The 41007-nt window shown below is 40.1% G+C and carries 47 protein-coding genes and 1 pseudogene (1 of these 48 cut by a window edge); 12 read left to right on the forward strand and 36 right to left on the reverse strand.

The genetic code is table 11. The features are described 5' to 3' along the window. Positions 1-432, forward strand: the 3' end of a protein-coding gene (locus tag ABEV15_RS10920; RefSeq protein ID WP_498853218.1) for an acyltransferase. Its footprint begins 675 nt before the window's first position; the window shows 432 of its 1107 coding nt (coding positions 676-1107); its start codon lies beyond the left edge, outside the window; its stop codon occupies positions 430-432. A 600-nt stretch (positions 433-1032) separates the two neighbouring features. Continuing rightward, on the forward strand, positions 1033-1221 hold the full coding sequence (locus ABEV15_RS10925; RefSeq protein ID WP_429635664.1) for a hypothetical protein: 189 nt from the start codon (positions 1033-1035) through the stop codon (positions 1219-1221). An 85-nt stretch (positions 1222-1306) separates the two neighbouring features. Here ABEV15_RS10925 and ABEV15_RS10930 read toward each other — a convergent pair whose 3' ends face one another. Beyond that, the gene (locus tag ABEV15_RS10930; RefSeq protein WP_429632436.1) at positions 1307-2116 is read right to left on the reverse strand and encodes a uroporphyrinogen-III synthase; all 810 of its coding nucleotides are present in this window, start codon (positions 2114-2116) and stop codon (positions 1307-1309) included. A 191-nt stretch (positions 2117-2307) separates the two neighbouring features. Here ABEV15_RS10930 and ABEV15_RS10935 point away from each other — a divergent pair, with 191 nt between their 5' ends. Next, entirely contained in the window at positions 2308-3618 is a 1311-nt protein-coding gene (locus ABEV15_RS10935) for a sensor histidine kinase (protein ID WP_498853219.1), read from the forward strand. A 90-nt stretch (positions 3619-3708) separates the two neighbouring features. Here the strand turns inward: ABEV15_RS10935 and ABEV15_RS10940 are convergent, their stop codons facing one another. The 9 genes from ABEV15_RS10940 to ABEV15_RS10980 form a co-directional block, all read right to left on the reverse strand. Next, positions 3709-4149 (reverse strand): flavodoxin, encoded by a 441-nt coding sequence (locus ABEV15_RS10940; RefSeq protein WP_429632429.1) that lies wholly within the window; start codon positions 4147-4149, stop codon positions 3709-3711. A 125-nt stretch (positions 4150-4274) separates the two neighbouring features. Then, complete coding sequence (locus tag ABEV15_RS10945; protein ID WP_498853220.1) at positions 4275-6128, reverse strand: PTS fructose transporter subunit IIABC; 1854 nt, start codon at positions 6126-6128, stop codon at positions 4275-4277. Further along, a complete protein-coding gene (pfkB, locus tag ABEV15_RS10950; protein WP_429632423.1) occupies positions 6125-7048 on the reverse strand; it encodes a 1-phosphofructokinase in 924 nt (307 codons plus the stop codon). The genes ABEV15_RS10945 and pfkB overlap by 4 nt, the downstream gene beginning before the upstream one ends. After that, on the reverse strand, positions 7045-7797 hold the full coding sequence (locus tag ABEV15_RS10955) for a DeoR/GlpR family DNA-binding transcription regulator (protein ID WP_498853221.1): 753 nt from the start codon (positions 7795-7797) through the stop codon (positions 7045-7047). The genes pfkB and ABEV15_RS10955 overlap by 4 nt, the downstream gene beginning before the upstream one ends. Positions 7798-8185: 388 nt before the next feature. After that, on the reverse strand, positions 8186-9676 hold the full coding sequence (gene glpK, locus ABEV15_RS10960) for a glycerol kinase GlpK (RefSeq protein ID WP_498853222.1): 1491 nt from the start codon (positions 9674-9676) through the stop codon (positions 8186-8188). 38 nt (positions 9677-9714) lie between these two features. After that, on the reverse strand, positions 9715-10542 hold the full coding sequence (locus ABEV15_RS10965) for an MIP/aquaporin family protein (protein ID WP_498853223.1): 828 nt from the start codon (positions 10540-10542) through the stop codon (positions 9715-9717). A gap of 161 nt (positions 10543-10703) precedes the next feature. After that, positions 10704-11258, reverse strand: a complete 555-nt coding sequence (locus tag ABEV15_RS10970) for a glycerol-3-phosphate responsive antiterminator (protein WP_429632412.1) — start codon at positions 11256-11258, stop codon at positions 10704-10706. Beyond that, on the reverse strand, positions 11255-11656 hold the full coding sequence (locus ABEV15_RS10975; protein WP_498853224.1) for a secondary thiamine-phosphate synthase enzyme YjbQ: 402 nt from the start codon (positions 11654-11656) through the stop codon (positions 11255-11257). Before ABEV15_RS10975 ends, ABEV15_RS10970 begins: the two co-directional genes overlap by 4 nt. Before the next feature lie 125 nt (positions 11657-11781). Further along, a complete protein-coding gene (locus ABEV15_RS10980) occupies positions 11782-12030 on the reverse strand; it encodes a hypothetical protein (protein WP_429632407.1) in 249 nt (82 codons plus the stop codon). Positions 12031-12279: 249 nt separating this feature from the next. On the opposite strand from ABEV15_RS10980, the gene cspD reads away from it, so the two are divergent. Together cspD and ABEV15_RS10990 are read left to right on the forward strand one after the other, a co-directional pair. Next, positions 12280-12480: a cold-shock protein CspD gene (gene cspD / locus ABEV15_RS10985; RefSeq protein ID WP_429632405.1), complete on the forward strand. Its 201-nt coding sequence runs from the start codon at positions 12280-12282 to the stop codon at positions 12478-12480. Positions 12481-12594: 114 nt separating this feature from the next. Then, a complete protein-coding gene (locus ABEV15_RS10990; protein WP_498853225.1) occupies positions 12595-12873 on the forward strand; it encodes a DUF2564 family protein in 279 nt (92 codons plus the stop codon). Positions 12874-12906: 33 nt separating this feature from the next. On the opposite strand, the gene ABEV15_RS10995 is transcribed toward ABEV15_RS10990, so the two are convergent. Continuing rightward, the gene (locus ABEV15_RS10995; protein WP_498853226.1) at positions 12907-13095 is read right to left on the reverse strand and encodes a zinc-finger domain-containing protein; all 189 of its coding nucleotides are present in this window, start codon (positions 13093-13095) and stop codon (positions 12907-12909) included. Then, a complete protein-coding gene (locus ABEV15_RS11000; RefSeq protein WP_498853227.1) occupies positions 13092-13754 on the reverse strand; it encodes a ribonuclease H family protein in 663 nt (220 codons plus the stop codon). Before ABEV15_RS11000 ends, ABEV15_RS10995 begins: the two co-directional genes overlap by 4 nt. A gap of 199 nt (positions 13755-13953) precedes the next feature. Between ABEV15_RS11000 and ABEV15_RS11005 the strand changes: the two genes are divergently transcribed. Further along, entirely contained in the window at positions 13954-14850 is an 897-nt protein-coding gene (locus tag ABEV15_RS11005) for a DMT family transporter (protein WP_498853228.1), read from the forward strand. On the opposite strand, the gene ABEV15_RS11010 is transcribed toward ABEV15_RS11005, so the two are convergent. After that, entirely contained in the window at positions 14845-15315 is a 471-nt protein-coding gene (locus tag ABEV15_RS11010; protein WP_429632391.1) for a divergent PAP2 family protein, read from the reverse strand. The two genes, ABEV15_RS11005 and ABEV15_RS11010, sit on opposite strands and share 6 nt — an antisense overlap. A gap of 67 nt (positions 15316-15382) precedes the next feature. Here ABEV15_RS11010 and sspL point away from each other — a divergent pair, with 67 nt between their 5' ends. Further along, on the forward strand, positions 15383-15514 hold the full coding sequence (gene sspL, locus ABEV15_RS11015; protein ID WP_429632389.1) for a small, acid-soluble spore protein L: 132 nt from the start codon (positions 15383-15385) through the stop codon (positions 15512-15514). A gap of 24 nt (positions 15515-15538) precedes the next feature. Here sspL and acnA read toward each other — a convergent pair whose 3' ends face one another. Further along, positions 15539-18247: an aconitate hydratase AcnA gene (gene acnA, locus ABEV15_RS11020; RefSeq protein ID WP_498853229.1), complete on the reverse strand. Its 2709-nt coding sequence runs from the start codon at positions 18245-18247 to the stop codon at positions 15539-15541. Between the two features lie 168 nt (positions 18248-18415). Here acnA and sspO point away from each other — a divergent pair, with 168 nt between their 5' ends. Continuing rightward, positions 18416-18565 (forward strand): small acid-soluble spore protein SspO, encoded by a 150-nt coding sequence (gene sspO, locus ABEV15_RS11025; protein ID WP_032099534.1) that lies wholly within the window; start codon positions 18416-18418, stop codon positions 18563-18565. Positions 18566-18582: 17 nt separating this feature from the next. On the opposite strand, the gene ABEV15_RS11030 is transcribed toward sspO, so the two are convergent. Then, positions 18583-18843 carry a hypothetical protein gene (locus tag ABEV15_RS11030; RefSeq protein ID WP_498853230.1) on the reverse strand — a complete coding sequence of 87 codons (261 nt, stop codon included), beginning with the start codon at positions 18841-18843 and terminating at the stop codon, positions 18583-18585. Between the two features lie 102 nt (positions 18844-18945). On the opposite strand from ABEV15_RS11030, the gene ABEV15_RS11035 reads away from it, so the two are divergent. Beyond that, a complete protein-coding gene (locus tag ABEV15_RS11035; RefSeq protein ID WP_498853231.1) occupies positions 18946-19089 on the forward strand; it encodes a small acid-soluble spore protein P in 144 nt (47 codons plus the stop codon). A 78-nt stretch (positions 19090-19167) separates the two neighbouring features. Next, positions 19168-19605 (forward strand): DUF2621 domain-containing protein, encoded by a 438-nt coding sequence (locus ABEV15_RS11040; RefSeq protein WP_498853232.1) that lies wholly within the window; start codon positions 19168-19170, stop codon positions 19603-19605. A 16-nt stretch (positions 19606-19621) separates the two neighbouring features. Here ABEV15_RS11040 and ABEV15_RS11045 read toward each other — a convergent pair whose 3' ends face one another. The 8 genes from ABEV15_RS11045 to yneA form a co-directional block, all read right to left on the reverse strand. After that, positions 19622-20089, reverse strand: coding sequence for a CcdC family protein (locus ABEV15_RS11045; protein ID WP_498853233.1), 468 nt, complete (start codon positions 20087-20089; stop codon positions 19622-19624). A gap of 21 nt (positions 20090-20110) precedes the next feature. Then, entirely contained in the window at positions 20111-20470 is a 360-nt protein-coding gene (locus tag ABEV15_RS11050) for a response regulator (RefSeq protein ID WP_498853234.1), read from the reverse strand. A gap of 26 nt (positions 20471-20496) precedes the next feature. Then, positions 20497-21201, reverse strand: coding sequence for a cytochrome c biogenesis CcdA family protein (locus ABEV15_RS11055; protein WP_498853235.1), 705 nt, complete (start codon positions 21199-21201; stop codon positions 20497-20499). 114 nt (positions 21202-21315) lie between these two features. Then, complete coding sequence (locus tag ABEV15_RS11060; RefSeq protein ID WP_003398951.1) at positions 21316-21528, reverse strand: YneF family protein; 213 nt, start codon at positions 21526-21528, stop codon at positions 21316-21318. A gap of 119 nt (positions 21529-21647) precedes the next feature. After that, entirely contained in the window at positions 21648-23651 is a 2004-nt protein-coding gene (gene tkt / locus ABEV15_RS11065) for a transketolase (RefSeq protein ID WP_429632366.1), read from the reverse strand. Between the two features lie 149 nt (positions 23652-23800). Continuing rightward, positions 23801-24031 carry a DUF896 domain-containing protein gene (locus ABEV15_RS11070; RefSeq protein ID WP_429632363.1) on the reverse strand — a complete coding sequence of 77 codons (231 nt, stop codon included), beginning with the start codon at positions 24029-24031 and terminating at the stop codon, positions 23801-23803. A 24-nt stretch (positions 24032-24055) separates the two neighbouring features. Continuing rightward, on the reverse strand, positions 24056-24736 hold the full coding sequence (locus ABEV15_RS11075; protein ID WP_429632360.1) for a YneB family resolvase-like protein: 681 nt from the start codon (positions 24734-24736) through the stop codon (positions 24056-24058). 20 nt (positions 24737-24756) lie between these two features. Continuing rightward, positions 24757-25059, reverse strand: coding sequence for a cell division suppressor protein YneA (yneA, locus tag ABEV15_RS11080; protein WP_498853236.1), 303 nt, complete (start codon positions 25057-25059; stop codon positions 24757-24759). A gap of 149 nt (positions 25060-25208) precedes the next feature. Here yneA and lexA point away from each other — a divergent pair, with 149 nt between their 5' ends. Next, positions 25209-25826 carry a transcriptional repressor LexA gene (gene lexA / locus ABEV15_RS11085; RefSeq protein ID WP_498853237.1) on the forward strand — a complete coding sequence of 206 codons (618 nt, stop codon included), beginning with the start codon at positions 25209-25211 and terminating at the stop codon, positions 25824-25826. 46 nt (positions 25827-25872) lie between these two features. On the opposite strand, the gene glnA is transcribed toward lexA, so the two are convergent. The 4 genes from glnA to hflX all read right to left on the reverse strand — a co-directional run bounded on the left by glnA (position 25873) and on the right by hflX (position 30303). Then, complete coding sequence (gene glnA, locus ABEV15_RS11090) at positions 25873-27207, reverse strand: type I glutamate--ammonia ligase (RefSeq protein ID WP_429632353.1); 1335 nt, start codon at positions 27205-27207, stop codon at positions 25873-25875. Between the two features lie 54 nt (positions 27208-27261). Beyond that, positions 27262-27666 (reverse strand): MerR family transcriptional regulator, encoded by a 405-nt coding sequence (locus tag ABEV15_RS11095; RefSeq protein ID WP_429632350.1) that lies wholly within the window; start codon positions 27664-27666, stop codon positions 27262-27264. A gap of 101 nt (positions 27667-27767) precedes the next feature. Next, positions 27768-29036, reverse strand: a complete 1269-nt coding sequence (locus ABEV15_RS11100) for a methionine gamma-lyase family protein (RefSeq protein ID WP_429632347.1) — start codon at positions 29034-29036, stop codon at positions 27768-27770. Between the two features lie 13 nt (positions 29037-29049). Further along, entirely contained in the window at positions 29050-30303 is a 1254-nt protein-coding gene (gene hflX, locus ABEV15_RS11105; RefSeq protein ID WP_498853238.1) for a GTPase HflX, read from the reverse strand. A gap of 146 nt (positions 30304-30449) precedes the next feature. Between hflX and ABEV15_RS11110 the strand changes: the two genes are divergently transcribed. After that, positions 30450-31058 carry a trimeric intracellular cation channel family protein gene (locus ABEV15_RS11110; protein ID WP_429632341.1) on the forward strand — a complete coding sequence of 203 codons (609 nt, stop codon included), beginning with the start codon at positions 30450-30452 and terminating at the stop codon, positions 31056-31058. Between the two features lie 32 nt (positions 31059-31090). Here ABEV15_RS11110 and ABEV15_RS11115 read toward each other — a convergent pair. From ABEV15_RS11115 to miaB, 9 genes and pseudogenes are all read right to left on the reverse strand, one after another. Continuing rightward, a pseudogene (locus tag ABEV15_RS11115) lies at positions 31091-31342 on the reverse strand (steroid 3-ketoacyl-CoA thiolase); the annotation flags it as partial. Between the two features lie 19 nt (positions 31343-31361). Next, positions 31362-32291, reverse strand: coding sequence for a stage V sporulation protein K (gene spoVK / locus ABEV15_RS11120; RefSeq protein ID WP_429632339.1), 930 nt, complete (start codon positions 32289-32291; stop codon positions 31362-31364). A 117-nt stretch (positions 32292-32408) separates the two neighbouring features. Beyond that, entirely contained in the window at positions 32409-32627 is a 219-nt protein-coding gene (hfq, locus tag ABEV15_RS11125; protein WP_429632336.1) for an RNA chaperone Hfq, read from the reverse strand. 33 nt (positions 32628-32660) lie between these two features. After that, positions 32661-33596 (reverse strand): tRNA (adenosine(37)-N6)-dimethylallyltransferase MiaA, encoded by a 936-nt coding sequence (gene miaA / locus ABEV15_RS11130; RefSeq protein WP_429635150.1) that lies wholly within the window; start codon positions 33594-33596, stop codon positions 32661-32663. A gap of 119 nt (positions 33597-33715) precedes the next feature. Next, positions 33716-35542 (reverse strand): DNA mismatch repair endonuclease MutL, encoded by a 1827-nt coding sequence (gene mutL, locus ABEV15_RS11135; protein WP_429632330.1) that lies wholly within the window; start codon positions 35540-35542, stop codon positions 33716-33718. 13 nt (positions 35543-35555) lie between these two features. Then, on the reverse strand, positions 35556-38123 hold the full coding sequence (gene mutS, locus ABEV15_RS11140; protein ID WP_498853239.1) for a DNA mismatch repair protein MutS: 2568 nt from the start codon (positions 38121-38123) through the stop codon (positions 35556-35558). Positions 38124-38195: 72 nt separating this feature from the next. Further along, positions 38196-38732: an outer spore coat protein CotE gene (locus tag ABEV15_RS11145; protein ID WP_498853240.1), complete on the reverse strand. Its 537-nt coding sequence runs from the start codon at positions 38730-38732 to the stop codon at positions 38196-38198. Between the two features lie 162 nt (positions 38733-38894). Then, positions 38895-39326, reverse strand: a complete 432-nt coding sequence (locus ABEV15_RS11150) for a YlbF/YmcA family competence regulator (protein WP_429632321.1) — start codon at positions 39324-39326, stop codon at positions 38895-38897. A gap of 1 nt (position 39327) precedes the next feature. Next, positions 39328-40908 carry a tRNA (N6-isopentenyl adenosine(37)-C2)-methylthiotransferase MiaB gene (gene miaB, locus ABEV15_RS11155; protein ID WP_498853241.1) on the reverse strand — a complete coding sequence of 527 codons (1581 nt, stop codon included), beginning with the start codon at positions 40906-40908 and terminating at the stop codon, positions 39328-39330. Positions 40909-41007: the final 99 nt, after the last annotated feature.

Genomic DNA, 41007 nt, shown 5'->3' on the forward strand with positions numbered 1-41007 from the left:
ATCGTTGTTGGTTATGAACTGTTTACGTCACAAAGCATCTTTTCGATTGATTTAACGGCGATTACGTATTTAAAACCTTCGATGGTGTTATACGTTACATCAGAAATTTTCTTGCTATACGCTTTATCGATTACCATTGTGCAAACAAAATCTCGATTGTATACGTTGTTACGTTTCATTAGTCGATATACTTATGGGGCATATATTGCACATATGTTTTTCTTATACGTGTTTGCACCGATCATTCCGACAACGATGTATTCGATGTTGCAAGCTGTTATATTATTTACAATTACAACAATCGTTTCCATTGGTGTTTGCTATATTATACATGCTACACCACTTAGCTTGCTGTTTATCGGTCAAGCGCGCGAACATCGGACTATTTCTATCCTATCGCTATCGAAATCTAAAAAGAGTGTCCCAAGTTAACATTTGGGATGCTTTTTTATTTTGTTCACACAAACCACTTCTTATTTCAAACATATATAATGATTGAACAAATAGGGCTAAAGAAACTGGAATATCAATATTTTCTACTCGTGCAACAATTTTTACGCACAGCTCATGAACAAGAACGCGCACATGTTGTCACTGAACTACAAAAAACTGGAGAACTCTTTTTACAAACAGCAAAAAAATGTTGCAACGACAAAAAGCACTACTGAAAGATGATCAGCAACGTATTAAAAGAAACGATTCAAATGATGAAAGACGTATCCTTCCAAATCGCATCTCAAGCAGAGCAATTTGCAGCAAGCGCAGAATAAAGTACAAAATCAGCAGAAAAAGCGGCAGAAATGGCGGAACTCTCATTTACAGAAGCACAGAAACAACTTCACATGTTGCAACAATGCGATTTGTCATTATGCGAACTAGCAATAGGAATGAATCAAATCGCATAAAGTAGCGAGGACTTACTGACTTCAGCTGAGCGAGCACATGACTCAGTCAATAAAGGAAAACAGGCCATTCAAACAGTTACAGCACAAGCATATGACATGCGTGATGCTTTGCGCAATTGACGAGTCTGTGGAACAAGTGTTTTCTAAAGTACAAACCACATCGGCAGCTATCGAGCAAATAACCGCCATTTCCAACGAGCTAACTCAAACAATGAGTCAACTGAAGCAACTTTCTGAGCAAGTGATGCAAAGAAGTAATGAAAGCATAGTAACAGTTGAAGAACAATTAGCTATGAAACGAACAAATCACTTCTAGTGCCCAAACGCTTGCCAAACTCGACGAGCAACTCCGCACAACAGTTGAGTCATTTCGTATGTAGACGTGCCATATTTGTGCACGTCTACATCATGCTATAGTACTTTGCTAACTCGATGACCATCGCTCCCATTCTTTCATGAGCCGGTGCGATCACACGATTAATTCCTTCCTCTTGTAACGCTTCTTTCGTTACTTTTCCAACAGCAACAGCTACGATATCTTCAGCAAAAGCCTGCTTGATCTGTTCGACATATCCGTGCTCACGAACAAACGAAAAGAAAAAACGCACTTGAATTGCTGATGTAAAACAAACCGCTTGCACAGAACGAGAAACAATTTCGTCAATAAGCTGTTTTATCACATCTGGTGCAGGTCGTGTATGAAGATATGGCCACACTTCTTTATACAAAGCCCCGCGTTTAACTAAAAATTGCTTTAACGATGGCGCTGAATCGCCATAAAGCTGAACAACAACATGTTTACCTGTCCAATCCACCTCCTCTAACGCGCGTACTAGACCTTGTGTCGTTCCATCGTCTGCACATATATGTGGGTTTATGCCATATGCACGTAATGCGTTCATCGTTTTATAGCCGCGCACTGCCACATACGCTTGGCGAATCGCCTGAAGTAACGTTTCTCCTATTGCCCATTCATTCGCTTTTTTTATTAACGCTTCTACGCCAATTCCCGTCGTAAAAATAAACCAATCGTTTTGTTCATGAACAATTTGATGAAGTTGTTGTTTTAACTCTTCATTGAAAAACGTCGTGCCTTGAGTCGGTCGCGAAATCGGAATGCCTCCTTGTTTGACAATGAGCGCACTCATCTCTTCAATTTTCCGCGAAGCGCATAACACAATTTTTTTATTCGCTAATGCTTTCTCGATCATTTTTCTCATCTCCTTTTCTTTACATCATATCATATAAAAAACGCAAAATAACGCAAATTTTGTTGAAACATGACATAAAACATCGAACTGTTATACATTCACATCATTACTAACTTAGCTTACAATGAAGGAGATGATTCGACGAAAATATTCAAATTATTCAAAACATGTGTCGAAAGGAGCGGCTTTATATGCCTTGGCCTATTAAAGAGATTTTGTTGAACTTATTTTTTATTATATTAGCACTATTGATCGTTCCGATTTGGCCTAAAGAACGTCGTATATCCGAGCATATGAAAACAATTTTAAAAACGATGGCGATCGGAATATGCATCATATTTTGTATGACATTTCCCATCAAAGAAACAAATGAATTTATTTTTGATTTGCGTCAAGTCGCTATTTGGATCGGCTGCCTATATGGTGGGGTATTTTCGATCCTTTTTCTCCCGGTACTCACTATTATTTATCATATCATTATCGGTGGGACAGAAGGTATGATTGTAACGATGATTGTTACGATCATACAAGTCTTGATTTGTTTCTTGTTTTATCAAAAATTCCAAACTTCCTTATCTTCAAAACAACGAATAACCGTTATTATTATTTTATCCGTTGGAACAGCTCTTTTAACGATTATACTTTCTAGCATATGGATGAATGACGAATATGAGCTCATACATATGATTTCAGCATATTTCCCAACGCAACCACTCGCAGCATTTTTAGGTGCTTATATTACCGAAACGATTCGAAAACATAGCGATCTTCGTCGTCGTATTATTCGTGCTGAAAAAATGGAAGTCGTTGGACATTTAGCTGCCTCGATTTCACATGAGGTGCGTAATCCATTAACCGTATCTAGGGGATTTATGCAATTGCTACTACAAAGCGAACGAATGAATTATAAAGATAAACAATATATTCAAATTGCGATCGAAGAGATTGATCGCGCCGGAGCGATTATTACAGACTATTTAACATTCGCCAAACCAGCGCCAGAACATATCGAAAAATTAAATGTAAAAACGGAAATTGAACGGGTAATCGATATTTTACGGCCTCTTGCCAACATGAGCAGCATTGAAATTCAAACATCTCTCTTACCATTTGCAGTGAAAGGAGAGCGACAAAAGTTTCAACAATGTTTACTCAATGTAATGAAAAATGCGATTGAAGCGATGCCAAACGGAGGTACGTTATATGTTAACGTATCCATTGATAAAGATTATGTGCTGATTCATATCGGCGATACAGGAGTAGGAATGACAAAAGAACAAATTGAACGCCTTGGAGAACCTTATTTCACAACAAAAGGAACGAAAGGGACAGGCCTTGGAATGATGGTCGTTTATCGCATTGTTGAAACAATGGAAGGCGATCTATTTATTCATAGCGAAGTTGGTGAAGGAACAGATGTATATATGTATTTTCCGTCCTATTATAAATCAGATGTCGAAAAAACGTTAAAACGATCCCAATTTGAACGAGTTGGTTGTTGATGAACGAGTTGGTTGTTGATTTGTTCTTTTTTTACTTTGATTATTTAGAACATAGTTCAATTAATAAAAGGTCGTGTGGAAAACGACCTTTTATAACTGTTTTGCAAAGTCACGACCAAATGCGATACATAACTGCTTCTCTTCATTTGTCGGCGTCAATTCTATCTTCAGTCCCGCGAGGACGACTTCGGCTCCACGTTCTTGTAGTTTTTCGATTAAAATGTCGACAGCTGCACCGTACTTTTCATAACTTGAATCGCACGAACCGAAAACTGCCGCTTTTTTTCCTGTTAAATCAACATCATCTAATTCATCATAAAAGTCTAAAAAGTCGTCTGGTAATTCACCATCTCCCCACGTATACGCTCCAAGTAAAATGCCATCGTATTGTTCAAGCTCTGTTGCTGTGGCATCTAATACTTCTTTTACTTCTAACTCAATTCCTTGTTCACGAACACCTTCAGCAATCGCCTCTGCTATCTCTTCTGTATTTCCTGTCATGCTTGTAAATATCATTATTGCCTTTGGCACGCATAGTCCCCCCTATGTATATAAGTGATAATCACTTTCAATAATTATATTAAATGATAATGATTATCTTTGTCAATTTTCAAGAAGAAAAAACGCGCGATGTTGTCATCGCACGCTTACTTTTATCATTCTTTTACTTCTTTTTTCCATAATCCAACCATAAACGCTGTCACAAGTGAACCAACTAAAATCGCAAGTACATATAACAATGGATTTCCTTTTACGATTGGGATAACGAAAATGCCACCATGTGGTGCAGGAAGACCGATGCCAAACATCATTGTTAACGCCCCTGCAATCGCTGAACCGACAATAATTGATGGGATGACACGTCCTGGATCGGCTGCCGCAAACGGAATGGCTCCTTCTGTAATAAACGAAGCCCCCATAATATAGCACGTTTTTCCAGCTTCTCGCTCTGCTTTTGTAAATTTCTTTTTAAATAACGTCGTCGCAATCGCTAATCCTAAAGGCGGAACCATTCCACCCGCCATAATGGCTGCGTGTGGTGCATAATTTCCCGCATCAATCATTGCAATACCAAACGTGAAGGCAGCTTTATTAATCGGTCCACCCATATCAACCGCCATCATTCCTCCAAGGACAAGACCGAGTAAAACAAGGTTGCCTGTTCCCATATTTTCAAGCCATGTTTTCATTCCTTCATTTAACGCTTTTACCGGATCAATAACGACATACATCATAATAAGCCCCGTGAGCAATATACCGAATAACGGATAAAGGAGAACAGGTTTAATTCCTTCAAGTGATTGCGGTAGGCGACTAAACCATTTTTTCAACCCTACAACGAGATAACCTGCTAAAAAGCCAGCGATAAGACCACCTAAAAAACCAGCACCACCATTTGCTGCCATAAATCCTCCGACCATCCCTGGCGCAAATCCTGGGCGATCTGCGATGCTCATTGCGATAAAACCAGCTAACACAGGGATCATAAGCGCAAAAGCATTGCCCCCACCAATGTCCATCAGCGCCTTTGCAATCGGATGGAACGACGGATCATTTGGATCGAACGCTTTAATGCCGAAAATAAACGAGATCGCAATTAAAATACCGCCACCAACGACAAATGGAAGCATATTCGATACGCCATTCATTAAGTGTTTATAAAAACCTGTTCGTTCTTTTGACGCATACGAATGGTTTCCACCACTTGCACGATAAATCGGGGCATCTTGTTTTAATGCTCGTTCAATGAGTTGCTCTGGTTTACGAATCGCATCGGCAACAGGTACTTGGATCACATATTTGCCATCAAATCGATCCATTTCTACTTGTTTATCCGCCGCAACGATAATAGCGACCGCTTCTTCAATTTCTTGTTGTGTTAACTCATTTTTCACCCCGCTAGAGCCGTTCGTTTCTACTTTCATGTCGACTCCCATTTCTTTTGCTTTCGCCTTTAAGGCGTCAGCTGCCATATACGTATGCGCAATGCCTGTCGGGCAAGCGGTAACTGCCAATATTTTCTTTCCAAACTGTTGCTTCTCTTCTTCCACCATTTCCCCCTCCTTCTCTTGAATTGCTTGAATGATCTGTCGCTTTGTTGAAGCGTTTTCAATTTTTGATCGAAATGATGAATCCATTAATAATGTTGATAATCGGGATAAAGCTTCTAAATGTGTGTTATCGGCTCCTTCTGGCGCTGCAATCATAAAAAACAAGTGGCTGCGTTTTCCGTCTAACGCATCGTAATCAATTCCTTCTTTCGAGCGTCCAAAAACAACAGCTGGCATACGAACCGCTTTTGTTTTTGCGTGAGGGATGGCAATTCCTTCACCGATCCCTGTTGTGCTTTGCGCTTCACGAGCAAAAATCGCTTCGATAAACGTCTGACGATCGTGCAATTTCCCCGTTTTCTCAAGAACATTTGCTAATTCTTCGATCACTTCTTTTTTTGTTCGTGCTTTCAAATCAAGAACAATCGTATCTTCTGTCAACAAATCAGTTATTCTCATACAACATCCTCCATTCGTGTGATGTTTACTTCACCGAGCAAGCGATGAACTTCTTCTTCTGTACACAAATCTTCAGAAAATGCCGTCGCACTCCCTGCCGCAACGCTATATCGAAACGCTTCTTCAAGCGATGCTTCATTCACATATGCACCTAAAAATCCAGCTACCATCGAATCACCAGCACCAACTGAATTTTTCACTATTCCCTTTGGTGCTTGAGCAACTAATATGACATCTTTATGGAATAAAATCGCCCCATCTCCTGCAAGGGAAACGATGACATGTTGCACGCCATTGTCAATTAGTTTTTTTCCATATTCGATGATTTGATGGTGACTATGAATATGTGCTCCGAACAATTCTCCAAGCTCGATTTGGTTCGGCTTAAGTAAAAACGGCTCGTATGCCACTGCTTTTTTTAGTGCCTTTCCACTCGTATCAACAACAACAGAAACCCGTCGTTTTTTTGCTTCTTCTATCATAGTGACGTAAAATGTATCATCTACTGACGGCGGAAGGCTTCCTGCCAAAACAAGTATATCTCCTTTTTTTAGCTGTTTAATTTTGTCTATCAGCGCTTCTTTATGTTCATCGCTAATGACAGGCCCTTCGCCATTTATTTCTGTTTCTTTCTCCCCTTTTAACTTAATGTTTAATCGCGTTTGTCCAGGCACAGCAATAAAATCCGTTAAAATATGTTCCCGTTTCAATTCATCGGCAATAAACTGCCCCGTAAATCCACCAATAAAACCAAGCGCAACATTATGAACATGTAGTCGCTTCAATACGCGTGATACATTAATCCCTTTCCCACCTGGAAAATATGCTGTTTTTGTCGCGCGATTTAATTGCCCTAGTTCAATCTGTTGTGCTTCAACAACATAATCAACAGAAGGATTTAACGTACATGTATAAATCATGATTTCACAACCTCTACTGTCGTTTTTGTTTCGTACATCGCTAGCAATTCTTCATCCGTTTCATTTGTAATCATTGTTGCTTCTTGTAATTCTGCAATTTTCGCAAATGTGCTTTCGTTAAGTTTTGAATGATCCGCTAATACGAAAGCTTGTCGGGATAAATGAATCGCTGTTTGTTTCATAAATGCTTCCTCAGGATCTGGAGTTGTATACCCAAAGTCAATATGAACACCATTTACTCCAATAAAACATTTATCAAAGCTATATTGTTGCAACGAATGGATCGCTCCTCGACCAATTAACGCATTCGTTTTTTTCTTAATGAATCCCCCAACGAGATATGTTGGAATGTCTTTTTCTAATAGTGCCTCAATATGCATAATACCGTTAGTGACTACGACGATATTTTTTGCTTCGATATAAGGAATCATCTGTAACGTTGTCGTTCCCGCATCTAAATAAATACAATCTCCATCTTGAATAAGACTAGCCGCATATTTGCCGATGGACTGTTTTTCATGAATGTTTTTGGTCGATTTTTCAAAAACGCTCAACTCTTCTCTTTTTTGTTGTAATAGCGCTGCTCCGCCGTGGACACGCTTTAGCTTTTTTTGTTTTTCTAGCTGTCTTAAATCGCGCCGAATTGTTGATTCTGAACATTGTGTAGCTTCAACAAATTCATGCAACTTTACGACTTCTTTTTCTTGCAACAACTGTAAAATAACACGATGTCGTTCCGGTGTTAACAACTTTACACCTCCTTTTTTAAATCGCTTACATTTTTATCATACCGAAGTACATACAAAAAATCAACCAAATTCGATCGATTTTAATCAAAAATAATCACTTTAATCCATATATCATTCACAAACGGTCAATTTTCAGAAAAAAATAAAAACTGCCTCACATTGAGACAGCTTCATTTGCATTTGCAATTTTTTCTGGATAATATTCTTCAATCATTTGGATAAATGGCTCGACTTTATAAAGCAACAGTTTCAACTGCTCTTCAACAACATCTAAATCTTCTATGAAAACGATTATATTGACGAAATATTTCGTCTTTCTTACTGATTATTTAGAACATAGTTTTATTTATAGAAAAACCGACTGCCTAAAAAGCAGCCGGTTTTATTTTTATTTAAACGCTTGTGCAGCGCGAACTGCTTTTTTCCACCCATCATACAATCGTTGCTGAGTATCAGCGTTCATTTTTGGTTCGAAAGCACGGTCGATGTTCCATTGTTTCGCAATCTCTTCTCTACTTCCCCAATATCCAACCGCTAGTCCTGCCAAATAAGCAGCACCGAGAGCAGTCGTTTCGTTCACAACCGGTCTTTCAACGGGTACGCCGAGGATGTCACTTTGAAATTGCATTAGAAAATTGTTTTTTACCGCTCCACCATCAACACGTAACGTTTTTAACGTAATCCCCGCATCCGCTTCCATTGCAGTTAGCACATCTTTCGTTTGATATGCAAGTGACTCAAGCGTTGCGCGAATAAAGTGCTCTTTTGTCGTTCCGCGTGTCAAGCCAAATACCGCTCCTCGTACATCGCTATCCCAATATGGTGTTCCAAGTCCTACAAACGCCGGTACCACATATACACCATCTGTTGATTGTACTTTCGTTGCATATGCTTCGCTATCTTTTGCTTCCTTAATCATTCGTAATCCGTCACGTAACCATTGAATGGCAGATCCAGCAACGAAAATGCTTCCTTCTAACGCATATTCAACTTTTCCATCAATTCCCCATGCAATTGTCGTTAATAAGCCGTGTTTAGATTGAACTGCTTTTTCACCTGTATTCATTAACATAAAGCAACCTGTGCCGTATGTGTTTTTCGCCATTCCTTCTTCAAAGCATGCTTGCCCGAACAAAGCTGCCTGTTGATCTCCTGCAATTCCAGCGATCGGCACTTCTTGCCCAAAGAAATGGTACGGTGCGGTATATGCATAAATTTGCGAAGATGGTCTAACGTCTGGCAACATCGCTTTTGGCACACGTAAAATATCAAGTAGTTCGTCATCCCATTTTTGTTCATAAATGTTGAACATTAACGTTCTTGACGCATTAGAATAGTCCGTTACATGCGCTTTACCTCCAGATAATTTCCAAGTGAGCCACGTATCAATCGTTCCGAACAATAAGTCACCGCGTTCCGCCTTTTCACGTGCTCCTTCGACATGATCTAAAATCCATTTCACTTTCGTTCCTGAGAAATACGCATCGATTAGCAAACCTGTTCTCTGACGAAATAGGTCATCGTATCCATTCTTTTTCAACTCTTCGCAAATTTGTGTTGTCTGGCGCGATTGCCACACGATGGCGTTATAAATCGGTTGTCCTGTTTGTTTGTCCCATACGACTGTCGTTTCACGTTGGTTTGTAATACCGATTGCGGCGATTTGCTTTGGTTCGACAGCTGCCTCTGACAATACCGTTGCAATGACAGCTAAAATAGAACCCCAAATTTCATTTGGGTTATGCTCCACCCATCCTGGCTGTGGAAAATATTGTGTAAATTCTTTTTGAGCAATGTGCACAACTTCCCCTTTTTTGTTAAATAAAATAGCACGTGAACTTGTTGTTCCTTGATCAAGAGCTAAAATGTACTTATCCATACTTCTTTCTCCTCTCCTTAATTTTCTTCTACTAATGACTACATAGTTACTTTACTTCTAACTTGCGCATTGTCATCTTTTCTCTGTTCTACTAAAAAAGCCATCGTTAAAATAGCTGCTGTTAAGACAAGAACATACCAGAACGATTGTGTCACCTGACCTTTAAACACCGCTTTATAAAAAAGTCCACCTAACGAACCGCCTAATATTGGACCGACAACCGGGATCCAAGCATATCCCCAATTCGAGCTCCCTTTCCCTGGTATAGGCAATAAAAAGTGTACAATTCTTGGCCCCAAATCTCTCGCAGGGTTAATCGCATATCCAGTCGTTCCACCAAGAGAAAGACCTATACTGATTATAAAAAATCCAATAATCAATGGATTCAAACCTTCCGTAAACTCATTAGCTCCGATTGCTAAAATTCCAAGAATTAAAATAAATGTCCCCAATATTTCACTAAGTAAATTCGCAAAACGATGCGGAATTGCTGGACCCGTAGAAAATACACCGAGTTTCACATTTGGATCTTCTGTTTCTTTCCAATGTGGCAAATAGTACAAAAATACAAATATTGCGCCAATCATTGCGCCAATCATTTGAGCTAAAACATACTCAGGAACTTGGTTCCATGGAAAATCTCCATTAAATGCTAAACCTAATGTAACCGCAGGATTTAGATGAGCACCGCTATATTGCCCAACGACATATACTGCAATAGCGACTCCAAGTCCCCACCCCATTGTGATCACAATCCAACCGCCATTCTGGGCAAATGACTTCTTCAAACTAACTGCTGCACAAACCCCTCCTCCAAAAATAATTAATACCGCTGTTCCTAAAACTTCGGCTATAAATGGTGTCATAGCCTCTCCTCCCCTTTGCTATTTTTTTGACGGAAACAAAAAGACTCACACATATCCCTGCTACATGGAACATGCGTGAGTCTCCTTTTCTCCGTCACAAAGTTGATTAACTTGTTTACAAGTTTAACGAACTTTGAAAACGCTGTCAATAGATTTTTGTATTATTTTGGTTCAAAACACCGCCAAAGTTCGACATTCGATGTCGTTACCGCAACAGCTCCTGCCGCAAGTGCTGCTTCTACTTCTGCCTCGTTTTCAATTAACCCTCCAGCGATAATTTTTTTGCCTATCCGTTCATGAAGTTGAGTAATGACTTTCGGGACAACGCCAGGCAATACTTCAATATAATCAGGATTTGTTTTTTCTACAAGCTGAACGCTTCGCTCAAATGCATTTGAGTCAATAATAAATGTGCGTTGAATCGCAACAACTCCTTTTTGTTTTGCTTTAGTAATTACACTACTTTTTGTTGAAATCAATCCGTATGGTTTGACGAGTTGGCATAAAAATTCTGTTGCATATTCATCGCTTTTTAACCCCTGTATTAAATCAACGTGAAGAAACATTTTTTTCCCATGCTCATTTGCATATGTATACACACTTTTCAACATACCGATATGAATGTCTAAAAACACCCCGTATTCATAATTCATCTTTATTAGTTTATCAAAATCTTTCATCGAGCGCACTGCTGGCAAAATACGTTGTCCGTTCATCCTTCGATCACCTTCACATAAAATGTGCGTGTTCGCGGTCCATCGAATTCGCAAAAATAAATGCCTTGCCATGTCCCAAGAAGCAACTGACCTTTTGTGACAATGACATGCGCAGATGACCCTACTGTGCTTGCTTTCATATGAGCAGCTGTATTTCCTTCACTATGCCGATCGAGCGAATGATGCCAAGGATACAGTTCATCAAAACGGCGAATCATATCCCGTTTAACATCTGGATCAGCATTTTCATTAATCGTGATTCCTGCTGTCGTGTGTGGACAATAAACAACAACAACTCCTTCTTGTACACCACTCTCTGTAATAAAGGATTGAACAAGTGAAGTAATGTCTACAAACTCATCTCGTTTCGTCGTCTGAATAGTCCATTGTTTCAACATCATATCTCCCCACCTTTATCCTGTATATCTATGATCATACATATTTTCACATTTCTTTTCTATAAAAAAATTCCCAAATGACTAAACAGCTCCTAGCGCAGTTAAAGCCCAGATCATTCTGGGCTTTAGTCATATACGTGATGAGACGGAATAATATAATCCACCGAAATGACAGGTAAATCATGTTGCTCAACAGAAGCAACAATTAACCCTTGCTTGCTTACAATGCCGAATTGTTCTTTCTGGTGATCAAATGCTGCTTCGCTAAATGCTAAAACCGTTTGATATAGCTTTTCTTGATCGACTTTTTGCTTCCGTACATGACTGCTTAACTTAATGATCACTTCTTTCCCGCGAATTTGACCACGATACATGCCGTTCACTCCCTTTCTATTCTCCTTACTGTTAATGTTATGCACTTATGGTGAAAATCCTCCTCTAAAAAAATTTTTCGAAAAAATCGCCTTTTTGTCTTGACTCTTCCTTGTTGTTCGTGTATAGTCTAATTATCATCTAACTGAATATATGTCCTGCACCGATTGGTTGCTGTGAGTATATTCCGTTATATGAAAAATTTTTTTACTAGCCCATTCGGCTAAAAGGTATTAGGAGGATTCAGTATTATGCAAAACGGTAAAGTAAAATGGTTTAACAACGAAAAAGGTTACGGATTCATCGAAGTTGAAGGCGGAGACGATGTATTCGTACACTTCACAGCAATCCAAGGTGAAGGCTACAAAACGTTAGAAGAAGGTCAAGCCGTTTCTTTTGAAATCGTTCAGGGAAGCCGTGGCCCTCAAGCTGCAAACGTAGTGAAATTATAATCGTCTGAGATGATTCATATATAGCTCGACGGAAAAGGCCAGCAAATGCTGGTCTTTTTTTATTACATACTCTCCTCTTTTGACACAAATACTACAAAACGAGGAGGGATGACGATGACACAAAACCCAAAAAAACCACATCTTCAATCAAATAGCGTATCTACGAAAATTGAAGATGCACATTTAGCGGTTGAATCGGCAAAAAAGATGGTTGCAGCGGCAACGATGAGCTTAGATGAACATGCTTTTGATCATGCAAAACAGGCGATTGAAAACGCGAAAGAAGCGATTACGCGTGCCAAAACAAGCAAGCAAGATCCATTGCTTTTGCAATGCGAAAAAGAACTAACAGATGCACACCATCAATTAACGGAAACGATGAATCATATGTAGCAACGAGGTGTCCCATATACTTGGGGCACCTTGTTACTTTTTTTGTTTAACGAGCAACTGGCCGTATTGTTGGATTTTTTTTCCTACTGTACACATTTGAATACAAAACGATTGCGCATACGATTTTCCACACTCTTTACGAAACGTTCTCTTTACAAAACAACCTTCGCAATACGTATCAAATAATTCATTTAACCGAAGCAACACGTCTTTTCGATTCATCGTTCACGCTCCAATTGTATTGTACTTCTAATCATCGTCCCTCGGAGCGCTTGTGTCGCTAACTGATCCGCTTCACTATTTTCTTTTCTAACAATCGGTTCATAAATTGGAGAAATACCGAGTCGCTTCATTTTTCGTTCAATCCGCTCCGCCCATCTTCCCTCTTCTGAAAATACAGGCCAGTCGCCAGATAATTGATGAAATACGACGTGCGCATCCCCGCGGAACACGACGGGTAAATGGTGAACACCAAGATGTTCAAGTTGCTCAAGTAAAAAATGAAATGCCGCATACTCCGCTTCGTTATTTGATTGCAATTCATCTAACTGCGCATTCGCGCGCATACGAAATAATTTGCCGTTTTGTTTATAATAAATCACAATTCCGACTCCCGCTTTTTTGGACTGACGATCAAACCCACCATCAAAATACGCAACAACATCATGAGGCTCTGTTTCCACTTCTTTCATTAGCTTAATCAACTCTTTTTTTGTCCACGCCACACCACGTGCATCATAAAATAAAAGTTGTTTTACTCTCCCTGTTTTCTCTATATCTTCTGCAAAAGTTAAAGCCTCTGCCACATCCATTTCTTTTGATATCCAAACCGTTTCCTTTTTTTTCGATGTTACATATATCCACTCCATAAACACGTTCATATCGCTCACCTTTTCTTTTTATTTTATTATAACAGTTTAGACAAAAAATGATGTCGGTTGTATGTCATTATATGGGATACCCCTTTTGTATATATCGAAAAAAAATATCCCCAAAATATATGGAAAAATATATGGAATGATGGTAAAATGCTGTACGAGACTTCGGTCTTATACAACATTTTTTGTAAAGGAGAGACACATGAAGTACAAAGCTGACGTTAGTTTATTATTTGTTGCATTTGTTTGGGGCGCTACGTTTGTCGCTGTTCAAAACGCCATTTCTTTTTTGCCTCCGTTGATGTTTAATGGCGTACGCTTTGCGATCGCAAGCGCGTTGTTATGGATTTGGATACTCGTCTTCGAACGTAAACCACTAGATCGACAACTTATCCGTGCTGGATTTATTCTTGGCATATGGTTATGTCTTGGATATGCCTTTCAAACGATTGGCTTATTGTACACTACTTCGTCAAAAGCTGGATTCATTACAGGATTAAGTGTTGTTCTCGTTCCTTTTCTTTCATTCATCATTTTAAAACAAAAGCCCTCGTTTAACGCTGTTGTCGGAAGCGTATTAGCTACATGTGGACTATATCTTTTGACCACAAGCGGAGATCTAACAATGAATAAGGGCGATTTGCTTGTCTTTTTATGCGCTATCGCTTTTGCATTACATATCATCTCGACAAGCATATATGCGACAAAATTTTCACCTGTCTTACTAACAGCGGTTCAAGTTCAAACAGTATCCATCGTTTGTTTTATATGTTCGTATTTTTTGGAAGATTGGTCCCTTATTCCGTTCTCAACATTTTTCGAATTTGATGTATGGATGGCTCTACTCATCACCGCACTGTTCGCAACAACGATTGCTTTCTTTATCCAAACACATTTCCAAAAGTATACTTCACCAACACGCGTTGCTTTAATTTTCGCTCTAGAACCTGTTTTCGCTGCTTTCACTGCATATATATGGAATGATGAACGTCTTCAACACGCTGCCTTATTTGGAGCTGGGCTTATTTTATTAGGGATGGTGTTATCCGAACTTCCTCAACATACATGGCAAAGAAAAAAGAGCGCTCGCCTTTCATAGCGAGCGCTTCCATCTCCCTATCGCATACGATAACACCCCTGTGACTATACCGAGAAATGCTCCACCAACGACTTCTATCGGTTGATGACCAAGCCGTTCGCGCAACAACTCTTCTTTTCGATCAAGCCTGCCTTCATCTGGGGCACCTTTTAGCCTTTCAATTTCCTCTGTCAATTCATTTACACGAATGGTTAACTCCCCTGCTTGATGCCGTACTCCTTGAGCATCATACATAACAATTAAACCGAAAATGGCTGCAAGTGCAAAATCTATACTATGCACCCCTCGTTTTAAAGCCACATATGTGGCAAGTGAAGTAACACCCGCCGAATGTGAACTTGGCATGCCTCCCGTTTCAAAAAAAAGTGACCAATCCCATTTTTTCGTTTTTCTTTTCGTCAATGGAATTTTTAAAAATTGTGCTAACACAATTGTACATAATGCGGTTTGAATGGCTCGATTCATGTCACTGCCTCCTCTTGTATATATTTTTCGAAAAAGACGGACACAATATGCGCAGGAGGTGGACATGATGAGCAAAAATAACGGAAGAAATCGTGGGCAGAACGCTCCAAGCGTCAATCCCCAAGGATATGATGCCACATTTACCCCTGATCCAAAAAGCGCGTTAGAACATGCAGCTAAAAAGACGAACACAAAATAAAGAAGAGAGCAACTCGCTCTCTTCTTATCGTTTTAATTTCTCACGTAATACCATCGGTAAAATACCACCATGGCGATAGTAGTCAATTTCTACTTCACTATCGAAGCGAACAAGCACTTCAAACTCCTTTTTGTTTCCTTGCTCGTCCGTCGCTGTTACTTTTACGTAGTCGCGCGGTTTAACGTTTTCATCAATATGCACTTCAAACACTTCTTTACCCGTCAATCCAAGCGTCTCAGCATTTTCCCCTTCTTTAAATTGAAGTGGTAACACACCCATGAGCACAAGGTTTGAACGGTGGATACGTTCAAAGCTTTCAGCAATAACCGTTTTAATGCCGAGCAAGTATGTTCCTTTTGCAGCCCAGTCACGTGAGCTTCCCATTCCGTAGTCTTTGCCAGCAATGACAACAAGTCCTGTACCATCTTGCTTATATTTCATGCATGCATCGTAAATTGACATGACTTCTCCCGTTGGCCAATACGTTGTATAGCCGCCTTCTGTACCCGGTGCAATTTGGTTACGAATACGAATATTCGCAAACGTGCCTCGCATCATTACTTCGTGGTTGCCACGACGAGACCCATACGAGTTAAAGTCTTTCGGATCGACACCTTTGGAAATTAAATATTGTCCTGCCGGCGTGTTTACACCGATTGATCCAGCTGGAGAAATATGGTCTGTTGTGACAGAGTCGCCAAATTTACCAACTACTCTCAAACCAGTAAGTGGTTTCACTTCTTCCACTTCTGGTGATAATCCTTCAAAGAATGGTGGATTTTGAATGTAAGTTGAATTCTCATCCCATTGATAAAGCGGCTCGTCCGTCGTTTCAATCGCATTCCAACGTGCGTTGTCATCGAATACTCGCTCGTATTCTTTACGGAACAATTCTGGTGTCACCGCTTGTTTCACGACTTCTTTCACTTCTTCCGTAGATGGCCAAATATCATTAAAGTACACATCATTTCCGTTTTGATCTTTACCGATCGGCTCATTTAATAAATCGATGTCGACTGTTCCAGCTAGTGCATATGCCACAACAAGCGGCGGTGATGCTAAATAGTTACCTTTGACGAGCGGATGAATGCGCCCTTCAAAGTTTCTGTTACCAGACAATACGCTTGTTACAAGCAAATCGTTTTCTGCAATCGCCTTTTCAAGCTCTGGGGCAAGTGGACCAGAGTTACCGATACATGTCGTACAACCGTAACCAACGATATTGAAGCCGATTTGTTCTAAGTAAGGAAGAAGCCCGGAATTTTTTAGATAACCTGTCACGACTTTTGAACCAGGTGCAAGCGATGTCTTTACGTATTTCGGTACTCTTAATCCTTTTTCTACCGCTTTCTTCGCTACTAAACCTGCTCCAATTAACACATATGGGTTAGATGTGTTCGTACAGCTTGTAATCGCCGCAATCGCAATCGCACCTGTTTTCATTTTGACTTCTTCGCCGTTTAACGTGACTGTAATTTCCTTATCAAAATCCGTCTCTGTCAAGCCAAAGCCTTGGTTTCCTTGCGGAGAAACAACTGCTTGACGGAACGATTCTTTCATTTTTGAAAGCGGAATTAAGTCTTGCGGACGTTTTGGTCCAGAAAGATTTGGTTCAATTTCCGATAAGTTAATTTCAACTACGTCTGTAAATACAGGCTCTTGTGCATCTCGTGTATAGAACAAGCCGTTTGCTTTACAATATGCTTCAACCACTTGGACGTGTTGCTCATCACGACCTGTCAGACGCAAGTAATCCAACGCCTCTGCATCGACTGGGAAAAAGCCGCACGTTGCACCATACTCAGGCGCCATATTTGCTACTGTTGCACGATCAGCTAATGGCAATGTTGCAACACCTGGACCGAAAAATTCAACAAACTTACCAACGACACCTTTTTTCCGAAGCACTTGTGTCACTTTGAGCGCAAGGTCTGTTGCCGTTGTTCCATTTGGTAATTTTCCTGTTAAGCGCACACCGATCACTTCTGGTACCGGGAAGTAAGAAGGTTGTCCAAGCATACCTGCTTCTGCTTCGATACCGCCAACTCCCCAACCTAATACGCCAATGCCGTTAATCATTGTCGTATGGGAGTCTGTACCTACAAGTGTATCAGGGAACGCTTCGTATTCACCATTTTCTCCTTCAATAACGTGAACGACGTTTGCTAAATACTCTAAGTTTACTTGATGCACAATGCCTGTTGCCGGTGGGACAGCACGATAATTGCTAAACGCTTTTTGTGCCCATTTTAAAAACTTATAGCGTTCCGCATTGCGCTCAAACTCTAAATTCATATTGTATTCGAGCGCATCTTCTGTTCCAGCTTTATCAACTTGGACAGAGTGGTCAATAACAAGATCGACAGGAATTTCGGGGTTGATTTCGTACGGATCTCCGCCGATGTCCGCCATCGCTTTTCGCATTGAAGCTAGATCGACAACGGCAGGAACACCTGTAAAGTCTTGTAAGATGACGCGAGATGGCTTAAACGGAACATCTACATCTTTTAACTCGCTCGTTCCCCATTTCGCTAAATTTTCAACATGTTCTTTCGTAATGACGCGTCCGTCAACTTGACGAAGTACGGATTCAAGAAGTACTTTGATGGAATACGGAAGGCGTGATACGTTTCCGATCCCTGCTTCTTCAAGCGCTTGTAGGCGATAGTAATGATATTTTTTTCCGTTTACCTCAAATGTAGAACGCGCTTGAAATACATCATTTTTTACCATTATGTATTACCCCCTTATAACAAGTCATCTTCTCCCAAACCCACAAAATTCCTACGCTTTTATCTTAATACAATGCTCTACATAAGTAAATAATAATTGTTTATAAGTTTCAGATAAATGCATATTTTTTGCTCTCTTTCTAATAATAGTTGTAGGAGGTGAAAAAAGATGGTAAAAAGAAAAGCAAATCATGTAATCCCTGGCATGAACGACGCAAGCGCACAAGGAAAAGGTGCCGGCTACAACGAAGAGTTCTCTAATGAACCGCTTACAGAAGCGCAAAAACAAAATAACAAAAAACGTAAGAAAAATCAATAATCCCGCCTGGAGCGGGATTATTCATACATGTTTACTTCTTCCACAATTGCTTGCAAATCATCGCGAAACTGTTCAAGCTGTTTGCGCTGTTTTCCAGAAGCTACTTCAAGCGCATTATTAATTTGTTCGAACGCTTCGTTGACCTCTTGTTTTAAATGATGTAGCTGACTGCCATAGTCTGCATCACTTCTCACAAGATGATCATACCATTCTTTTGCCTCCATTGTTCCTTGTTGCGCGGCTTCAAACGCTTGTTGCTTATTTTTATGATAAGGCATATCGTTCATTCCCCCTTTTTAGTATTATCGTGCCTATTCACGAGCGAAATATGCATAAATTCTACTCATTATGTCATCATATGAAAGAAAGGGGTGTATCTTATGAACAAAAATACAAGTAAAGATATGCGCAAAAATGCTCCAAAAGGAGATCAACCAGGACAACCAGAGCCGCTTAGCGGATCGAAAAAAGTAAAAAATCAAAACCATACACGTCAAAAACATAACTCAAGTCACGATATGTAAAAGAGCTGACGCAACAGTCATCTCTTTTGCTTGATTCCATCTCTGTTTTTTTACATAATAAACGTTGAGGTGGAATGTATGCTAACAGGTTGGTTTTTATGGTTTATTTTATTTTGGGTCGTTTTTCTTCTTGTTACGATGTCAATCGGTGGCTTTTTTATGTTTCGGAAATTTTTAAAACGCTTACCAAAAGAAGATGGAAAGTCGGAATTGGACTGGCAACAATATTACATTGAACAAACACGGCATCTATGGTCTGAAAAAGAAAGAGCATTGCTCGAAGATTTAGTCCGCCCTGTTCCTGAGCTATTTCGTGATGTTGCTCGACAAAAAATCGCTGGTAAAATTGGAGAATTGGCTTTACAAGAACAGGCGGATCGAATTACAGAAGATTTAGTTGTCCGTGGTTATATTCTCGCTACACCAAAACGCGATCATAAATTTTTAATTAAGGCACTTCAGACCAAACAAATTGACTTGTCAAAGTACGAACATTTACTGACAAAAAAAAGCTAATCCTTCTTCGCACGGATTAGCCTTGTTCTTTTATTTCACGCTCAAGGCGACGATATGATGCATACATCGCCACGCGCCATGGAACGATCATCGAAAAGGCGAGAATCCAAAACATTCCCGCAAGCTCCCCATATTCAATGGAGCGACTTAAATACGTTTTTAGCGCTAAGCGTAGCACAATTAAACCAACAAAAATAAAAACAAACGCTTTGGAGCGTTTTAAATAAATTTCATTACCTCGAACTTCAAATGAAGATGTTTTTATTAACAAAATAGAAAAAAGTGCCCCTATAATCATCGCTTCAGCACACTCAAGCACTGTTACCCGAAACATCGGGTGAAGGAACATGAGTGCACCTGTGCTCATAAAAATAGGTGGTAATATAATTTTTTTTTCATTCGTTGGTTTTTCTGCCGCTTTCATTCGGATAAAAGAAACAACTCCAGCCATAAATACAGCAAATACCGAACTAAAAATCGCCAAACTCCATCGTCCTTTCTCCTTTTACTGCAACACACGCTGAATGGCTTCAATAACACGGCTCTCATCAAATGGTTTTACAATAAAATCAAGCGCTCCTGCTTCAATGGCTTCAACGACCATCTTTTGTTGCCCCATAGCTGAACACATAATGATTTTCGCTTGCGGATCGCGCTGCTTAATTTCCTTGACCGCTTCAAGCCCGCTCATAATGGGCATCGTAATATCAAGCGTTACGACATCTGGCTTTAACTCCATATAAAAATCAACAGCTTGTTTTCCATTCTCCGCTTCCCCAACTACTTCATGATTCGCTTTTTTTAAAATATTTGCTAATGTCAGGCGCATAAATTTTGCATCATCCACAATTAAAATTCTCGCCATTCCCTTTCCCTCCACACCTTTGAAAACTAAAAACCTGTAAAACCACCAAATATATTCGTCATATAAATCGTTATTTTTGTCATCCAATCAAAGAACAACACAACACCCATTCCCACCATGACATATCCGCCGACTTTCATTAGCTTAACATGATGTTTCCGAATCCAACCCATTTTCCCAATAAAAAACGATAAAAGCAAAAAAGGCAAAGCAAAACCGAGTGAATACGCCGTCATATACACTACACCTAAACTTGGGTTTGTCGCTGCTAGAGCAATCACGGATACTAAAATCGGACCTGTACACGGCGTCCAACCGGCAGCAAACGCCATGCCAATAAGGAAAGATCCGATATAACCTGATGGACGTTGTTGAAAGGATAAACGACGATCCGTCATTAAAAAGGTCGGCTTAAAGATGCCGATAATAACAAATCCGAAAAACACCATCAGTATTGCACCAATTTGCCGAATAAGATCTTGGTACGTATGAAAAAAACGTCCAAGAATCGATGTGCCGAAACCGATCGCAATAAAGATAAAAGAAAAACCGAGCAAAAAAAATAACGTATGTAACAAACTTCTTTTTTGTAACAATGCATAATCAGACTTTAAATCACTAACTGAAATTCCCGTAATATATGATAAAAAGGCTGGGTAAAGCGGCAAACAGCAAGGAGAAATAAACGACAACACACCTGCCCCAAACGCAACAAACAGTTGAACGTCCATATGGTTGGCACTCCATTTCTTCTTCATTTGGCTATATTTTATCAAAAAAATACAAATATGAGCAACATCTTCTTTGTTTGCTAAAAAAGACACTCATCACGAGTGCCTCACCCTTTATTTTAATTGATTGTTCATCGCTTTCATCATCTGATTGATTTTCTTTTGCGAAGGGGTCATGCCCATTTGCATCATCATCATTCGAATCATTTGCTCGTTAATTGGTGGATTTTTCTTTAAGTAGTTCATCATTGTTTTACGCGCAATAAAAAATCCGAGCGCAACGCCAGCAGCAAGCGCTACAATGCCTACTAAAATCATTTCCCACATATTTTTTCCTCCTTCATGTTGTCTACATTACACTATACTAAACAATAACGGTTTGTACAATATGTTCAGTAAAAAATCTTTATGCGATAATAAAACGGGGAGCTCATCTCCCCGTTTTATTATTTGTTTAACAACGCTTTGACTCGGGCAACAACGTTTTCCACTGTAAATCCGTATTCTTGCATAATTTTTTCTCCAGGGGCAGAAGCTCCAAAGCGATCAATGGCTAAAATATCGCCTTCATCGCCTGTATAACGCTCCCAACCAAGAGATGAGCCCATTTCAATAGCGAGACGCTTTTTCACGTGCTTTGGAATCACGCTCTCTTTATATTCAGCTGGTTGTGCCTCAAAACGATCCCATGAAGGCATGCTTACAACAGAAACATGAATGCCTTCGCTTGCTAACGCTTTTTGCGCTTCTACCGCTAAGCTCACTTCCGAACCAGATGCAAGCAATAAGGCTTGTACCTCTCCTTGCGCTTCCGAAACAACGTACGCTCCCTTTTTCACACCTTCATAAGCGCGCTCAGCTGTCGTAGCTAGAGTAGGAAGATTTTGGCGTGTCAACACAAGTGCTGTCGGACGATTCGTAGATTCTACCGCTAATCGCCAAGCAGCTGCTGTTTCATTCGCATCTGCCGGACGAATAACACATACGTTCGGCATCGCTCTTAACGAAGCAAGTTGTTCAATCGGCTCGTGCGTTGGACCATCTTCTCCAACGGCAATACTATCATGCGTAAATACATATGTGACAGGTAATCCCATAAGTGCAGCAAGCCGGATCGCCGGACGTAAGTAATCCGAAAACACGAAGAACGTACCGCCGTAAACTTTTACCCCACCATGAAGCGCCATTCCATTTAATGCAGCTCCCATGGCAAATTCACGCACACCAAACCAAATGTTGCGACCGTCATAGCTTTCCGGCAAGAAATTTCCTGCCCCTTTAATTAACGTTTTGTTCGAACCAGCTAAATCTGCAGATCCACCTAAAAATTGTGGCACAACTTTTGCAATCGCATTCAACACTTCACCGGAAGAAGCACGTGTTGCTAAACTTTTTCCTTCTGCATATACCGGTAACGCTTTTTCCCATCCTTCAGGAAGTTTGCCATCAATCGCCATGCGCAATTGCTTCGCTAAGTCTGGATACGCCTTTTCATATTCAGCAAATAAAGCATTCCATTCTGCTTCTTTTTTCTCTCCTGCTTCTTTTACCACTTTTTCAAAATGGGCATACACTTCGTTCGGAACATAAAAATCTTCTTCAAACGTCCATTTGTACGCTTCTTTTGTTAGTTTAATTTCATCTCTTCCAAGCGGAGCTCCGTGTACATCTGCTGTTCCCGCTTTGTTTGGTGAACCGTAACCGATTATTGTTTTTACTTCAATTAACGTCGGGCGCTCCAAATCTTTTTGAGCTTCAGCAATCGCTTGAGCAATTTCTTCAATGTTATTTCCGTCTTCCACGCGAATGTATTGCCATCCATACGCTTTGAAACGTTGCTCAACGCTTTCTGAAAACGAAAGATTTAATTCGCCATCTAGCGAAATATCATTTGAATCATAAAGAACGATGAGGCGGCCAAGTTTTAAGTGACCAGCTAACGAAGCAGCTTCAGCAGAAACTCCTTCCATTAAATCACCGTCGCCGCAAATCGCATATGTAAAATGGTTAATAATTTCGAAATTGTCTTTGTTGTATGTAGCTGCTAAATGACGCTCTGCCATCGCCATTCCAACAGCCATCGCAATCCCTTGCCCAAGCGGTCCAGTCGTCGCTTCCACACCTGGTGTATGACCGTATTCGGGATGCCCCGGTGTTTTACTTCCCCATTGGCGAAATTGCTTAATGTCTTCCATCGTAACATCGTAGCCACTTAAATGAAGCAAGCTATACAATAACATCGAACCATGTCCTGCCGATAATACAAAGCGGTCACGATTAAACCATTTTGGGTTGCGCGGATTATGGTTCATAAACTTTGTCCATAGCGTATACGCCATTGGTGCAGCTCCCATCGGCATTCCTGGGTGACCTGAATTTGCTTTTTCAATGGCATCGATCGACAATGTGCGAATTGCCGCAATCGACAATTGTTCGATAGAGTGTGTCATCATCTTCATCCTTTCATTTGCAAACATTCTCATCTTTTATGATATAGAAAAGTACATGAAATGTACAACAATTCACAACACTTTTTTTTTGACAAACTGATAAAAAAAGAGAGAACATCTATACTTGTATGTTCTCCACAATACGTACATTAATGCAGGCGTTTCTTCTTACTGTCCTTTAATTTTTTTGGCGTTACATCATTTCCAGTTGGATCAATGACTTTTACTGTATGAAGCGTTTCAATCATCGACTCGCGAAACGCTGCAATATACTCAGCGCGGAGCTGCAGCTGCTCTTGTTTCTCTTCTGCTGTCAGCCCTTCTAGTTTTGCTTTTTTAGCTAATGCATTAATTCGTGCAATTTTCTCACGAGATATCATTCATCGTCATTCCTTTGTATGAAATTACTTTTGGCCCGTATCATCATACAAAAATTTTTCATCGTTGGCAAGCTGCTCATATTCTTTATATCGTCGGTGAACGGTTGCTTTTGAAACATCGTAACCGAACGACCGAAGCGTAGCAGCAATTTCAGCAAACGTTAAGCGATTTTGGCGTAAACGAACAATCTCTTCAATCGGCACGTCTTTTCGGTCGCGACCAGCGTGTTCCCCAACATTGCGCAAATTGTTTTCCGGCCGATAACCATTTTGAACTGCCCGCTGCATCCCACGTTTAATTTTTAAGTTATGTATTTTCCTTTGATACTCTTCTACAATGCTAATGATTTCTAACACCATCGAATCCGCTTCAGATAACTGAAGCTCTCCCCGATGACTAACCGTATATACGCGGATCCCTTCTTTTTTCAAGCAGCGAAGAAGCGCAATTTTTGCATTTCCTCGTCCTAATCTTGTTTCATCTTGGACAAGAACAACATCAATATGATGTTGTTTGATTGCATCGAGCAATTCAATAATTCCTTCACGTTCAACATCATAACCGCTCGCTTGTTCTTGAATGATTTTGACAACATTCATTCCGTATTCAGCTGCTAGCTTTTCAAGCTCTTCTTTTTGCCTTTGTAACGACGTTTCTTGTGTTTGTTTTGTCGTACTTACACGACAATAAATCATTGCGTTCATCCGTCATCCCTTTCTATTGACTATGGTTTGTTAGCAACAAGCTGATTCTCGATATTTGATTTTAACACAGGGATCACGATTTTCTCACCAACAATTAATCGATCATCTGAGCGCTTATTTACTTCCATGACCCATTGAATAAATTGTTCATGGGACAACTGATGTTCGTGCTTATATTTATCTGCAATCTCCCATAATGTATCACCGGCTGATACTGTAATTTGAACATATTTCTCTTTATCAACAGATTCTGTTGCTTGTAGAAACGCCCAAACAAATAACACACTAAATAAAAACATCATCACATAATGTATTTTCCCCATGCCATCTACCCCCCTAGAACATTTGTTTGTATTTATGATAACAAGAACTTTTGTTCGTGTCAACTATTTTTCTCGAACTTATGTTTGTATTAACATGCAAAATTATGTTATAATGTGTGCAAAGATTTAAAAGGAAGAGGTGTATAATAATGGCGAAATTATCAAAACGACAACAACAAATTTTAGACTTTATTAAACAAGAAGTTCGCACAAAAGGGTATCCACCGTCAGTAAGGGAGATCGGAGAAGCGGTCGGTTTAGCATCGAGTTCTACCGTTCACGGACATTTAGCACGTTTAGAAAGTAAAGGCTTCATTCGTCGTGATCCGACAAAACCTCGTGCCATTGAAATTTTGGACGAGTATGAGTCCATTCCAAAAACAAATGTCGTTAACGTCCCAATCGTTGGAAAAGTGACAGCCGGACAACCAATTACCGCAATAGAAAACATTGAAGAATATTTCCCTCTTCCAGAACGGTTCGTCTCACCAGATGATCAAGTATTTATGTTGCAAATTGTTGGAGAAAGCATGATTGAGGCCGGCATTTTAGACGGGGACTACGTAATCGTCCGTCAACAACAAACAGCGAATAACGGGGATATCGTTGTAGCCATGACTGAAGATCATGAAGCGACAGTAAAGCGATTTTTTAAAGAAAAAGATCACATTCGTCTACAACCTGAAAATTCATCAATGGAACCAATCATCGTTCAAAATGCTACGATTTTAGGAAAAGTGATTGGCGTATACCGTGCAATTCATTAAGAAAAAAGGAGAACATAAAAAGCTAACGGAAAAACCGTTAGCTTTTTTAGTAAAGGCTCATATATTGTTCACGTTCCCATGGATGTACTGCTGTACGGAACATATCCCATTCAATTTCTTTCGCTTCGACAAAGTGCTCAAATAAATGTTTGCCGAGCGCATTGACAATCACTTCATCCGATTTTAAGTTTTGCAAGGCTTCTGCTAACGTTGCAGGCAAATCCACAATTCCTTCTTCTAGCCGCTCCTCTTTTGTCATCACATAAATGTTGCGATCCACTGGCGCTGGCGGTGTTAATTTATTTTTAATTCCATCTAATCCAGCTGCTAATAATACAGCCATCGCTAAATATGGGTTTGCTGCAGGGTCTACGCTACGCACTTCAATGCGCGTACTCATGCCGCGTGACGCAGGAATGCGAATGAGCGGGCTTCGGTTGCGTGCTGACCACGCGACGTAACAAGGTGCCTCATATCCTGGGACAAGCCGCTTATACGAGTTCACCGTTGGGTTTGTTACTGCTGTAAAGTTTGGCGCATGCTTTAACACACCCGCAATGAACTGCAACGCTGTTTCGCTTAGCTGCAATTGACCATTTGGGTCAAAAAAGGCATTTTCGCCATTTTTAAAGAGCGATAAGTTACAATGCATACCTGAACCATTCACGCCAAAAAGCGGTTTTGGCATAAATGTCGCATGTAAACCGTGTTTACGTGCGACTGTTTTTACGACAAGTTTAAAAGTTTGAATATCGTCGCACGCTTTGACTGCATTGGCGTACTTGAAGTCAATTTCATGTTGTCCTGGTGCAACTTCATGGTGAGATGCTTCGATTTCAAATCCCATCTCTTCTAGCTCTAATACAATGTCACGACGGCAGTTTTCTCCTAAATCCGTTGGAGCTAAATCAAAATAACCGCCATGGTCATTTAATTCTAACGTTGGCTCTCCTTTTTCATCGAGCTTGAATAGGAAAAACTCCGGCTCTGGTCCTAAATTGAACTCTGTGAATCCGAGCGCTTCCATCTCTTTTAACACACGTTTTAAGTTATAACGTGGACATCCTTCGAATGGCGTACCATCTGGATTGTAAATATCACAAATAAAACGCGCCACTTTTCCTTTTTCTGCTGTCCATGGGAAAATAACAAATGTATCTAAGTCTGGATATAAATACATATCTGACTCTTCGATACGAACAAACCCTTCGATCGATGACCCGTCAAACATCATTTTATTGTCGAGCGCCTTTTGTAATTGACTAACTGGAATTTCCACGTTTTTAATCGTGCCGAGAATGTCTGTAAACTGCAAACGAATATACTTTACATTCTCTTCCTTAACAATACGAAAAATGTCTTCTTTCGTGTACTTAGCCATACATATTCCTCCCCCAAAATGAAAAAGATCATTTATGTTAAAAAACATAAATTTTTAGTGAAAAAAGCGAGCAATATCTCCTTGGCGAAGCGATGCTCGATTAAAACGACCGGCTTGCATCAACTCGGCACGCAACAGCTTGCGCAACTCCGCTTCCGACAAATCTTGTTTCATCACTTTCGGTGCAACAGATGGAGTTGTTTCCGTATGTTGTTGTTGACGCGAAGCAAAAATTTGTTTAATGCCTGCTAAATTAACACCTTGTTCGATTAAATCTTTAATTTCAAGTAAACGATCCACATCATTAAACGAAAATAATCGGCGATTGCCTTCTGTCCGCGCAGGTGAAACAAGACCGTGTTCCTCATAATAGCGGATTTGCCGCGCTGATAAATCTGTTAATTGCATAACGATGCCTATTGGAAATAACGGCATGGAGCGACGAATGTGACTATTCATGTCGACCCCTCCTTACGTAATACGTATTTTCATTTTATTCTATGTTACTCTATATGTCAATGATACGTTATATTTTATTACATATTTTTTTCTGAAAGATTTTATAATTGAATCAATTGTTTTTCGAGCAATCGATCAATCGCCATACACACAGCAATTTTTACATGTGAATACGTTAATCCCCCTTGCACATACGCCACATAAGGTGGTCGAATCGGCCCATCAGCTGATAGTTCAATGCTTGCACCTTGTACAAACGTTCCTGCCGCCATAATGACGTCATCTTCATAGCCTGGCATGTAGTTTGGATACGGCGTAAAATGCGAATTGACAGGGGATGCAAATTGAATCGCTTGACAAAACGCAATCATTTGTTCTGCATCGTCGAATTGCACGGACTGAATTAAGTCGGTGCGTACCGCATTCCATGCCGGATACGTGTTCATTCCGATTCGTTCAAGCATAGCTGCAGTAAAGACCGCACCTTTTAACGCTTGGCCAACAACATGTGGTGCTAAGAAAAATCCTTGATACATTTCTTGTAGACTGTATAAAGAAGCACCGGCTTCCGCACCAATTCCTGGTGACGTCATACGATAAGCACACATATCAATATATTCTCGTTTACCAACGAGATATCCTCCTGTCTTCGCCAATCCACCACCAGGATTTTTAATAAGTGACCCAGCCATTAAATCTGCACCAACATGACACGGCTCTTGCTCCTCGACAAATTCTCCATAACAGTTATCGACGAAAACGACAACATCTTGTTTGATCCCTTTTACAAAATCGATCATTTCTTTAATTTCAGCAATTGTAAATGATGGACGTGGATCATACCCTTTTGACCGTTGAATACCAATCATTTTCGTTCGATCATTGATCGCTTGTTTTACCGCTGCAAAATCGACTTTACCTTCCGAAGTGAGTGGTACGCTGCTATAGCCGATATGAAACTCTTTTAGCGAACCGATGCCTTTGCCACGAATACCGACAATTTCTTCAAGCGTATCGTACGGTTTGCCGGTAATATATAATAGTTCATCTCCCGGACGTAACACACCGAATAAGGCGATTGTAATCGCATGCGTGCCAGAAATAATTTGTGGACGGACGAGCGCTGCTTCCCCACCGAATACATCTGCATACACTTTTTCTAATGTATCGCGCCCGATGTCATCATAGCCATATCCTGTCGATGGAATAAAATGCGCATCGCTTACTTGATGGCGGCGAAAGCTTTGTAATACGCGATATTGATTAGAATCAATGCGCTCATCAATCGCTTGATGAATCGGTGCAATTTGTGCTTCCATTTCTTTAACGAGCCTAGCAATTTTCTCTCCATGTGTGAAATGCTGAAACATAACAAAACCCTTTCTATTTGTTGTATGTTCTTAGTTGTAACAACAGCGGATGCTCTGACAATATGTAGCCGCTACATTCATACATGCCGTTTTGTTCATTAAAATGAAGTTGCCGCACAATCGTTTCTGCTTTTAGCTGCGCGAGCAATTTTCCTTCAAACGCGGGAATTGCCACGTCGTAACGCTCCATCGCTTCTGTCATCTTTTCTTCAATAAACTCGCGCAAACGTTGGACGTCTTGTTCGTTAAACGCACTTACTAATATATGATCTGTTCTCGGGCTTGGCACAAAGTTTGGAAGAACGATGTCGCGTTTATTATACACGGTGGCGCTTGGAATGGTCGTCGCCTCCAATTCTTCAAGCAAACGATAAACCGTTTGTTCATGTTGAATATAGTCCGGATTGGACGAATCAACAATATGTAAAATAAAATCAGCCTCTTTCACTTCTTCTAACGTCGAACGAAACGCTGCGACAAGCGTTGTCGGCAAGTCTTGAATAAAACCGACCGTGTCCGTCAAAAGCGCTGTATAGCCACTTGGTAGCACAAGTTTCCTTGTGAGCGGGTCTAGTGTCGCAAACAATAAATTTTCCTCAAACGCACCCGCTTTCGTTAAGCGATTAAAAAGCGTGGACTTACCCGCGTTCGTATAACCAACTAGCGCAATTTGAAACACGACGTTTTTCTTTCGCCGCTCGCGATACCGTTCGCGATGTTCAACAACAGCTTTAAGCTGCGCTTTAATTTCATCAATGCGACGGCGAATATGGCGACGGTCTGTTTCTAGTTTCGTTTCTCCCGGTCCTCTCGTTCCGATTCCGCCGCCTAATCGCGAAAGTTCTGTTCCTTGTCCACTCAACCGCGGCAATATGTATTGTAGCTGAGCAAGCTCGACTTGCAATTTTCCTTCTTTTGAGCGCGCGCGGCTTGCGAAAATGTCTAAAATAAGCTGCGTCCGATCAATGACGCGCACATTTAATAGCTTCGTTAAGTTTCGATTTTGGCTTGGTGACAATTCATCATTAAAAATAACAACATCTGGTTCAAACTGTTCGACAAGCTGAACAAGCTCTTCAACTTTTCCTTTACCGATATATGTCGCCGGATGAATCGTCTCTCGCTTTTGCGTCAGGCTAATGACGACTTCACCGTTTGCGGTGTGAACAAGTGAAGCAAGCTCTTCCATCGAATACGAAAATCGTTCATCGTTCATATGAGGTAATTGACACCCAACAATCATCACTCGTTCCCGTTCTTTTTGCATATTTTCCCTCTTTCCTATTGAACGTCTGTTCTCATCATAACAAATCTTATTGAAAAGTGCTATGGACTGAAAAATGATCGTTGATTTTTTCTTGTTTTGTACATAAAATTGTAACGTAATTTTACATAACAGAAAGGATTGCGATCATGACTTGGGAAGTATTAAGTATAATCGGCACAATTGCCTTTGCAATTAGCGGAGCGATTGTCGCTATGGAAGAAGAATACGATATTTTAGGCGTATACATTCTTGGAATCGTAACCGCATTCGGTGGCGGAGCTGTACGCAACGTGTTAATCGGTGTACCCGTGTCAATTCTTTGGCAACAACAAACGCTGTTTTTTATCGCGTTTCTCGCGATGACTATCGTCTATTTGTTTCCACAAAAAATGTTGCCTCATTGGCAACGTTGGGGGAACTTTTTCGATGCCCTCGGACTTTCCGCTTTCGCCATTCAAGGAGCGCTATATGCCGTTCAAATGAATCATCCATTAAGTGCAGTCATTGTTGCTGCTGTGTTAACCGGAAGCGGAGGTGGGATGATTCGCGATATATTAGCAGGAAGAAAACCGCTCGTATTGCGTGAAGAAATTTACGCTGCTTGGGCCATTTTAGCCGGTATCGCAGTTGGAACCGGGATCGCGCATTCTTCGTTTGGTTTGTATATATTGTTTGGCGTTGTTGCCACATTGCGCATTTTATCATATACATATAACTGGAAATTACCGAATAAATCATTAAAAACAGAAAACTAAAGCAGGAGCCTCCACTGAGGTCTCCTGCTTTTTTATCCTTCCCACCGCTCGACAATTGTCGCGGTTGCCATGCCGTGTCCGATGCAAATCGTTAATAAGCCGTAGCGTCCCTTTCGTCGTTCAAGTTCGTGAACGAGCGATGTCATCAGTTTCACACCCGTTGCCCCAAGCGGATGGCCTAACGCAATCGCACCACCGTTGACGTTGACTTTGGAAAGTGGGACACCGATTTCTTTTTGCCAGGCAAGGACAACAGAAGCGAACGCTTCGTTAATTTCCACAAGGAAGGTTTCCCTCCCCTATTTATTCAACAACTAAATCGCGTTCTCGTATAATCATCAATTCTTTTTTGTCATAACGCCCTTCGTGCAACAGGCGCACTGCTTGTTTCCGAATTGCTTTTTCAATCAAATTTCGAATGTAGCGACCGTTACTAAACTTTCTTTGATATCCCCCAGCTAACAGCTGTTCAATATGTTCACGTAGCTTTCGTTCTGCTTCGGAAGTAAGCTCATATTCTCTCATGTGAAGCATTTGTTTTGCGATTTGCACAAGTTCCTCTGTTGTGTAATCCGGGAATTCGAGCATTAACGGAAAACGTGATGGCAATCCTGGGTTTAACGATAAAAAATACTCCATCTCAGCCGGATATCCGGCTAAAATAACAACTAAATCGTCAGAAAAATCTTCAATTCCTTTTACTAACGTATCGATGGCTTCTTTTCCAAAATCTTTTTCTCCTCCACGTGCGAGTGAATAGGCTTCATCAATAAATAAAATCCCTCCGCGTGCTTTTTTAATTAAATCGCGCGTTTTATTAGCTGTATGACCGATGTATTCACCGACTAAATCGGCACGTTCTGCTTCAATAAAATGCCCTTTAGATAAAACGTTCATTTCTAAAAATAACTTTCCAAGAATACGAGCAACTGTCGTTTTTCCTGTACCTGGGTTCCCTTTAAAAATCATATGAAGCGATTGTTTATTTCCTTTTAGCCCGTTCGCTTGACGTGCTTTATTAATATATAACCAAGCATAAATTTCCTTAATTAATTTTTTTACTTCACTTAGTCCAACTAATTCATCTAGCTCTCTTTGAATCTCTTTCAACACCGCATGTTGATGGTAATCAATTCGATTTGGCGTTTCTTCTTTCGGCAAGTAATTGACGTTTTTTGCGTTAAGCACGATATTAATTTGACTTTTTGTTTGCTTCATCGTCAACTCTGACAAGGCGACGTCACCTCTCCTTCATCGTTGCTTCTTTTATTAATATACGCTTCAGTTGCCCATTTCGTGACAAATGCCTAACGAAAAAATCGCCCACCGATATGCGGTGAGCGATATATCTTACTCAATCTCAATTTTTACGTTTTTTTGTGGTGCAAATGTGGAAATGGCATGTTTATAAATTAATTGTTGTTTTCCATCCACTTCTAACAATACTGTGAAATTGTCAAATCCTTTCACTAACCCACGCAATTGAAATCCATTCAGCAAAAATACAGTAACCGTTGTTTCTTCCTTCCGCAATTGGTTTAAAAACTGATCTTGAATGTTTATTGCCATTGCTTCGTCCTCCTCTTTTTCTCTACATTACGTTTATATATTCGATTGAAAGCGAAACTTTCCTTCTATGTAATGCAAAATTTCATTCACTCGCGTCGCAAACTTCGTATCATCCGTCATATCAAACCATTGAACGGGCATTTGATTACGAAACCATGTAAGTTGGCGCTTCGCATAACGACGAGAGTTTTGTTTCAACTGTTCGATTGCTTCTTCAAGCGTAATTAACCCATCAAAATATGCATATAACTCCTTATAACCGATCGCTTGAATCGCTTGGCAGTCACGCACACCTTGGTCATACAATCGTTTCACTTCTTCAATCAATCCTTGAGCAATCATTTCATCTACTCGCCGATTAATGCGTTCATATAGTTTTTCTCGTTCCATCGTCAACCCAATGAGCGCAACGTTGTAAACGAGTTGTCGTTTTTGTTCTTTTAACCATTCCGTCATCGTTTTTCCTGTGCAATGGTAAATTTCTAAGGCACGTATGACACGTCGGACGTTATTTGGATGTATACGCTCAGCACTTATCGGATCAATGTGCCTAAGTCGCTCATAAAGCTCATCCGATGAACATTGCTCTAACGCTTGTCGATATGAATCGTTTGATGGTGCATCCGAAAATTGATAATCATAAATAACAGATTGAATGTATAACCCTGTACCCCCAACGATTATCGGGAGCTTTCCCCGATTCGTAATATTTGTAATAAGGGAGCGAGCGAGCGTCTGAAACTCCGCCACAGAAAAAGATTCATACGGCTCCTTTATATCAATTAAATGATGGGGAATGCCTTCCATTTCTTCTGAACGAATTTTTGCGGTTCCAATATCTAATCCTTTATATATTTGCATCGAGTCACCATTAATAATTTCCCCTTGTAAACGCTTGGCTAGCTCTATGCTCATTTTCGTTTTCCCCACAGCCGTTGGACCAATTAACACAACGACTTTCTCTCCCATATAATACCACTACTTTCCATTCTAATTCACATTCATTTATTATAGACAAACAATATACATTTTATCATCTATGTTCAAAAAATTTTAGTTCCAAAAGCGAACGAAAAACATCCGCTTTTTTACATGACACGTTTAAACATTTTTTCTAACTCATAAGTAGAAAAGTGAATCATAATTGGCCGACCGTGCGGGCATGTAAATGGATCGCTCGTTTTCCGCAACGATTCAAGCAACGCAAATATTTCATCGTTGCGCAAAAATTGATTTGCTTTAATGGATTGTTTACAACTCATCATAATCGCTGCTTTTTCACGCAACTGTTTGATGTCCACTTTTTTCATCACTAACACTTGCTTAATCATTTCTTCAATAATTGTTGCTTCTTCCCCTTTTGGAAACCATTGAGGATGCGAACGGACAATAAAACTGTTATGGCCAAATGGCTCTAAAAATACGCCACACGCAGCTAAGTGATCGCGATGACTGTCAATGAGCAAATATTCACTTGATGAATAAGTAAACGTCAACGGGATAAGCAACGGTTGTAACTCATTTGTGACCATTGCTAATTTTTCGCGAAAATATTCATATTTGATTCGCTCTTGTGCAGCATGTTGATCAATAATGTACAATCCATTTTCATTTTGGGCTAAAATATACGTCCCGTGCATTTGTCCAATCGGATATAATGGCGGAATGCGTTCTTGATCCATCTCTCCTGTTACATGTTCGCTTGGAACAACGGATTCTACATCAAGCGGCTTGACATCTTGATCACGAACACGTTCGTCACTTTTCTCCAACACGATTCGCTCTTCTGTTTTCTTTTCTTGATCACGATATATCTCCGTTACACGTGGTGACATCGTATTTGATTCTTTCACGATATGTTCAAACGAAAACGTTTGTTGTTCTGCTTTCGTTTTTTCTACTCGCGGTGCCGTTACCTCAGGAATTAACGTCTTTTTTTGAAATGATTGGCGAATCGTTTGTTGAACAAGCTCGTTTAACTCGGCTTCTTTACTAAAACGTACTTCTAACTTTGCCGGATGAACGTTCACATCCACAAGAAGCGGATCCATAACAATATTTAAAAATGCAATCGGATGTCGTCCGATTGGAAGAAGCGTATGATACCCTTCTTCAATCGCTTTATATAACGAATAGTTTTTAACATATCGCCCATTTACAATCGTAGTCATATAGTTACGGGAAGCGCGCGTCACCTCAGGTAAAGCAACGTAACCGTCAATGGTAAAATCGATCGTTTCTGCATGGATGGCAACCATTTTTTTAGCCGCATCAAATCCGTAAATAGCTGCTAACACTTGCCGAACATCACCGTTCCCGTTCGTATAAAACAGCTGTTTCCCATTATGTGTTAATCGAAAAGAAATATGTGGGTGCGCAAGAGCTAAGCGATTCATGACATCAACAATATGACCAAGTTCCGTATGAATCGTTTTCATATATTTTAAGCGAGCTGGCGTATTGAAAAATAAATGCGAAACCGTGATATCCGTTCCTTTTCGACTGCTTGTCCGACCATGTTGCACAAGCTCTCCTCCTTTTAAGACGATCAACGTCCCTGGCCCTTCACCTGTGCTTGACTTTAACTCTAAATGTGAGACCGAAGCAATACTCGGTAATGCCTCTCCTCTAAAACCGAGCGTACGGATGCGGAACAAATCGGACTCATCTTTAATTTTGCTTGTTGCGTGTCGTTCGAACGCTAAAAAACAGTCTTCCTCTTCTAACCCATCCCCGTTATCAATCACGCGAATTTTCGCCAATCCCGCTTCTTCTAACTCGACTTCAATGATGGTGCTATGAGCATCAATCGCATTTTCAACAAGCTCTTTTACGACAGAAGCGGGACGTTCAACGACTTCCCCTGCCGCAATTTTATTTGCTAATGCATCATCAAGTTTACGAATTTTCCCCACGTTTTCCCTCCTTTCACTTTAATAGCTTTTGGATTTCATATAGTTTATTCATCGCTTCAAGCGGTGTCATATCAAGCAAATTAAGCGACTGAATGCGCTTGATCACTTCTCTCTCTTTTTTCGATGCACTCGAACGCCCTTCATTTTGCTGCTCCTCAAACATGCTTAGTTGCTCAAACTTCTCTCTATTTTCTTTAATGATCGTCATCTGATTTGTTTCAAACTCGCGTAAAATTTGTTCTGCCCGCTGAATTAATTCTGGCGGCAGCTTTGCTAATTGCGCTACATGAATACCGTAACTTTTATCTGCCGGCCCTTCTTTCATTTTATGCAAAAAAATAACGGTTCCGTTTTCTTCAATCGCGCTAACATGAACATTTTTTAAACGTGGCAATTGTTTTTCAAGTGCTGTTAATTCATGATAGTGCGTACTAAATAACGTTTTTGCGCCAATTCGGTCGTGAATGTATTCAATCATCGCTTGAGCAAGCGCCATGCCATCGTATGTGGATGTTCCGCGGCCAATTTCGTCAAACAAAATAAGACTATTTTGTGTCGCGTGAACGATCGCGTTACGCGCCTCTAACATCTCAACCATAAATGTACTTTGGCCTGCAACTAAATCGTCAGCTGCTCCGATTCTCGTAAACACTTGATCAAAAATCGGCAATATCGCTTTTTCCGCTGGAACAAAACATCCGATTTGCGCCATAATAGCTGTTAATGCAATTTGACGCATGTACGTGCTTTTTCCAGACATATTCGGTCCTGTAATAAGCAATATTTCTCGTTCATCATCCATATAACAATCGTTTGGAACATAAATATTTGATCCTAATACTTTTTCAACAACAGGATGGCGTCCTTGTTGAATAACAAGACGGCGATCATCGGAAAACTGCGGTTTAGAGTAGTTATATTTTTCGCTAACCGTTGCAAAACATTGTAAAACATCCAATTGACTAATGTATTTCGCTAATTTTTGCAGACGTACAATGTATTGTTTCACTTGTTCACGAATCGAAACAAACAACTCATATTCAAGTTCCATGCTTTTTTCTTCTGCTTCTAAAATAAGTGCCTCTTTTTCTTTCAACTCTTTTGTCACAAAACGTTCAGCATTAGCTAATGTTTGTTTACGCTCATACCGTCCTTCTGGCAACAAATGCAAGTTTGCTTTTGTTACTTCGATATAGTATCCAAACACTCGGTTATAACCAATCTTTAACGATTTAATTCCAGTTAATTCCCGTTCTTTCGCTTCTAACTGCGCAATCCATGTTTTTCCGTTCCGACTAGCATCTCGAAATCGATCCAACGCTTCGTTATAACCATCTTTAATGATTCCACCTTCTTTAACAGATAGTGGTGGATTTTCTTCAATCGCTGCTTCTAACAATTGGACAAGTTCTTCACATGCATCAAGATGTTGTGCGAATAATTGAACGTTTTCGTCTTCAATTTGCATAAGAAGCGCAACAATCAACGGCACTTGTTTTAACGATTTTTTCAATTGAATTAAGTCGCGCGCATTGACATTTCCAAATGCAACACGTCCAGCTAATCGTTCTAAATCATATACTCCGCGAAGATATTCGCGCAATTCTTGCCGCTCGAAATAGTGCAAAAGAAGCTGCTCAACAAGATGCCATCGCTGCTCAATTTTTTCACGATCTAACAACGGGTGATCAATCCATTGCTTCAGCAATCGTCCTCCCATTGCTGTCATCGTTTCATCAAGAAGCCAAAAAAGCGAACCCGTTTTGCCTTTTGTGCGCATCGTTTCGGTTAACTCTAAATTTCGTTTGGAATATACATCCATTTTCATATATGCATCGACTTCATACAATTCTACTGGCTGTAAGTGAGCTAAACTCCGCTTTTGTGTTTTTATTAAATAATTTAATAATCTTCCAAACGTCACAAGTAATTTTTCTTGTTTCAAATGAGAAACAATGGACTCACACACAGGTGGGATAGTTGTTTCATCTTCGCATGAAATCGTAAGAACATATCGTTCTTGCAACGATTGACATTGCTCTTTATACGCAGTTGCAACGACAATTTCTTTCGTGCCAATAGAATAAATTTCATTCAATACATCTTCAAACGAACGGAGCATTGTCATGCGACTCTCACCGGTCGTTAAATCTGTATATGCAAGGCCATATGTGCCATCTTTAAATGATGTTAACGAAGCTAAATAGTTGTTTGCTTTCTCTTCAAGTTGCTTCCCTTCCATGATCGTTCCAGGCGTAATGAGTTGTACGACTTCTCGACGCACAACTCCTTTCGCTGTTTTTGGATCTTCGACTTGCTCACAAATCGCGACTTTATATCCTTTGTCAATCAAACGTTCGATGTACATGGCGGCTGAATGATAAGGCACCCCGCACATCGGTACGCGCTCTTCGCCTCCACCGTCACGACTTGTCAGAGTAATTTCTAACTCTTGGGATGCTTTAATTGCATCTTCAAAAAACATTTCGTAAAAATCACCGAGGCGAAAAAACAGAAAAGCGTCTTTATATTGTGACTTAATCGCTAAATATTGTTGAATCATCGGTGTATAAGCCATCATCTTTCCTCCAACGTCCGAGATATTGACTTCAATTATTATAACAAAAAATAAAAACTAGGAAGAATAAACTTCCTAGTTTTTATTGCTTCCTTCTTGAAGAAGCTCTTCATCTAACTGTTCTAATTCCGCCTCAATATCTTCCTCTATTTCGTCTGATGATGTATCGACGACTGCAATACGTACTTTTGTTTCTCCGATGACTTCTGCAACAAACTCTCGCTCTACTTCAACAGTTACTTTGTTTCCAGTTGAAGCAATCGTACATTCTAAACAATTTGGTTGTTGAACAACGCGCGCGATCACTTCTTGTTCTTCACTAATGAGCTCTTCGTTACGATACTTTAACGAAATCACATCGGTGTACGATACAGTTTCTGTGAGCACTTCCGTTTTTGTATTGTCGTCGTACGAATACCAAACGTTCACATCATACTTGCCATGAATTTCAACACTACGATCCACTTTTTTTGCTTCGTACCGATGATTAATAATCCAGCAACCGAGCACGCTCGTTGGACGATGTTTCGCGGAAACTGTATGCGTCGATTGCGTAAACTTTCGCCCTTTTCCCACAACCGCCTTTGTAATAATCTCTCTGTATTGGGACATGAAACAAACCCTCCTCAAAAATGCATTGTTCATTTTATCCTATGCACTAGAAACACAAAAGTGTACATAAAAAAACAATCATTCCGTATAGTTCATTGTATGCGGCCGATTCAAAATATGTACGAAAAACATAAAAAAAGAGCCCATGAAAAAATGGACTCTTCAATGACAATGGCCACAATGACTATGTTTCACTTGGGCTCCTGTTTCCCCTCGCAACACATCTCCGCCCGTTGATGTAATAATTTCATCTGTTACTGTCTTTGAAATAGTGGAAGCAACAAGTTGCAATAAATCGTTAATTTCTACTTGCGATTGTTTAAATTGTTCTACAATTGGAATTTCCGATAGCTGTTCGTAAATCTCATCAATTTCTGCTTCCACTTTTTTTAACGCTTCTGTTTTCCCATAATGTTGCAAGTTTACAGCTTGTTTTTGTAATGATTTAATTTTAGCAATCATCGTGCGCACTTTTTCATTTTCATGAATTTTCGCTTCTGCTTGTTTAAAAATCCCAACTTCTTCTGTTTCAGCAATCATTTTAGCTAATTCTTTCGCTTTTTGTACAATGTCATCTTTTGTATATTTCGCCACGTTATTTCACCTCAATCGCTTCTTCTACCATTTCTCCGTTTAATGTCCACGTTTTTGCTTCGGTAATCCGCACTTTTACAAGTTGACCAATCGCAGACTTTGGCCCGATGAAGTTGACGAGTTTGTTTTTGCGCGTATATCCAGCAAGAACATCCGGATTGTTTTTACTTTCCCCCTCTACTAACACTTCGACAACTTGTCCTTCATATTCCTTCATTTTTTTTGCGGAAATTTCATTTACTAATGCGTTTAATCGTTGTAAACGTTCTTTTTTCACTTCCATCGGTACGTTGTCGGCCATTTTTGCTGCTGGCGTTCCTTCACGTGGCGAGTAAATGAACGTAAATGCAGAATCAAATTCAACCTCGCGATATAGCGACAACGTTTCTTCAAATTGTTCATCCGTTTCGTTCGGGAACCCGACGATGATGTCTGTTGTGAGCGCTACACCAGGAATCGCTTCTTTAATTTTGCGAACAAGCTCTAAATATTGTTCGCGTGTATATTTGCGCGCCATCATTTTTAATACTTCACTACTTCCCGATTGAACTGGCAAATGAATGTGCTCGACTAAATTTCCACCTTTAGCCAATACTTCGATTAAACGATCATCAAAATCACGCGGATGGCTTGTTGTGAAACGAATGCGTGGAATATCAATTTTGCGTAACTCATCCATTAAATCACCAAGACCATATTTCATATCAGTGAAGTCTTTTCCATACGCATTCACGTTTTGCCCTAATAAAGTAATTTCTTTATATCCTTGTGCTGCTAAATGCCTCACTTCTTGGATAATATCTTCTGGACGACGGCTACGTTCTTTTCCGCGCGTATACGGAACAATACAGTACGTACAAAACTTATCACAACCGTACATAATATTGACCCATGCTTTAATGTTTCCTTTTCGCACTTTTGGTAAGTTCTCGATGACGTCGCCTTCTTTTGACCATACTTCAACAACCATTTCTTTCGACATATACGCTTCTTTCAAAATATACGGAAGACGATGAATATTGTGCGTACCGAAAATCATATCAACGTATTGGAATTGTTTTAAAATTTTATTGACGACCGATTCCTCTTGCGACATACAGCCACATACACCAAGCAATAAATCAGGGTTGTTTTGCTTCAATGGCTTTAAGTGACCAATTTCTCCGAATACTTTGTTCTCCGCATTTTCACGAATCGCACACGTATTTAATAAAATGACGTTCGCATCTTCTGGACGATCGGTCGGTTCATAACCGAGCGCCATAAAAATTCCAGCCATCACTTCTGTATCGTGTTCATTCATTTGACAGCCATACGTACGAATGTAAAACTTACGACCGTTCCCCATGCCACGAAACTCTTCAGGAATAGAAAAATCTTTATGATATTTCACTTCCTCTTTTCCGCGTTTTTTTGCTTCTTTCAAAGATGGTGGCACAAATACGGTTGAAAAATATTTTTCATAGTCTTGACTTGTTTTTTGCTTTAGACGTTGTAAATTGCCATCCAAAGCGGATTTTTTGTCCGTTGGATGATCCGTCTCAATTTGTGCTGTGTACTGTAAACGTTGTTTTTCGTTCATCGTTATTCTCCTTTCTTTTATTCATACATGCACACTAACATAGTATATTATTTTCCGGGCTTTTAAACAATGTTTTTCCAATCGAGTAGGAGGAGGTGA

The organism is Bhargavaea massiliensis (assembly GCF_050480245.1).
In the GTDB taxonomy this organism is placed as follows: domain Bacteria; phylum Bacillota; class Bacilli; order Bacillales; family Anoxybacillaceae; genus Anoxybacillus.

What these genes read in the sequence shown, in the direction of transcription:
- ABEV15_RS10930 (WP_429632436.1), bottom strand. Translation starts at nt 2,116, where the DNA reads ATGATCGAGAAAGCATTAGCGAATAAAAAAATTGTGTTATGCGCTTCG.
- ABEV15_RS10935 (WP_498853219.1), top strand. Translation starts at nt 2,308, where the DNA reads ATGCCTTGGCCTATTAAAGAGATTTTGTTGAACTTATTTTTTATTATA.
- ABEV15_RS10945 (WP_498853220.1), bottom strand. Translation starts at nt 6,128, where the DNA reads ATGAGAATAACTGATTTGTTGACAGAAGATACGATTGTTCTTGATTTG.
- pfkB (WP_429632423.1), bottom strand. Translation starts at nt 7,048, where the DNA reads ATGATTTATACATGTACGTTAAATCCTTCTGTTGATTATGTTGTTGAA.
- glpK (WP_498853222.1), bottom strand. Translation starts at nt 9,676, where the DNA reads ATGGATAAGTACATTTTAGCTCTTGATCAAGGAACAACAAGTTCACGT.
- ABEV15_RS10965 (WP_498853223.1), bottom strand. Translation starts at nt 10,542, where the DNA reads ATGACACCATTTATAGCCGAAGTTTTAGGAACAGCGGTATTAATTATT.
- ABEV15_RS10970 (WP_429632412.1), bottom strand. Translation starts at nt 11,258, where the DNA reads ATGAACGGACAACGTATTTTGCCAGCAGTGCGCTCGATGAAAGATTTT.
- ABEV15_RS10975 (WP_498853224.1), bottom strand. Translation starts at nt 11,656, where the DNA reads ATGTTGAAACAATGGACTATTCAGACGACGAAACGAGATGAGTTTGTA.
- ABEV15_RS10980 (WP_429632407.1), bottom strand. Translation starts at nt 12,030, where the DNA reads ATGTATCGTGGTCAAATTCGCGGGAAAGAAGTGATCATTAAGTTAAGC.
- cspD (WP_429632405.1), top strand. Translation starts at nt 12,280, where the DNA reads ATGCAAAACGGTAAAGTAAAATGGTTTAACAACGAAAAAGGTTACGGA.
- ABEV15_RS10990 (WP_498853225.1), top strand. Translation starts at nt 12,595, where the DNA reads ATGACACAAAACCCAAAAAAACCACATCTTCAATCAAATAGCGTATCT.
- ABEV15_RS10995 (WP_498853226.1), bottom strand. Translation starts at nt 13,095, where the DNA reads ATGAATCGAAAAGACGTGTTGCTTCGGTTAAATGAATTATTTGATACG.
- ABEV15_RS11000 (WP_498853227.1), bottom strand. Translation starts at nt 13,754, where the DNA reads ATGAACGTGTTTATGGAGTGGATATATGTAACATCGAAAAAAAAGGAA.
- ABEV15_RS11005 (WP_498853228.1), top strand. Translation starts at nt 13,954, where the DNA reads ATGAAGTACAAAGCTGACGTTAGTTTATTATTTGTTGCATTTGTTTGG.
- ABEV15_RS11010 (WP_429632391.1), bottom strand. Translation starts at nt 15,315, where the DNA reads ATGAATCGAGCCATTCAAACCGCATTATGTACAATTGTGTTAGCACAA.
- sspL (WP_429632389.1), top strand. Translation starts at nt 15,383, where the DNA reads ATGAGCAAAAATAACGGAAGAAATCGTGGGCAGAACGCTCCAAGCGTC.
- acnA (WP_498853229.1), bottom strand. Translation starts at nt 18,247, where the DNA reads ATGGTAAAAAATGATGTATTTCAAGCGCGTTCTACATTTGAGGTAAAC.
- sspO (WP_032099534.1), top strand. Translation starts at nt 18,416, where the DNA reads ATGGTAAAAAGAAAAGCAAATCATGTAATCCCTGGCATGAACGACGCA.
- ABEV15_RS11030 (WP_498853230.1), bottom strand. Translation starts at nt 18,843, where the DNA reads ATGCCTTATCATAAAAATAAGCAACAAGCGTTTGAAGCCGCGCAACAA.
- ABEV15_RS11035 (WP_498853231.1), top strand. Translation starts at nt 18,946, where the DNA reads ATGAACAAAAATACAAGTAAAGATATGCGCAAAAATGCTCCAAAAGGA.
- ABEV15_RS11040 (WP_498853232.1), top strand. Translation starts at nt 19,168, where the DNA reads ATGCTAACAGGTTGGTTTTTATGGTTTATTTTATTTTGGGTCGTTTTT.
- ABEV15_RS11050 (WP_498853234.1), bottom strand. Translation starts at nt 20,470, where the DNA reads ATGGCGAGAATTTTAATTGTGGATGATGCAAAATTTATGCGCCTGACA.
- ABEV15_RS11055 (WP_498853235.1), bottom strand. Translation starts at nt 21,201, where the DNA reads ATGGACGTTCAACTGTTTGTTGCGTTTGGGGCAGGTGTGTTGTCGTTT.
- ABEV15_RS11060 (WP_003398951.1), bottom strand. Translation starts at nt 21,528, where the DNA reads ATGTGGGAAATGATTTTAGTAGGCATTGTAGCGCTTGCTGCTGGCGTT.
- tkt (WP_429632366.1), bottom strand. Translation starts at nt 23,651, where the DNA reads ATGACACACTCTATCGAACAATTGTCGATTGCGGCAATTCGCACATTG.
- ABEV15_RS11070 (WP_429632363.1), bottom strand. Translation starts at nt 24,031, where the DNA reads ATGATATCTCGTGAGAAAATTGCACGAATTAATGCATTAGCTAAAAAA.
- ABEV15_RS11075 (WP_429632360.1), bottom strand. Translation starts at nt 24,736, where the DNA reads ATGAACGCAATGATTTATTGTCGTGTAAGTACGACAAAACAAACACAA.
- yneA (WP_498853236.1), bottom strand. Translation starts at nt 25,059, where the DNA reads ATGGGGAAAATACATTATGTGATGATGTTTTTATTTAGTGTGTTATTT.
- lexA (WP_498853237.1), top strand. Translation starts at nt 25,209, where the DNA reads ATGGCGAAATTATCAAAACGACAACAACAAATTTTAGACTTTATTAAA.
- glnA (WP_429632353.1), bottom strand. Translation starts at nt 27,207, where the DNA reads ATGGCTAAGTACACGAAAGAAGACATTTTTCGTATTGTTAAGGAAGAG.
- ABEV15_RS11095 (WP_429632350.1), bottom strand. Translation starts at nt 27,666, where the DNA reads ATGAATAGTCACATTCGTCGCTCCATGCCGTTATTTCCAATAGGCATC.
- ABEV15_RS11100 (WP_429632347.1), bottom strand. Translation starts at nt 29,036, where the DNA reads ATGTTTCAGCATTTCACACATGGAGAGAAAATTGCTAGGCTCGTTAAA.
- hflX (WP_498853238.1), bottom strand. Translation starts at nt 30,303, where the DNA reads ATGCAAAAAGAACGGGAACGAGTGATGATTGTTGGGTGTCAATTACCT.
- ABEV15_RS11110 (WP_429632341.1), top strand. Translation starts at nt 30,450, where the DNA reads ATGACTTGGGAAGTATTAAGTATAATCGGCACAATTGCCTTTGCAATT.
- hfq (WP_429632336.1), bottom strand. Translation starts at nt 32,627, where the DNA reads ATGGCAATAAACATTCAAGATCAGTTTTTAAACCAATTGCGGAAGGAA.
- miaA (WP_429635150.1), bottom strand. Translation starts at nt 33,596, where the DNA reads ATGGGAGAGAAAGTCGTTGTGTTAATTGGTCCAACGGCTGTGGGGAAA.
- mutS (WP_498853239.1), bottom strand. Translation starts at nt 38,123, where the DNA reads ATGATGGCTTATACACCGATGATTCAACAATATTTAGCGATTAAGTCA.
- ABEV15_RS11145 (WP_498853240.1), bottom strand. Translation starts at nt 38,732, where the DNA reads ATGTCCCAATACAGAGAGATTATTACAAAGGCGGTTGTGGGAAAAGGG.
- miaB (WP_498853241.1), bottom strand. Translation starts at nt 40,908, where the DNA reads ATGAACGAAAAACAACGTTTACAGTACACAGCACAAATTGAGACGGAT.